Source organism: Peribacillus sp. R9-11 (genome assembly GCF_031345095.1).
Taxonomy (GTDB): domain Bacteria; phylum Bacillota; class Bacilli; order Bacillales; family DSM-1321; genus Peribacillus; species Peribacillus butanolivorans.
Window position 1 is genome coordinate 1 of sequence record NZ_CP133764.1, and the last position, 57,671, is coordinate 57,671.

A 57,671-nucleotide genomic window follows, 5' to 3' on the forward strand; every position below is an offset into this window, starting at 1 on the left:
AAAGATCATCACGTCCAAGGTTAACCATAATTATATTATGGTTAACTTCTCGTTAAAATTGTATTTAATGCGAACTTCGACACATTTCGACAAAAGGGGTTTTTTGATGGCTTCTCCTAGAGAATCACTTTTACATGAAAAACGATTAGAAACTCACTTGGTGGATATGCCTGATTACGTCATTGAATATGTTCGTTCCAAAAAAAGAGCGAAATATTCAGCTTCTACCCTCCTTGGCTATGTTCATGAGTACATGAAGTTCTTTAATTGGCTACAACATGAGGGCATATCAGGGGTTGATTGTATTAAGGATACCCCTCTATCCATTTTAGAAAATTTAACAAAAAAAAATGCTGAGTTTTATAAGGAATATTTAGAGGAAGAAATTATCAGCGTGGAAAATGATGTGAAGAAAAAACGGTCCGAAAATGCCGTTGCAAGGAATATTAATGCCATCAAATCCCTCTTCAACTATCTTACTACTGAAACAGAAAATGAGGAAACAGGTGAATGTTACTTCTATCGCAATGTATTCAGCAAAATTAAAGTACATAAAAAAGATGAAGATTCAGCAAGCCGGCGTGCTAAAAAAATCAGTTCTGTCATTCTTAATAATCAGGAAATCAATGAATTTTTACAATACCTAAGAAGCGGCTATGAATACTCTCTTAGTCCTCGTCAAAGGAATGCTTTTCTTCGTGATAAGGAAAGAGATATAGCAATAATTAGTATGATGCTTGGTAGTGGTGCTCGTGTTAGCGAGGTCGCCTCCCTCACCATAAAAGATATTAACTTTCATAAAAGGCAAATGGACATAATCCGTAAAGGTGGTAAAGCCGATACGGTCGAGGTCTTGGTATCTTCTTTAGACGACTTAAAGGATTATTTACGAATCAGAGAAGTCCGCTATCCTGGAGCTAAAGATACCTCTTATGTTTTTGTCTCAAAATATGGAGGTTCGGCAAAACCGATTTCTGTAAGAGCCATTCAAGATTTTGTGACAAAATATACATTGGCTTTTAATTCGCAAGAAGAGTTCTCTTCTGGCCAGGCATTAAGCCCTCATAAATTTAGACATACCTTTGCGAGCGAATGGATTAAAAATGGCGGTAACCTCATTTTACTGCGCGATCAATTAGGCCATAACTCGATCGAGACAACAGAAAAATATACAAACCTATCATCAGCAGAAAGTAAAAAAGTGATGCGTGAGATTGAAAAGACACGTGATATTACATAAGAATTTAAGAGGAATCATGCTCGGTCCACGTGGGGGCACAAGAGCAGATACGAGTCCAGATTACCTGTGGAGCAAAACAACTGTGAATTTATATGAAGACAGTAAACGTACTATTCTGTTATCATCTAAAACAAGTACCCTTTGAATGGAAGCTTGAAAATACCCATTCAAAGGGCTTTTTATTACATAAAAAAAGAACAGTGGTAGCTGTTCATTACTTGTTATTTTTCTTCTCTGAGTTATGTTGCTCAATTAATCTAGGGACAGAGGTTTTCATAAAAAAATCGGACATTTCTCGCATAGTATCAGCAGAAATGTTAGGTGGCTGGATTAACTTATATATATTCAGGAATATGCGGTTCCTTTGGATCTGTCATAGTTTATTAAACCGTCCCTCCTTTTCTATTACCTATATATTTCCCTATACATCACTAAGATTCCTACAAAAAAAAGAACAGCTTCACTGTTCTTCCCCTTTGTCTACAAACTACGTGCATCATTGTGATGCACTAGTTCTGTGCGTATCATTAATGAACGTCTCCTTTCATATCCTCGTTAATTTCCTGATTTTTCTTTATTACCATCAGAAAACTTGGGGATATGGAATATTAAGGGGTTTTTGTTAAATCCTCTGTTTCCATCTGCCTTCATATTGCCCAAACGGTCAAATCCCTTTATTCACTCATTCTTACTCTACCCAGCGGAAGGAAAGAATCTCCCCAAGAAATGGCTCATATCCTATCTACCATTACAGTTAATGGCCCCTTTTTTGCAGCTGGTTTGAAAAACTAAATCCTTCAAGGAAAAGGGACATTTACCTAAAAAAAATAGGTACTGTCCCTTTATCTGTTCTAAAATCCCAATTAAAAACTCCAAATTTTGAGGTACATCTTCAAATAAATTCTTAATATCTTCAAAGAATACCTCTCCTCTTAAATATTTATAAAACGGAACCTTTCGTTTTGATTGTAGGAAAATTCCCCAACAACATCAAAAGGAGGGCTGTGCTTATTAAACAGCCCTCCTTTTGATGGTATCAGATTCAATAATTAATTTTTTGGGTGATTGGGATGCACAGGCACCGAAACAAACCTGGAATTTTTGATTATAGTCAATAAATCAAGATCTTGTCTTGAATGATTATATTAAGTTTTCCTACAATGATTCCTAACAATAAATTGTTTAATCTTGCTTTCTCAATCAAATTCAGAACCCACTTACACCATGAAATTTCTTCTTCATCTAACATACTCCTTCTATTAAAAAGAATATAACCACCAAAATGTTTAGATGTCATTTCTAACCCATTCTTCCCATGTGTTTGTTCAATTCTGGCTATATTTTCATCTCGCAAGGCCACGGTTTGTTCTAATTTAGAAATTCGGTCCTGAATTAATTTTTTCGCATTTTCTTCATTCGATAACCAAATCGAATACATCTTAATAAGAAAATCATCTCGAATGATGGGATCAGAAGGCGATTCAGTGACCCATTTTTCCAGAGTTTCTCTTCCCTTTTCTGTGATTGAATATATTTTCTTATCAGGTTTACCCGTTTGTTCAATATGCTCAAATTCCAAAAGTCCATTCTTCTCCATTTTAGTTAACAGAGGATATATTTGACTATGCTTCGCAGGCCATAATACCTCTAAATATCCAACTAATTGATAACCAGAACATGGATTTCTACCAAGCGAACTAAGTATCGCATATCCAAGAGTATTCATCTAATCCCCCTTCTTCCATATATAGCGTTCAATAATAGTATGTATGTTAGCACGATTCGATCCAACATTCCTTACTGACTTAAAACCAAAGGTTAAATAATCCTTCATTAACCCCTAAATTATACATATAATATATTCCAAAAACCATACTAATTGTGCCCATTGTGAATACAAGTGTTCTACTAATTTTAACACGTTTCATACTTAACACAAAAGGGATACCAATAATCGTAGTGAAAAAAAGCATACCAATGACCGTACCTACTCCAAATAAAAGGATATAAATAGCCGCTTCCCAAACACTCTTAACTGTACTCATCGTCAATATAACCATAGTGCCACTTCCTGCAAGACCATGGACTAGACCAATAGACATTGATTTCAAATATGAAACATGTTTATGTTTGTGTTTATGCTCATGTTTACCACCATGTTCATGAGTATGGACATGTTTATGTTCATCTCCATCATGTGCATGCGTATGAACATGGATACTTTTGAAAGAAAGGATCGTTGTAACACCAAGATAAACAAGCATGATTCCTACTAAAAATTCTAAGGACATAGACCATTTCCCTGGTATTTCACCCTTCATAAGAATAAGAATAATACCAACTATAAATAATGTTATCGTATGACCTATCCCCCAAAATACTCCTGCTAGAGAAGCGTGCCATAACTTTTTGCTTTGACTTGCAATTGTTGATACTGCAATCACATGATCAGGCTCAATTGCATGCCTGATTCCCAAAACAAAACCTATCGTTAAAACTGAAAACAATGAAACATCCATAAATATTTCTCCTTCAAACTTTTTGTCCCGTATAAAGTGAAACGTCCATAAGTGGCGGTTTTTTACAGCCTGATTAACCCGGATAAAAGCCCGGCAACCTTTTGGTTGCCGGGTTCTAAGTATTAATACTTTCTTAGAAAACACGGTTTGGTTATAAACCACTCTTGACTAATAATTCGGTGACACTCAGTAAAGATTTTCTCTATTACTTGTGTCGAGTTAGCTAATACACGAACCGTAAATCCTTGTACAGATAATAAAGATAGTCCAATTTTATATCGATCTGTATTCCCATTAATAGCCTGATATAACCGATCAAGGAGGTCAGGGCTTGTTTGTTCGCCAACCACAATCATGGAACCTAAATGCGAAAACCCTTCCATGAAGCCAATCTTCTCTATATTTTGGGCAGCAGGATTCAATTGAATATGATCATAGGCCACAAGCTCATCGTCCATATAAATTTCATTGATGAATTGAAGCCGATTATAACTGAAACGATCTCCATCCGGAGACCACCCCGGGGTTAAAATGTCGGAATAAAGGAAAGTCGCCCCTTTCTCCATGCGAATGACATTTTTTTGTTTATAGCGCGCGTCCTGATACATAATTAGCGGATCCGGAATATATTCGAGATAACATCCAGACTTTAGAAAGATCTCTGTTTCCTGGTAGGCATGAGTGTTAGGTGTCTTATAAACCTTTGTTGCGGATTGTGTCGTTAAGGTTAGTCTCGCTTGCTTCTCGAGCGTAATTTGTATTTTATAGCGATCTCCGTCTAAATAGCCTCCACCGGGGTTCAATATATAATAACAAGCTTGTCCAGAGTCGTCATGATAAACCGGACGCATCACTTTCAATGCGCCCTGAAAATATACATTTTTCGCTACAGTCTTTCCATTCCGATCTTCGACATCTAGACACAAAACTCCAGTCCAGTCTTCCATTATTCCAATCCTTTTAATAATGCATTCTTCATAAGCCAGTTAATGACCTGATCAAGCCCCGTATTATCTTTTAAATTGGTGAAAACAAACGGTTTATTTCCGCGAAAAACCTTCGTATCAGACTCCATCACTTCGAGGCTTGCGCCAACGAAAGGAGCTAAATCCGTTTTATTAATGATGAATAAATCTGATTTAATCATCCCTTGGCCGCCTTTACGCGGAATTTTTTCGCCTTGAGCTACATCAATAATATAGATGGAGAAATCCACAAGCTCTGGGCTGAAAGTCGCCGCAAGATTATCGCCTCCACTTTCCACAAAAATGAGCTCTACGTCCGGATGCTTCTCTTTTAATTCATCGATAGCCGCAAAATTCATGGAGGCGTCTTCACGAATAGCTGTGTGTGGACATCCGCCTGTTTCAACCCCAATAATACGGTCTGCCGGTAGGATTCCATTTTGCATTAAAAATTTAGCATCTTCTTTTGTATAAATATCATTCGTCACAACGGCCATGCTGATTTCACCTTCTAACTGACGGGTTAGCCTTTCAACCAACATCGTTTTTCCGGCTCCAACAGGTCCGCCTACTCCAATTTTAATCGGTTCCATATAAAAACACTTCCTTCTATATTAAGACATGAAAATACGAATATTCACACGCTCATGTTTCATTTGAGATAACTCTAAACCTGGTGAAATGATTCCAAAATCCTCTTTATCCAAAGTTTGAATTTTTTCTGTTGCCTCTATTAAAGCACTTTGAAACTCATGAATCGTCTTCTGTCCCGCGGTTTGTCCTAACGGAATCGCCCGAACGGCATTTTGAACAAGACTTGAAACAGTAGAATACAAATAATAGAGGGTGGTAGTTGATTTCGGAACACCAAGATGGTGCCCTATCATCGTAAAAGCAATAGCTGGATGTCCAAAGGAGTGCTTCTCCTTAATCCGTTTTTGATATTGCGAGTGAACAGGAAACTCATATAAAGATCCCACAAGGTTTACCATACGTTCTCCCATTCTTTTGGTACCTTCTCTCGTTTCACGCGGCAAATTTTGAACCGTCAGCATTCGATCGACCTTCCACACCGTTTGTACATCCTCATTTTCCAAGGCATCATAGACAAGACGGGTTGCCAGCCCATCTGAATAGACGAGCTGTTCATTTAAATATACATGAAGCCACTGAGAAAACGATGCTTGATCATACACTTGATCTTCTTGAATATACGTCTCTAGACCATATGAATGACTAAAAGCACCAGTTGGAAAATTCGAATCACATAGTTGGAATAAAGAAAGAATATTAGGATTCATGGCTATGTCCAATATGGCGAAAAGCCTGTTTTACTTTCCAATCTTCACGTGTAAAAGGAATTTGAAGCTCTTGCAGCAATTCTTCAACAAGATAATCATACTGAACGAGCATATTGTTCTCTTCAAATTGAGCTGGAAGGTGACGATTCCCCAATTGGTGGGCAATCGTTCCCATTTCCTTTAAACTTCGCGGGCTAATAACCAATAGATCATCGGAAAGGACATCTACGACAATCATATTTTTATCATCCATATATAAAACATCGCCGGCCTTAAGATCACGCAGTTCTTTTAAGCGAATGCCAATTTCGTGGCCGTGGTCGGTGGTCACTCTTTGAATCCGTTTCACTAAATTAGCACTTTCCAGGTACACCTTTTCCATATGGCGTTTCGCAATTTCTTCTCTGTCCATTGCTTCGATATTTGTAACAATTTTTTCAATGATCAATAGTTTCACCTCAAAATAAGACTCAAAATAAGAAATAGCGTTGCCCCATCGGTACTATATCCACAGGTTCACAAGTAATGAGTTCCCCGTTTACTTTTACCTCATACGTTTGTGGATCAACCGTAATCTCAGGCGTTTCGGAATTAAGCTTCATATCTTTTTTCGTTAAGTTTCGAATACCATGAACTGGAAGAACCGTTTTTTCCAAGCCTAATTTTTCATGAACTTTATCATCAAAAGCGACTTGAGAAACAAAGGTAATTGAGCTCTTAGACATGGCTTTTCCATAAGATCCATACATTGGACGATAAATAACTGGCTGTGGTGTCGGAATAGACGCATTGGCATCACCCATTAAGCTTTCTACAACAAAGCCATTTTTAAGAATCATTTCAGGCTTCACGCCGAAAAATGCCGGTGACCAAATGACAAGGTCCGCCATTTTTCCGACTTCAATCGAACCGACATATCCAGAAATACCATGCGTGATAGCGGGGTTAATCGTATATTTAGCTACATAACGCTTCGCGCGATTATTATCAGAAAGCTCTCTGTCACCTTCCAACGCTCCTCGCTGTTTTTTCATTTTATCTGCTGTTTGCCATGTACGTAAAATAACCTCGCCAATTCGTCCCATTGCTTGTGCATCTGAGCTAACCATACTGAATACACCCATATCTTGAAGAATATCTTCAGCCGCAATCGTTTCGCGTCTAATCCGTGAATCAGCAAAGGCAAGGTCTTCAGGAATAGATGGGTTTAAATGGTGACACACCATTAACATATCCAAATGCTCATCGATCGTATTAATTGTATATGGCAAAGTCGGGTTTGTAGATGATGGTAGAACATTCATAAAGCTCGCTGATTTAATTAAATCAGGAGCATGTCCCCCCCCTGCCCCTTCCGTATGGTACATATGAATAACTCGGTCTTTAATCGCCGCTAGCGTGTTTTCCAAAAATCCGCCTTCATTCAACGTGTCTGCATGAAGGGCAACTTGTACGTCATATTGGTCTGCTACTCGGAGAGCGTGGTCGATAGCAGAGGCTGTAGCTCCCCAGTCTTCATGCACTTTTAATCCAATTGCGCCTGCACGTACTTGCTCAGCTAACGCCTCTTCGTTCGCAGCTTGTCCTTTTCCAGTGAAGCCTACGTTAATTGGAAATCCTTCCGCTGCTTGCAACATTCTATGAATATTCCATTCACCTGGCGTAACAGTTGTGGCTTTTGATCCTGCAGCAGGACCCGTGCCTCCTCCAATTAAAGTTGTAAGACCGGAAGCCAACGCAGTCTCAACCTGTGCTGGATTAATAAAATGTACATGGGAGTCGATTCCACCGGCTGTGACGATCATCCCTTCCCCTGCAATAATTTCTGTAGAAGCACCAATTACAATATCCACATTATCCATTACTAAAGGATTTCCGGCTTTTCCGATTCCAGCAATTTTTCCATCACGGATTGCAATATCCGCTTTATAAATTCCGGTATAGTCTAGAATAACAGCATTTGTAATGACTACATCCGGAACTCCATCTTCGCGAGTTGCAAGAGGATGTTGCCCCATCCCGTCACGGATTACTTTTCCGCCGCCAAAAACGACTTCTTCACCATATGTAGTATAATCTTTCTCAATTTGGATCACTAAATCTGTATCCGCTAAACGAATGGAATCTCCTGTCGTTGGACCATACATCCCGGCATATTGCTTTCTTGACATTTTGAAACTCATTGATTTCCCCCTCTTTCCACGGATCCATCTGTTTTATTATTTAATCCATACACACGACGTTCTCCACCAAAATCAACCAATTCTATTTCTTTTTCATCTCCAGGCTCAAAACGAACGGCAGCACCCGCAGGAACATTTAACCGTTTCCCAAACGCTTCTTCGCGATTGAATTGAAGAGCTTCATTGATTTCATAAAAGTGGAAATGAGAGCCAATTTGAACAGGCCGATCTCCTGTATTAATTACAGACAGCTTTGTAACTATTTTCCCGGCATTACAAATAATTTCTTCTTCTTTTAAAAATAGTTGCCCTGGTATCATTTGAGCATGCCTCCTTGTCGATTCTTATCTGATTGGATTATGAACCGTTACTAGTTTCGTTCCATCAGGAAAAGTAGCTTCTACTTGAATATCGTGGATCATCTCTGGAATACCTTCCATAACATCTTCGCGCGACAAAATCATTGCACCATATTCCATCAATTGTGCAACCGTTCTTCCATCCCTTGCCCCTTCTAACACTTCATAGGTGATAAGTGCTACGGCTTCTGGATGGTTTAATTTTAATCCTCTTTCTTTTCGTCGCTTAGCAAGATCAGCTGCCACTACAATCATGAGCTTATCTATCTCACGCGGTAATAATTGCATCGTAAAGCCTCCTCATTTTTAAAATGACCAAGTATAGCGAAAATTCCATTAATTTTCGAGACCTATCTTCCAAACCCATTGATGATTAGTTGAACCAATTGGGAATTATGAACTGTTTATCCCCCACCAGATGCTTGCCTGACTCCTCAAATATTCATCAATAACGTTCCTGAATTATCTGCATTCAAATGATCATGTATCATTTCATGATAAAAAATACCATTAAATACCATACAGAATATCACTATTTTAGAATTTTTTTCATTTTCTTTACAAAAAAATCCATAATTCACAATAAAATGAAGGATTGATTCCCCTGAAATATTAATATATCATAATATACATATATATCAAATTATATATAGTTTTGTATTTAATAGTTAAGTGAATGGACTTTGTATGGAGGAAATTTAAGAAAAGCTAAAGGATTTTATTCAAAGGAGGGAGAACTCTTTCCGGAAACATAGGACTTGCAAAAATCCCCTATAAAAAAGGTAAACTCGGAAAAATGATTATCTTACATTTTTCGTTTAGGTTTTTACATTGCCCTTCTGCTGAACTTAAACTCTTGAAGCATGATTAACAAGGAATGTGTAAGAGGATATTTTTTAAAACTGTAGAAAATGAAATGATTGTATCTGAACCTATTTTTTTTAATATCTTAATTGAGGGGTTAGTATTATGCAAAAAGACAAACGTACTTCATTGACCGATGGAATGTTTCTTTCTTTAATGAAGTCATCACTGAAAGGAATCTCTCAAGTCATATTGATTGAGAATGCTGTTACTGGTTTCATTATTCTAATGGCGATCACGATTTATTCTTATCATTTAGGGATTATTACTCTATCTTCCGCTATCATAGGAACGCTAATCGGAAAACTGGGAGGTGCTAATGAAAACAGTGTGAATTCAGGTTTATACGGATATAACTCCGTGCTAACAGGCATTGCACTAACATTGTTTTTAACTGGACCCTCTCAGTGGATTATCGCTTTAGTTGGAGCTGCTTTAGCCGCAATCTTTTCCGCAGCAATGGTGCATTTCATGAGAAACACAGGGATTCCCATCCTTACATTCCCTTTTATCATTCTGACCTGGTTTATGTTGCTTGTATCTTACAAGTTAAAGGCTTTCCAGTTAAGTCCGGGACTAGTTCCTCAAGACTTATCACACTGGACCTTAAACATCTCTGGAAAGGTTAATTGGCTGGAAGGGAGTTTTAATGGGATAGGGCAAATTTTTTTTCTAGATAGTACCTTAGCTGGCATTCTGTTATTTATTGGCGTATTTTGGGCCGGATGGAAATATGGCCTTTTTTCCATTTTAGGTAATGCTTTTGCATTACTCATATCATTCGTACTTGGAGGGGAACACTCGTTAATTATTATGGGTCTTTATGGCTACAATGCGATTTTAACCAGCATTGCCGTATCTATAGTTTTTAAAGAGGACCATAATCGATTTGCGCCTATATCAGGGATCATCGCAGCTTGTGTGACAGTACCCTTATCGGCAAGTGTTGCTACCTGGCTTTTACCCTATGGACTTCCAGCCCTGACAATGCCTTTCGTTCTTAGTACCTGGCTTTTCCTAGGCGCGAGAAAAGTCCTTCCTAGGTTGTAACAAATTTGACTTTTGAGAATGGAGCATGAGGGGGGCATTACTTCCAAAGACCGTTACCTTTGCAAAATTAAGTAACCATCTAGAAATCTTAAGTGATTCTCATGCGATAAGGCTTGACCAATAAAGAAAATAAAAATCGCTCCTTTAGTTATTTTGTTGTGATGACTTACTTTTACTAAATCGCATTCCCTAAGGCATCGTCAATTGCCTTGTGGCCATTGTTTAGATAGGGTTTTTCAAATGAACTTAATTCTCGATTCATTGAATTAGCTGGTTAGTTCAATTAGAAAAAGACTGCCGCTGCAACCCCTGTTGTAATGCACTCGTTAGCGAAATAAGGGAGCAATTTGTTATCAATTTCGCTCCCCTTTATAAAGCCTTTATGTTCTCTTGGATGATCCTTGAGATAGCTTTAAAATCATACTTATGGTTGACAACATCTACAACAAAATCCTGTTCTTCTTTAAAAAAAACGTGGAGAGGGTCTAGGAAAAAATTGCACGAATATGCCTTGAATTTCTTAAGAAACAACGGAGTTGATGAATATCACCTTCGAGTGTCACCAAGTAACAAGTAAGCAATTGCCTTGAAAATCCCAAAAATATTATTAAAGAAGTCCATTCTTAATTAACATTTACAGGCAGCTTATCATTCTGACCTCGAATTCCAAACCCTAAAGCAATTGCAGCTCCAATACAACTAGTTAGGCAACCTACTACCAAATAAATTGATGGTGTTGATTCACCAATTAAAACAGAAGCAATCCCTCCAATTGCTGGGAATAACGCTACCATATACCCACTTTTTGCTCCTCCAATTTTTTCTAAAAGTTTTAAATAAAATAGCCAAGCCATAAAAGAAGCAATCAAAGTCAAATATAGCAAAGCAGATAAATATGTAACTGTTGTTGGAAGTATAATTTTTTGTCCTTGGAACAGTACAATTGCCCCCATTAAAACACTGGCCACTGTAAAACCAATAGCATTTGCATAGATAGAATCAACCTTAAGTTTAGCATTTCTTGCAGAACTGGCATCACCAATAGCTGTAAGAATAGTGCCTAATAAAGCAATCATTATACCTTTTAAATCAGTGAGCCCTTGATTTAAGGTCGGATAGATGATGACACATACGCCAAATACCCCTAGTATTCCCCCAAGTAAAACGCGAGAATGTAATTTCTCTTTTAAAAAAACACGGAGAGCAATCGGAGTCAGAATCACTTTTAACGAAAAGATCAATGTTACAATTGCAGCAGAGCTCAAAATAGTGGCGTAATAAAGGCACAGATAACTTAATGCAAAGTTACATACGCCAAATACTATTATAAACGGGATATCTTTTCTTTGTGGTCTCCCCTTTGGTTTAAGGAACCAAACAAGAACTAAAAATAAAAAAGCTGTCATAACTAAACGATATGTTAATGATAATTCCAAACTGACTGGTGTTCCTTGAATTTTCACCGCAATAAAATTAAGACCCCATACTATTAAGCAAAATATGTACATAAAATTTGTCATATTATTATCTCTTCCTGCAGTTTAACTTAATATGTTAATTAACTTCTCAGTAAGTAATTGTAACAAAACTTACCAATTTTTTCTAATTTAAATGAGTCAATTAACCACGAGTTGAATAATTTACTTATTGAATTAACCTGCCCCTTTAGTTCATTAAGGGTACTTTTTCACTTCAATTTTTGAATGTCTGATAATGTATAGAGTCATACATTCAAAAGGCCGTTTCTTTTAACCCTTAAACCTCAGCTGTATTATTCAATTAAAGGGCCAGATTGTTGAGCAACTTCTTTAAAGAAAATTAGAGCTCTATCCTAAATTTTAAAGGAGATTGTGAAATTAAAAAGGCGATATAATAGCTTTTATAGAGTAGTGTAATATTTGTTTCGTAAAAGGAGGTTCGTTCTCATGAATATTTTAATTTTAGGTGCAACTGGACGAGTTGGAGGTCAAATAGTTACTTATGCCCTTCATGACAGCCATCATGCTACTGTATTAGTTCGCACTCCAGATAAGATTCAAATAAAAAATGAAAATTTAACTATTATTCAAGGTAATGTTTTAAATAAAGATGATATCGTACGTGCAATGCATGGGATTGATGTAGTTATTAGTGCACTAAATACTGATGGGACAACAACTTTATCAGAAAGTATGCCACTCATTATCGAAGCAATGGAAAACAAAGGTATACAACGAATTATAACTATAGGAACTGCAGGTATCCTGCAAAGTAGAACCACCCCAAATTCACTGCGTTATCAGTCAAGTGAATCAAAGCGTAAGTCAACCCGTGCAGCGAAAGAACATCATAAAGTTTACGATATGCTTTCACAATCAACACTCGAATGGACTATTGTCTGTCCTACATATTTACCGGATGGAGAAAGTTTAGGTAAATATCGTGTAGACCGTAATTTTTTGCCGGAGGGTGGGGTTGAAATATCCGTGCCGGATACAGCAGAATTTACATTTAACCAGATAAAAAGTAGCGATTATTTAAAAACACGTGTAGGTATCGCCTACTAATAATATTCTCTTATATACTACTTGCTTATTGGACTAAACCGTTTGTTGAATAAGAAAATGAGTTGCTACAACAATCTCCACTCTTCAACTAAAGGGCGCGATTGCAGAGCAACACAGGTAGAAAATGATCAAACTTTTTTAAAAAACCGAAACTTAAATATGCTGGATAAGAATCCATTTTGATCAATCTTTTTATCAAAGTGGATTCTTTTTATTTGAAGTAATTTAGGGATTCCGGAGGAACAAATGATCAAACTTTATTACAAAGCTACATCATCCCTCTTTTTCTATAACTTCTAATATGAATCGGCCCATTATATTTAAAAGGTCATTTCGGCAGATTTCTTATTCTACCAAAAAACGTTCGTAAAAGTATTCGCGAAATATTGAACGTTCGTAAAATATTTTATAACTTTAATGAACATCAAAATCAGGTAATTTCATAAAAGAACAACCCGTTCGTAAAAGTTTACTTTTACGAACGTGATTAAAACAGACGAATATTTATAATTTTATTTATTGGAATCATCCTCGTTTTTGCGATCAAAGATCCAATAAGTAACTAATTCGGGATTTTTACTTTTTAATGTGTTTAATTTTTTGCAAAGAAGACCCCTCCATTCAGTGATTGGAGGGGTCTTCTTTGCTTTATTTAATAATTTCATCTGTACCCCAGCTATGAAGATAAATACTTCATAACTGGGGCACAGGATTTTTTTCTTGATTTTAGTTAGAAATCTTATTTTTTAGATATAGACAATTCCTATAGCATTATCGTTAAAATTATTAAAACTGGAATGGAGAACTTAATTTCGATTTCTACCTTCCAAAATATCACCTTAATATGCACCTTTACCACCTCTAGTCAAGGTGCCCCAGTAACTAAGTAGATATAATTTATGAAGAAATCCATATAAAAAATCTATATGGCTACAATACATTTTAAAATAAATTGGCATGTCTTTATAGAAGTAATTTATGGATAGTTAAAAACAAGAATATTTTTCTCTAATTTGAATGTATGATAATTTAAAGAATCATACATTTAAAAGGCCGCCAATTGGCAGCCTCCTTCTCTTGTTATACGGTACTATTCATCATACTCTAAAAAAATATTTCATTTAGGATCACTTTCGCTTTTTTTAAGTTGCGTGAATCTAATTTATTGAGCATTTCAATGACCTCATTCATTTCTTCCGCCGTAGAGGAAGAAAGACTAACTTTGATAGAGTTTAACTTTGCCTTTTCATTTGTCTGCGTTTCCTCTGGATTATGTTCAATGGGTTCCTCGCTTGTCGCAGCATTTATCCAAGAAGTATGAAGAGCATCGTTTAATACTTTAAGCGTCGTTCCTAATTCGTCTTCGGTATATTGTTGTAGGAAATAATTAATACCACTATCAATTTGCTTGTGTAAATCTTGATGTAAACGACATATTTCTTTACCTAAGGCGGTAGTACGGAATAGAATTTCTTTTTTGTTCTCTGGTAGAGTCTCCATAATAATTAGTTCTTTATCAACAAGTTTTTTTGTGATTTTGGAGATACTGCCCCTCGATATCCCGAATTGCTTTGAAATACCGATGCCGTTGACAGGCTCAAGTTGTCCAATTGCCTCCAGAACATGCATCATTAAAACCGTCATTTCCTTTATTAATGCTGAAATAATAGAATTAGGACTATTTTGTATTAACCATTGTTTTTCTTCATCATCTTCGGACTGTATTTTATACTGCACATCCCTTGCGGTTTCCCATACTCGCTTAATCAAATCATCTTTAGGTTGCTTTTTAACGCTATGATTGTTCAATGATTTCTTCCTCCAAAGCTTAACTTATTTATCATTATACAATAGAAATACAAGTAGCAACAATTTTAGTTTCCAAGCAACAATATTGACAAAAAGGGAAGTGGTCGTTAATATTGTTGCTAAGATACTTTATGTTTCCCAGAAACAATATTAACTAATGGGAAAAATTAATTTGTTACATTATATAGTAAGGGGAAGATTCATTTGACAGACAAATATGACATCGATGTACTCATAGTCGGAGCCGGACCAACAGGCTCTACACTTGCAGCAGATTTACTACGACGAGGTGTTGGTGTGCAATTAATAGACAAAGCAGCTCATTCTTTTAAAGGTTCGCGTGCGAAGGGAATTCAGCCGAGAACACAAGAAGTATTGGAAGACCTTGGTGTATTGAAAGAAGCGCATGCTGAAGGTGGGGCTTATCCGCTTATGGGAATTCACGTTGGTCCGCTGACTGTTCCTTTTCGTATGCAGAAACAAAAAAAAGTGACAGCTGATGTGCCGTATCCGAATGTGCTATTACTACCTCAATACCGCACGGATGCTATTTTACATCGGCTACTTGAGCGTAATGGATTAAATATTGCGTTTAACACGGAGATTATTAGTTTTGAGCAGGATGATAGTGGCGTTACGACAACACTTTCATCTGGAGAGAAAATTCGTAGTAAGTATCTAATAGGAGCCGATGGTGGTTCGAGTACAGTTCGTAAAGCTGCTAGTATACGTTTCATTGGGGAGACAAATGAAGCCGATCGTATGCTTATTATCGATGGCACGATAAACGGTCTATCACGCAATCGTTGGCATGTTTGGCCACGTACACATGGAAAACAAGTTGCAGCATGTCCGCTCCCGCATACAAATCAATTTCAAGTGATGATTCGACTGACCCCAGACGAATCCGTTAATCTAGATCACAAGGCGTTAGCTACTATGTTCGATACACTGACAGGCTTACATCTTCAAGACATTACATGGACGTCAGTATTTAGACCAAACGTACGACTTGCAGAGCATTACCGATCTGGTAGGGTGTTCCTTGCTGGAGACGCTGCGCATGTTCATACACCCGCTGGCGCACAAGGGCTAAACACGGGTATACAGGACGCTTACAACCTCAGTTGGAAGCTTGGTCAAGTGATAAAAGGTGCACCAGAAACCCTGCTTGATAGTTATGAAGCAGAACGTCAGCCGATTGCCGCACAAGTGCTAAAATTATCTAGCGAGCTTTACGCTGAAATTGAACAAAAGAGTCTGTCAGGACTGAAACGTGGTGATGAGGAACGACAACTCGGAATTTCCTATTACGGTGGCTCACTTGCACCTACGAATAGTTCAGCTACAAAAACATTACGAGTTGGCGACAGAGCACCGGACGCTCCTTGTAACGGACCAGAAGATTTGACCCGTTTGTTTGAGCTTTATCAAGGTCCACACTTTACTTTACTAGCTTTCGGAGCCAATGCGATTAACACACTCTCAACGTTGAATTGGCCATCTGCTGGTGCTGAGTTACGTTGCTACGCTGTCGGTAACGGAATGGGTGTTGACGATAATCACATTGCCGACACAACAGGTAAACTAAGCAGTATTTACGGCATTGCAGGTGATACATTGATGTTAATTCGACCAGATGGTTACATTGGAAGTATTATCACGGATGATTGGCTAGCAACCTTCAACAACATTGCTAAGAGGTTTACCATATAGTTCAGCGCTATCCATTCGAACTGAGGATCATGTAGGATATTGATGAATTACGCTGCATTAACCAAAATTTCCCACTATCATTCCAACCTTATTTCTTCTTTCGTTAAACTGCCACGATAGTTGAACGAGGGTATTTTTTTATCTGAATTTGAATTTATGATTATTGTAAGAATCATACATTCAAAAGGCCGCCAATTGGCGGCCTTCTTATGGCGCTAACGCACCCGTTAGTTTAAGTACATTTCTTCACAAATGGAAAATTTCTATCAATGATAAAAAGGTAATTGCCTCTTTTATCATTTACGACTGTATACACGGCTACGGGCTTGTTAATATTAACTTTCTTGTTTTGACATCATATATTTTGTAACCAATTTCAAACATATGGTCCTTTGTAACTGTCACCTTACAATAATAAGGGATTGACTTTCCATAAGCATCAAGTGCAGGAATATCATTGAAAGTAAACAGTTCATCTGTATCGAGCATGTTAAAGTCCGCCATAGAAGAACGACCTGATGAATCTATTTCGACAACACATTTTCCACTGACGACATCATATTCCTTTAGCACAACATATTTTAGGCTTGGGAGGGTAACAGCTAAAAGAAAAACACCAAATACAAAGCTTCCTAAGCTTTTACCTACATTTAATAATGAATATTCTTTATCAACATACATAGCAAAAAAAACAAATACTGCGCCTATTACTGATAAAGCTCCTACTATGAGCATTAAATAATAAAAGATCATCTTTTCACTTCCTATAACAATTGAATGGTAATATTACCAAATGATAATTCTACTTAAACTAACCTGCCACGACAGTTGCATAAAGAAAAAACTGCCTTAAAGACAGCTTCGATCTTCAGCTAACGCACCCGTTAGTTGGTTAGAAAAAGAGCTGCTGATCAGCTCCTGATATTGAAGTAAAGAACCTATTTTAGAGCAAATACAGAAATTATTTATAACCTTTTCTGTCTCTTTTTTCGTTCATCAATATGTATAGAAAAAGCAAGTACAAGTATTCCTAGTGTCACAACTATAAATAACCAAGAAAATAATTCTATATCTGTGTAATAATCAACCGTGAGTATAATAAAGTCTACAAAATTGAGAGTTAAAAATAAATTATTCTTTTTATTAGGTATCTTTTTTTCAAAAAACAATCCCAAAACATATTTCAACCTATTTGACACTTAATTTCCCCCATAAACTACAAACTGAATTTAATAAACTATACCATAAAGCAAACGGGTCTTCTTCAACTAAACTGCCCCGTTAGTTGCATAAGGAAAAAGCTGCCTTAAGGACAGCACTAATCTTCAGCTAACGCACCCGTTAGTTAATGAAAGACATAACTAATGAATGAATTTCCTGTTGTAAAAATGAGTAATACACCAATTCCGATGAAAACAATCCGCCAGAACCAATAACTACTTATAAAAGGTAAAATATCGATTTTTCCTTCTTCAACCTCCTTTATACCCTTAGACGACCACTTGTACTGAAACAAACCAAGCCATAGAAAAATAACTCCCGTTACAAAAACAAATGAACCACCTATCATTTCATCCATTTCCTCGAACTCCCTACTTTTTCAACTACCAATATCTTAGTATATATTACTCTTGAACTCCCTCAGTATGATAGCTATATCTCTCGAATGCTCACTTATTCGCAGGATTTCATAACCCTTGAAAATACATTAACGGTTAAAAGCAATGAGCTCAGATCATTTTGGTTTCATGGAGGCATAGTTAAATAAAGGAGTAATAGGAAACTCCATATTCTACCATATAATGCACATAATCTCCACGCCGCCCCTGGAGGCTTTCCCTCCCATGTCTCAACGGGTCATCGAAAAATATGCCCTCTCATTCCTTCGTCATGCCTATCCAAGGGGTGGAGGCCAGTTATGCTAACCTAATGGGTCGGTGCCCTTTTGTTCAAGAAATCTGGTACTCCGTGCATCTTTGAAATCCTACGAATAAGAAAACATTCGACAAAAGATAAGCTGAAAATAAAGTATTAATTATTTTCAAGTGAGGTTCCCTTCGAGAACCTGTAAAGCAGATTTATTCAATAAAAACTAGGCTGCTAGAGCTGAAAAAGGTTGTAATTTTTCTGGGGAATAAGATTCATTTCGTTTGGCTATGCCTACAAATACTCGAGCCAGTTTACCAACCAATTTCATAATTGATTTCATTTTCTTTATTTTTTTCACCTTAACATTATTAGCGTGCAACGCTTTAAACTCAGGGTTATTCATGACAAGGCACATCGTCGCTAGGTATAAGAAACGCCGCAGTCTGGATCTCCCACGTTTAGAAATGACAATCTGACCTTTCCATTTACCAGAGCTCGCCTCGGAAAGATGTAACCCTGCATGACGAAGGAGAGAATTACCGTGGGCGAATCCACTTAAATCTCCAGCTTCCCCTAAAATTCCAGCTAAAGAGATATCACTGATCCCTTTAATAGCCAACAGTTTCTTTGCGAAAGGAATTTGTTGAAGCACGTTAGTGACTTCTTGTTCCACTCTTTCGAGTTGCGTTGTAGCTAGATCATATTCTTCCAGTAGTTGTTCTAAGTGTAGCTTGTAAGCATCATGTGCTTGGTGGGATCCGATAGAGCGTTTAGCTAAATCTATAAGTTGATAAGCTTTTTTCAACCCAGGCTGACGCTTCATTACCGATTTCCATTTGGCTACAATATCTTGAGGTTGCATCGATCGTAACTCGATTGGTGTCGGAAACAAACGTAGAGTTGCGATTGCCCCTTTTCCTTTCACATCTTTAAACACTTGTCGTAGCTCAGGAAAGACAACATCTACCCATCGATTTAATTGATTAATAGAACTAACGAGACGTTTTACGATTACGTCACGGTGGGACATAAGAACTCGAAGTTTTTCGAAAGACTCTGAAGCCACATGAACAAAAGAATAGTATCCATTCTTGACCATATCCGCAATCACGAGAGCGTCTTTTTTATCACTTTTGGACTGAGTGTTCTCTCGATTTTCTTTATTTCTTTTTACAAGGTGAGGATTGACTGTTACGACATCAACCTTTTCGTTAGATAACCATTTCGATAGATTAATCCAGTAATGACCTGTAGGTTCCATCCCGACAATAGTTGTGTCTAAGCTGTTTTTACCTTTTAGTTTATTAATCCATTCTAGAAATCTGTTAAAGCCTTCTTCGTTATTTTCAAAAGTAAGAGGATCACCTACCACGATTCCTCGATAATTTACAGCTCGAGCAACGTGAAATTGTTGGGCGATATCCACGCCAACAACGAGATGTCGATCAGAAATTCGTTCAATGAGTTGATTTTGTTTGTCCTGCATTTTAAAATTCATATTAGGGTTCCTCCTAAGGTTTTGAGTTAGAGTGATGTCTTACTCATATCTTACTGAGGAGCCCTATTTTTTTCAAAGTTAATAATTAACGCTCTACAGGAATGCTCCCTCTGTTTATTACAAAAAAACTGTAACAAAAAAATATGCAAAAATTATGGAATTAATAAAAATAAATTATAAATTTGGAGAATTATTGATGAAAAATCCGTAGAATTCAAAAAGTATTCTGAAAATATTCCTAATCAAATACATTCCGTTACTACACAAACCCCGAGTATAAGTGAGTGTGAGGGGAAGTAGGAGAGAGTGAGTTAAGAGTAAGAGATGAAATGAGAAAAATGTCATTAGGACTAATCTTTGTTTATTTATATTTCAATGTATTTCTATCTACATAAAAAGACAGACTTACTTAATCGTAAGCTGTCTTTTATTTAAAACGATTTTTTATTGTTCATGTTTCCAACTTGTAGATTGTCCTGAAGAAGGGCAACTAGGAAATTTTTGTCCTGCTGTTAATTCAACATGATCACCATCCGCGTCAATATAGTGACCTGTTTCCATAACTGATTCACCTGTTTTGTGAGAGTGCTGATGTTGTGTCATTAATATTTTCCTCCTATTAATGTGATAATGAAATTTCAACAAAATGAAATATCACCAATAGTTAGATTACCCTCAGAGCAGGTCATTATTCGAAGAATATTACAAAGGAACTGAAAAAGTTCCCAATAAACTTCGTTGATTGGGAATATTTTTAGAACACCTTTTGAATTTTAGGGAGTTATCACCAATACTTCACAAATTTATAGAATCAATTTACTTTTATTGGTAGTAATCCTATGGACTAGAACAGCTACCCTGTCATCAAGCCTTTAAAGCGTCTCAAATACACTTATCAAAAAATCGATTTCCTGTACATTAAGAAATAGATTTTTTATTTGTCTTAATAAACTAACGCACCTGTTAGTTCATTAAGACTTATTGTAGAGTTGACACAAACTGTGTTAAAACCGCTTAATTCACATCTCTTTTTCTATAAAAAATCAATGTTACCTTGATAATTAAAATTATGAAAAGGGCAATAACCATAATAATATCTAGTGTTATAAATTGTGAAAGAGGTTACTTATAATAAAAACACCCCTAGATAGGAGTGTTTTTAGAGATAATATTGTCAATTAATTTAGCAGCATAAGTTATATCACTAATTAAATCCACATGACCACTATCGGGATAAGTCAATTCAAAAGTATGGTGTGAATCTACAGTTAGACACCGTACTTGTAGAATACGAATTTCATTAACTGAAAATGTTTGTGTAATGTTTACTTTATCAAAGTTGCATAGTTCAGTAAGTAAATTTTTTATATTTTCAACTGTCATAATCATATCCTTTCCATATTACAACTTGTCATTAAAATGCAGAATGGATTTGCAAGTAGTACAAGTCACTTTTGACAAGGGTCTAAATTTAATCTGTCTTAAATTAAACGAAACATATTCAATGTCACATTCACATTGACTTTTATTTTTAACAATATGGATATCATTAGTATTAATTTGGATGGTTGGAAAATGCAAATCATTACCTCACTTCTAGATGTTAAGAATAGGAACTAATCTTATCATCGACACTCATTAACCGACAATAGGAGTGATAAATCCTTTACTGAAAATTTACATTGCATGTAGGACACTGTGATATAAGTCCTAAGGAGGTTCCTCACTGCCACGCTTTAGAGGGTGACTTCACTTATTAATTGGATGATTTTAAGGAAGAATTGAGAAATATTTAACCGCACAGTACGTCTATGAAATGAAGTAAAGAGCAAGGCCGGCTGGTAGAGATGCAATGTGGTGACTAATTTGCCTTGCTCGTAATAATATATTGCCCTCAAAGGGATTATGTTACACATCAGATACTAACTGCGACATAAAGAGGGGATGAAAATGTTAATTCTTTCGATAAAGATCATTGATTGCTAGGTTTGGTAAATCTTTAAGTATTTAATAATTATTTATTAGGGATTGCTTAAGAATCAACTTGTCTAGCTTTTCACTATATTTAAGTGTTTCCTGATGATTTAGACCTTTCTTAACACCAGTTTCTATAAGTAATTTTCTTAGGTTCTTTATATTTAATTCTAACTCCCTATACATTTTTATTTCGCACATTTTGAATACTCCTTTTTAGGTAACTAATTTCTATTTTAGGATTATATTACAATTGTGTATTTTTTAAAATGTTTTCTCTTAAACTTGTTAATAAATAGGGGAATAGACATAAAATTATCCTGCAATACGTCACAGTTCGAATACACTATGCTTGTTGAACTATCCTGCCCCGATCGTATTATAAAGGTCAGCCAGTTATTTCTGGTTGAACAATTTTTTTATCGATATATGATAACGGTAGCCGGGGTAGAACGTTCCTGCCCGTGGGGCTTGGACCCCGTCAACTAAACAGTTCGCCCCCTACTTGTAGAAACATGATTAGGCTGGTTGGGACTAGATCTCGTATAACAAGCGAAGCTATGATACTACAAGAAGGATTTAGGGGTACCGGCAATATTCTTTAGGAGGAGATAATAAATGAATCCAGTAGTTGGTCTGGATGTAGCGAAAGGTGAAAGTCAGGTTCAAGCATTCTTGGAGAAGAAGAAGCCTTATAAAAGAAGTTTTAAAGTAGCACATACCATTGAAGGACTAGAGAGCTTACACCAATATCTTAGAGAGATAGAAAACGTAACAGGAATTCGACCTCCGGTCGTTTTAGAGTCTACTGGGCATTATCATACGCCCGTTGTACAGTATTTTGAGGAGAGAGGTTACTTATTAATTATCGTTAACCCACTCATTTCTTATCGTGCGAAGAGCTCTAGTTTACGGAAAGTAAAGACAGATTTAATCGATGCACGTCACCTCTGCGAGCTGTACTATAAAGAGGATTTAGAGCCTTATAAAAAACGAGGGATACAACTCTTAAATCTTCGTAATCTTTCAAGACAACATGCAAATATAACAGGTATCTATGTACAAACAAAACTACAGTTTCAGGCTGTTCTTGATCAAGTATTTCCTGAATATAGAGGGGTTTTTGGAGATTTGTATTCGGTTGTTTCTTTGCTTACTCTATTAGAATTCCCTACTTCTGAAGACATATCAGCAGTCGATGAAGAAACTGTAGCAAATAGGATTAATGAACTTTGTCCAAGTCGTTCTAGAAAGTGGGCGAATACACAGGCAGAGAAACTTATGGCTGCCTCAGCTCGAAATCCTTTTCAGAGAACTTTATATCAGAGTCACATTTTAAGCCTAGAGATGTATATAAAAATGCTTCTAGAATACCAAAAGCACCTATCCAAATTGGAAGAAGAGATAAATGCTTTGGCAAAAGAAATTGAAGAATATAAGATTATCCAATCCATCCCTGGTATCGGTGAAAAAATCGCTACAACGATTATTTCTGAAATTGGAGAGATTGATCGGTTTAATCACCCTAAAAAACTAGTGGCATTTGCCGGAATTGATCCAAGTATCTTTGAATCAGGTAAATTTAAAGGCTCAGTAAATCGGATTACCAAAAGAGGTTCTGGTAGACTACGCCATGCCTTATATATGGCAGTTCGTTGTGCCATTCGTGATTGTCGCAAGAAGAAAACGACAGATGAAATCATCCCTCGGAACAAAAGATTACGAGAGTTCTATGATAAGAAACGTGAAGAAGGAAAGCCCTTTAAAGTAGCTGTGATAGCATGTGCCAATAAGCTTCTACAATGGATTTATGCACTATTACAAAATAACTCGACTTTCCAAGATCTAACCTAGTTTAAAAGTATAACTAAATAGCACAAAACTTTCCAAATATAGTTCATTGGAAGGTTATTTAGCATGCACAAATTTAGTATAGCATGAAATATTTTAAGTTTTCATTGAAAAATGTTGACTAACTATTAGCTGGTTTAGTGCCATAAGAAAATGATCGAATACCTAAAAAAGAAAGGCTATACAATCGCTCCATCTGAACAACAAACTGCATAACCAGTTAATATAACGACATGGTACATTTACGTCCTTCAAAAAATTAGAATATGGTGGGCTTATTTTGTATGGCCTTTCACGAATATATTTTCATACAAAATAGTTGCCTTAAAGACAACTCCAATCTTCAGCTAACGCACGACCCAATAGTTTAATTGGAAATCTTCACATTATTAATTAACAAAAATACATCCATTTTCCCTTTAAATTAGAAGCTTATGGTATAAACGTGTTTAGTAATTAAAAGAACCGGGTAATAGGAGTTTTGGCATATAAAAAATAGGAGGAATAGATTATGAAGGGGTCGCTAGATACATATAAATTTCTGGAATTCATCCAAGAAAATAAAGAGGATTTTGAAGATTCATTATTAAACGAAGCATCTAATGTGAAAGAAAAAATCGAAGAAATTTTAACGGTCGGTAATATTGACCTGATAACTAATGCCCATAGTCTGATTCAATACATTATTGAGGGTAAAGAACAAGAACTTCAATCATTTGCTAAGCAAGAAGGTATAGCTTGGGCGACACACGCAATACCATTATCTTTCAAATTAGAGTGGGTGCAAGCCATTCGAAGAACCTTGTGGAAGTTCCTACAAGAATATAATGAGGTAACGAATAAGGCTTTAACTGAAGAATTTTTTTCGGTAGAAAAAAAGGTAAATAATCAAGTAGACAGGTTTTTAAATGTTTTTTTTATCACCTATTCTCAATACAAAGATTCATTGATAATGGCTCAAAAAGAATTGGTTGAAAATCTTTCGGTGCCTATAATACCAATAACACCCACTATATGTATTTTACCTTTAATTGGTGCGGTTGATCTTTACCGAACGAATATTCTCGAGGAAAAAGTTTTAATAGAGATTGGAAAATTACGTATTCAAACATTGATTATGGACTTATCTGGAATTATGGAAATGGAGCCTGAAGTAATTGATCATTTAATGAAGATTATTGACGGCACTTCATTAATGGGATGTACCACCGTGATTACCGGGTTAAGAGCTGAAGTGGTTAGAAAAATGATAAACGTAGGAATAAGATTAAATGAAAAAGCACAAACATTGGGAACTTTACAACAAGCATTGAATAAATACTTATTAAGTTAAACACGGAGAATCTTAGAGGTGGGTCGCTTTGCCGACTCTTTTTTTAATTGGCTATATTCTGACCAACTGTCTAAATATTTGTTCCTGCCCCGCAGTTACATCTCGGTATAAAAACTATAGTGAGGGTATTTAGTATTTAATTCAACATCAATCAATTCATTTTCATCTTCAACTAAAAAATGCCCGGTTAGTAGCATAAAGAAAGAGCTGACAAAACAAACTGTGAAACAAAAAAACCTCTATTAATTAGAGGTTTTTTTAGAACTATCTTGCATAACTTTATCAATAGCTGAGATAGTAGATTCTATATCGTCACAGGTTTCGATAATTTGTGTATCCAAATGTGTTAGTTCATAACAATTATTGTCATAGCATACAGACAATAACGGTATACCATTTTTGTTTTTGAAAGTTAATGTTATTTCACAGTTAGTATACTGTTTTAAGGTTTCTAACATTGTTTTAATGTGGTCTAAGGACATATCGTCTTAGTCTCTCTTCTATTACAGAGGGAAGATGACTAAGAGAAGTCTGGAGGTGCCCCATATAATTCTAATTTTAACTCTAATTAAATATAACATACTAATGATTAAAAGTATTGTTATTCGATGTAGCTATACAGTACGAATACACTACACTTGTAACAAACCTGCCCCTTTAGTGCCATAATAAAAAGACTACCTCAGCAACCTTTCTTATTGAATTAAAGCACCTTTTAGTGCATTAAGAAATCCTGTATGGAAACAAATAAAACAAATAAAGAGATAACAATGCTCATATATCCCACAAAGCCTTTTCTGTCTTTTTGAAGTTCTGCTAAACCTATTTCCAATATAAGTGTCCCTAAGAAAAACATACAATACGGCATTAACTCGGTTTAGATTCAGTTATTAAACTATAACTTGATAGAACAATAACAGCTATTGCTAAGATAATTCTAATCATATTATCCCCCCATTTTTTTCGCAATCTATTATGTAAAACATACCCAAACTATAAAATAAACGAACTCATTTAAAGAACAAATCCTAACTTTTATTAATAGCCTTATAAATGATAAGGGGTACTTTTTCTCCAATTTAAGCTTAAGATGGAAAATCGATGGTTCTACGGCATTGCCAGGATGTTGTTATTACCTCAGGAGAAATAGTTTTGTTACTTCAGACAAATAACCCAGTCGTATGACTTGATAAAGAATTGGATGAGCCCATTCAGATTGCTATCAAAACGGAAATACTGTTAGAGGAAATTAAGTATTTTTTATCAGGAAGTAAATCAGTATTTACATTTGAAAAAAAATGAGTAAATACGTTGTTGGTTCTCGCTGAGGTAAAATGGACAATTCAATATAATAAAAATGTTTGTGTACTGGTTTTATTAAGCTTTAGGGATATTACCCTGCCATACTGCAATGGATCCTGAATCACACCATCCGTTTAATGCATTATTTAGGGGTTGCTGGAAGAGAAAACGAACATAAAGTTCGATGCACCTCTCTACTGCAATGCTTTTCCAATACCTTTACTGCCGCCTGTCACGAGTGCCGTTTTATCTTTTAATCCCAGGTTCACTTTAGATCCAATCCTTTCTATGGGCTGTTGATTATATATTAATAATAACTTCTAGTCATAAACAAATGAACTATGGCTGAATTTCTGCTCCAATACTCAATAAAGGAGGGAAACCACTAAGATGGTTTCCCTCTAAAATGTTCCGTCTTGTTTAGTATAAGGTATATTCTTATACATGCTGAGCAAGGACAATTATCATCACGATTCCCATTTTTTGTTGAACAATTCAAGGAAGCAGAGATGGAATGAGATAAGTGAACTCCTTATACAATAGGAAGCCAGCCAGGGATGCCAGTATAGTACTCCCACATTTTATCAGAAATAGCCAGTTCTTTTTGATCTTTTTTAGATAATGTTGTACGGATTTTGTTTTCTTCACCGGCTTGTACTTTTTGTACCCACTGAGGTTCCATTATCAATTCCCTCCCTAAAGCGATTAAAGGTACACCTGTTTCAAATGCTTTCATCACTTCTTCGGGTGCCCGCAGCATCCCAACACCCATCACAGGAACATGATCGCCGACACGCTCATGGATCATAACAACTCGGGATGTCTGATGTTATCATCACGGATTGATCCGTTCCAAAAGCCGCCGACAGAATTATGGAGATAATCCAGGTCCTGGTCCGCTAACTTGTCCACTAATTCCAACGTTTCTTCCATGGTGATGCCAGGATTCTCTCTTTCTTCAGGCGATAACCGATAGCCGATGATAAAAGGTTTTGTTGCATGGTCTAAAACTGCTTTTTTAACGTCGTCAACTACAGCAAGCGGGAAGGACATACGTTTTTCCAGCGTTCCACCCACCCAACTTGTCAGTTCTGCGATTTGAGTGTGGAGAAAAGAATTGCTGAATCAAATACGTATTGGCACCATGGATTTCAACTCCATCATACCCAGCTTCGATTGCTCTTCTGGTTGCTTCACCAAATGCTTTAATAATTTCATCGATTTCGTCTGCTGTCATTTCCCGAGGTACCACGGCATCGTCCCGTACCGCTGCTACCGCACTCGGAGCAATTGGTTGACGATCGAGCATTTTTATTCTATGAAAAAAAATTTTTAGAGATACATTAAAAGCTTGCCATAAGGATCGGCCAGTTTTGACCTATTTTAGCTGAGTAATTTCTGCCAATATTTCATAGGAATGGAGGCGGGCCTTATGATCGTAAACCTGGGCGATTGCCATGATTTCATCGGCTTGACTTTCATCCATAAACTTTTCCAGCTTTTCTTTTACGATTTGAGGACTGCCAACAATCGAAGTTCCTAATTGATTCTTAAGGGCAGCTATTTCATAGTCGCTCGCTATATCATTAATATTATCCACTGGCGGCTGCAATGGGACTTCCTTCCCGCGCATCAAATTCAAGAACTGCTGCTGCAATGTTGTAGCGAGCCGCTCAGCTTCTTGATCTGTGTCGGCCGCAATGATGTTTAGCCCTACCATTGCATGCGGCTTGTCCAGTACTTTAGAAGGCTTAAACGAACGGCGGTACAGCTGGATAGCCGGCAGTGTGTTATGCGGCGAGAAATGGCTCGCAAATGCAAACGGCAGTCCAAGCTCTCCTGCCAGCTGGGCACTATATCCGCTTGAACCTAACAGCCAAATAGGTATGTTTAATCCCTCACCCGGAATTGCTTTAACATGACTATATCCTTGTGCCAGGGAAGGGTCAAAGTAATTCCGGAGCTCAGCCAGCTGCTCAGGGAAATCTTCTCCTGAACTTCTCAAGTCACGTCTTAATGCACGTGCGGTAAGCTGATCAGTGCCTGGTGCACGGCCCAAGCCAAGATCAATACGTCCTGGATATAATGATTCCAGAGTACCAAATTGCTCAGCAATAACAAGTGGTGCATGATTCGGCAGCATAATGCCGCCTGAACCTACCCGGATTTTTGATGTACCTGCTGCAACATGGGAAATGACTACCGATGTTGCAGAGCTGGCGATAAATGGCATATTATGATGCTCAGCGAGCCAATATCGGTTATACCCCAGCTTTTCAGCGAGCCGGGCCAGCTCCAAAGTATTGCGAAAAGAATCAGCCGGCGTACTTCCATCTGCAATTGGAGAGAGATCCAGGACCGAGAATGGAATATCCGTAATTTGTTTTGTATCATTATCAGGCATATGCTCATCTTCTTTCTTTAAAAATTCCGTTTCAAACCTATAAAAGAATTTACAGGTTGTTTTCTTTGTCTTCTTTTACTGCTTCAATCTAAATCACATTAATTTAACTGATTTAATATCTGCAGAAAATACATCCTTTATTAGACTAGACACTGTTTAATTTACTGCAGCCTGAGCCAAAATTTCATAAGAGCGCAGCCGTGCCTTATGATCAAAAATCTCTGTATGAGCCATAATTTCATCAGCGTCAGTCTTTTCTATTAACTCATGGAGCTGCTGCTTCACACCTGCAGGGTCCCCGATGATGGAAGTGAAAAGCTGTTCTTCAACCGCCCTGCGTTCATTATCGTTCCAAATCTCGTCCATGTTATCAACAGGTGGCAAAATGGGCGAAGGCTGTCCGCGGGTTAACAAAAGAAATTTTTGATACATCGAAGTGGCAAGCCTTTGTGCCTCCTGTTTCTCATCAGCAGCCACCACTTGAACGGCTAACAGTACATAAGGCTCCTCCAAAAATTGAGACGGACGAAAATAATCCCGGTACAGTTTTATGGCCTCCATCATGTTACCTGGAGCAAAATGTCCCGCGAAAGAGAATGGTAACCCAAGTATTCCAGCCAATTGTGCACTATAAAACCCTGAACCTAACAGCCAAATTGGCACATTTGTTTTTTCGCCGGGAATGGCGTGAAAGCTAAATGAACCATTCTTAGTGGCTGTTCCTGTACCATAAAGATATGCGATAAGCTCCTCAAGCCGGGCATCAAATTCAGGTTCACCAGCAACCCGCTGCCGCAATACATTTGCTGTATATTGGTCGGTGCCAGGTGCCCGCCCCAATCCAAGGTCGATCCGGCCAGGGAAGAAGGTTTCTAATGTTCCAAATTGCTCAGCCACGGAAAGAGGAGAATAATGGGAAAGCAGCATTGCGCCTGATCCAATACGAATTTCTTCCGTGACAGAGGCTACTCGTCCAATTACGATCGGGGATGCTGAACTCGCCATTCCTGCCCAATTATGATGTTCAGCAAGCCAAAACCGTTTATATCCCCACTGCTCTGTTTTCTTTGCTAGATCAAGCGTGTTTTGAAGGGAAAGTTCGGCTGATCCTCCCTCGACAATTGGGGAGGGATCTAGTACTGAAAGTTCTATTTTCTTTGTCATAATTCTTCCTCCTTTTATACAATTTATTTTTTTAAAGCTGGCCTGTACCTTTATGGGTTGGAAAGTAGGGTAAAACAAATTCTCCAAGTTCCTGGATTACTTCCTCTGGAGGGCGCTTGGAAAAATACAGAACAAACGCCAAATGGTTGACACCAATCGCTTGAAATCGATGAAGTAGATCAACTAAACGGTTTCTTCCCACGGAATAGCCTAAGGGTATGGGGACAGGCATTTCATCGGGATTTTCCAATAAATTGATGAACAAGCTTTGAGAGAAGGGTTTAAAATCTCCTGGAGCATGCACTTCAGTTAAAGCACGATAATCATGGATAAGCTGCGCCTGTTGAATAATGCTTCTTGGGTATTGAAGCCACCCATCCCCATTCCTGGCTATCCAATTGATAGACTGATTGCTAAATCCAGTCACCATGGTCGGAATCGATGATACAGGCTTTGGAATTAACCTCATATCTGTACCATCGATTAGCCCGGCGTGGCTGTGGATTGTCGGCTGATCCTCTTTTAACAGCCGGTCGAGAATTTCGAAATTTTCTTTAAATAACGGACCGCTTTCTTGCTTAGATATCCCTAAAGCTGTAAAGTCTTTTTCCCTGTCCCCTGATGCCACTCCCATAATCAATCGACCTGGAAACAATTGATCGATTGATGCAGCTTCCTTGGCTACCCTGACGGGGTGGCGCAAAGGGAGAACTACACTTCCTGTCACTAACGCAATGTGCTTCGTATAGGCAGCAAGATACGTCAAATAAATCCATAAATCGTACTTTTGGCCGTTATCATCAATATTCAAATTCTGTATCGTAATATCACGGAGCCATAATGAAGCAAAGCCATATTCCTCAATTTTACGGGCAAGCTCAAGCTGATTCTCCATAATCGGATTTTTAGACATCCTGGCAGTCGGGAGGATAAATCCGAGTGTCATTTTGTCTTTCTGGTACATGCTGTTATAGGCACGATGATTTTGAAAACTCACTCTTGGTCCTCCTTAAAAGGTTATATTTTTAAGCCTATACTTTTCAAACTGTTTAATGGTTTCCTCATTGCGTCGATAATAAGTCCATTGTCCGATTCGTTTCATTTCTACCAGGTGAACGTCCGACACCTGCCTCTATTCTTCCGGGAAAAAGTGATTGTAATTAAAATAGCTAGGTAGCCACCTTTTATGCACTATACTGTGGAAGCAGGATTCCACCACTGCCAACCTTCAATTATGTTTTTCAAATTTGTTCATTTTAATTTTCTCCCTTTTCATCTCTTAGAATTTCAGTATATTATTAAACAACGGATTGTATTGGATCAATAGGAAACAAAAGCGAATACTTCTTCCTTATTCTTATTGACACCATTTCTAAATTTGTCTAAATCTCTTCCTTACTATAATTAATAAATCAGCTCCTTAAATAACGCTGAAATCATAGAAGCGTATATAATAAATTAATACATCGCGAATTAACGATTTATTTTAATAAAAAAATATATGGCCTAACATATTTACATATTCTGAAATCTAGATATATATTAATTGATTAAAGTGAATTGCTTCAAGCAATTCACTTTAATCCTCAAATCTCTTTCGCAATGTAATTGCTTATTTCCTTAATAACTTCTTCATTACGCTTATAGTATGTCCACTTCCCCTTACGCGTTGCTTCGAGTAGCCCAGCCCGATGTAACATAGTAAGATATTGAGAAACCGTTGATTGTGTTACATTTAACTTATGATGCAGCTGTGATACGCATACACCCTCTTTCTCAAAGCTAACCCCTTCAGAAATAGGGAGGGTAAAATAGTTTTCAGGCTCTTTTAACCACTTCAAAATCTGCAAACGTTTTTCATTAGACAATGCTTTAAAGATTTCTATGATATCCATATGTTTATAATATCATTAATTCCCGATATGTCAATTTGAATTTCCCCCTATAAGGATATCAATCGAAGTTAATACCTACTACCAAGCATGTTAGTTATCTAAATATAGTCAGAATACTATTTACGGACCCAATCAATCTGAACATAATTAGAGCCTCCTTATACAGCGTTTGTCATTGTCATCCGGATTATGCCAAAGCAGTCGTAGCAGTGAAAAATGCGGCAGATCAATAATCACTTTTTTGTTCAAATTTATTGATCTTCCACAATCGAGGCATTATCTACAGTATGGAAAAAAGCCCAATTTCTCAATTTAATGCTGAGAAATTGAGCTTTTAATATTGGTATTTCCTTAACGTTGTAAATTCGCGTTTTGCTGGTGGTATCGCTGTAAGTACGCTCTTTTTAATTAAATAGTATCAGTAAAGTTACATAGTGTAATAAAGTATACCAATTACTAGGTCTTTGTATAATATTCCTAGAAACGAAAAGGTTTTCCCCTCTGAGTAGACACTCCTTCATTAAGCTAACCGTACACCACCATGGCTAGAGATTTGCACCAATGCCGGGTGCATGTGAAAAAGCCAAGGTCAGCGACTATACAAAAATCGCTAACCTTGGCTTTTAATAACTGATTATTAAATGTTGTGCTTTTCTCTACCTTAATTTGATACGTGACCATATAAAGGTAAAGAAAAAGGAGAAAACATCTTTGAATAAGAAAGAAGGGATAGTTTTTCTAATTGATATCCTCTTTTCTTTTTACTTGGCCCCCAACGACATTCTCCATATAATTTTTGCCCCAATTATACATCGAATCAAGAATCGGCATCAGGCTTTCTCCTTGTTCTGTCAGAGAGTATTCCACTTTGGGAGGTACAATTGGATAGACTTCGCGATGAACAATAAGATCTTCTTCCAGCTCTCGAAGCTGGTTAACGAGCATTCTTTGAGTGATGCCCGGCATAAGAGCCTTCAGTTCACCAAAACGCTTGGTCCCCTGCTTGCCTAGGTGCCATAAAACAAGCATCTTCCATTTCCCCCCAATAACAGAAAGGGTCAATTCCTTCTCACAATTGAATGTTTTATTCTGTAGCCTTGTCATTCAAATCACCTCCAAATATAAATCCTTAATCACATAGTATACTTTTTAACACTATGTAAAATTAAAGTGCGTACTTACAAAAATATTATACTTAGTATACGATACATTGTACAGTCGATATGAATTTCTTGCGGTGCAATGATTGAGTGCCAGAGGGGCATACTTACTGTGCAACAAACTAAAACATACTATTAGGAGTGAAGAATAAATGGAATTACAATTGGCACTGGATTTAGTAAACATTCAAGAAGGTATTGAATTGGTTAAACAAGTGGAGGAATATGTTGATATCGTAGAAATCGGTACACCTGTGGTTATTAATGAAGGGCTTAGGGCTGTTAAAGAAATGAAAGAAGCTTTCCCTTCTTTGAAAGTATTAGCTGACCTAAAAATTATGGATGCAGCCGGTTATGAAGTGATGAAGGCATCCGAAGCTGGCGCTGATATCATCACGATTCTTGGTGCAGCTGAAGATATGTCCATCAAAGGGGCTGTTGAAGAAGCTAAAAAACAAGGCAAAAAAATCCTTGTTGATATGATCGCTGTGAAAGATCTTGAAACTCGTGCTAAAGAAGTGGATGCATTTGGCGTCGACTACATCTGTGTGCACACTGGCTACGATCTTCAAGCTGTTGGAAAAAATTCTTTTGAGGACCTTCAAACCATTAAACGTGTTGTAAAAAATGCAAAAACTGCTGTAGCAGGCGGCATAAAATTAGATACACTTCCGGAAGTCATTAAAGCACAACCTGACCTTGTCATTGTTGGTGGAGGTATCACTGGACAAGCTGATATTAAAGGGACAGCTGCCCAAATACAAAAATTAGTGAAACAAGGCTAATATCCATCATGCATACTTCTCAATATTTAGCTGAAATCATAAAAGAGCTAAATCGTTCAGTAGACTTAATAGCTGACGAAGAAGCTGAAAAACTGGTTAATGGGATTCTTGAATCAAAGAAAGTTTTTGTAGCGGGTGCAGGAAGATCCGGGCTTATGGGTAAATCCTTTGCCATGCGAATGATGCACATGGGGATAGATGCGTATGTAATAGGTGAAACAGTCACCCCTACCTTCGAAAAAGACGACATTTTGATCATCGGAACCGGTTCAGGAGAAACAAAAAGTTTGGTTTCCATGGCTGAGAAAGCAAAAAGTATCGGTGGAACCATTGCGACTGCAACAATTTTCCCTGAATCCACCATTGGAAAATTGGCGGATATCGCAATAAAATTGCCTGGTTCACCTAAAGATCAGTCAGAAGGTGATTATCAAACAATTCAACCAATGGGCTCTCTATTTGAGCAAACTCTCTTACTTTTTTACGATGGTGTCATTTTGAGGTTCATGGATAAAAAGGGATTGGATACCAATAAAATGTATGGCCGACACGCAAATCTCGAGTAAAGAAATGATAACTAAAAAGTAAGATATAAAAAGACCGCAAGGAATTCTTTGAACTGTGCCCCATTTTACGGACAGTATAAAAAAGTGCCTAAGCGGCTAATAAGTGGTCCCGGTATTGTACCGGGGCCATTTTCTTTAGCCCCCATTGATAACGATGTTCATTATATTCTTCAATAACTCGATCAATTTCTTCCTTCACATCCGTTAAATTAGTACATGTTTTATATTCTGACTTGTTCCCCTTTTTTTGAATAATCATTTATTGTATACCATCAGCATGAATTGCTACCAGCCGTCGATAAAAAACAAATTATGCTCCATGAACGAAACCTCTTATAAAGCCTTTATGTTTTCTTGGATGATTCTTGAGATAGCTTTAAAATCATATTTATGGTTGACGACATCTACAACAAAATCCTGTTCTTCTTCTATTCCCATTATCCATTGATAATGATTAATCTTCAGAAACATAATAAGGGAAGCGAGTGCTGTCCTCTTGTTTGCGTTGTGGAATGCATGATTTTTTGAAATGAATTCGAATAATGCTGCAGCCTTTTCATGAATAGATGGGTAAGCATCATTCTCGAAAACAGTTTGTCTGGGTCTGTTCACTGCAGAATCAAGGAGACCGGGATCTTTCACTCCGATTTGTTCAGTAGGAGAATACACTTTTATTTGAATGGCATTGATAGCAATAATTTGATTCGTGGAAAGATAGATAATATCCAACGTCATATTATCTATCCACCAATCCCTTGAATGCTTCGTCATGTTCTTTAATAATGTCTGATAACATTTCCATAAATTCTGCATCTACACCTTTAGGTAATTTTACATTTTTATTTTTCCTTAAAATGATTTCTTCACCCTTAAACTCAACCTCTAATTCGTCTCCAAAAGCTAAATTTGCAGTTTTCAACATGTCAACTGGAAACGTAATACCCAAGCTATTGCCAACTTTGGTTAATTTTCTAATAGCCATTAATCGTTCCTCCTTCAAAAGAAAGTTATAATTGTTATTACTATTATAACATTAGTCTTTATGGTTTATACTACTTTTATCTGGAATCTGTTATTTTTGATTACACAAAAAAAGCTTGCAGATTTAGACCCTAAAAGGGACCTTATTCTACATGCTGATTTATCAGATAAAGGTATCCATGTGGGACATTTATCATTAGGTATAATGATGAAATTAGGTACTCAAACAGACCTAATTTATGTGGCAGATACTTGGTATTACATGTTCGAAGAAAAAGAAATAGTAGAAGATACTTATCCTAAAGGTGCTATACCGGAAACAATAATCTGGTAATAAGTAAAATAAATTATCTCGTCCAATTGAACAAGCTGCTAACGTAAAGTTTTATCAAGCTTTTCTTTAGCTATAATAAGTCGCGGCAAAGACGATCAATCACTACTTTGGCAAATTTGATTCAGAATTAAGTAAAACTATTAATGTGTTCCTATACGGAAGCCCCCAGGAAAAGACAAAACCTTTACCTGGGGACTATTTCGTTTTGGTCTCTTATTTTACGTGACGAAATTCCCCTGGTTTTCGGGATAAAGAGTTTGTGCCATCATTTTCCGCTTTTGACTTCTTGGAAGAAAGATAAACTCCAGCGAAAATAATCAGCAGGCCAATAATTACATTAGGAGTAATCGCTTCTCCAAGCAAGACATAGCCCCAAACCATAGCGGTTGCAGGAATATGGTATGTAACCGTTGCCGCTAACTCTGGACTGCCATTTTTATTGATGTAGAAATAGATCAGCTGGCCGAGCCCTGAACCAAAGCACCCAAGACCGACGATGGCGAAAATCGTCAGCGGTTCCATCAACATTGCTGGCTTTATCGGCTCCGTTATTAGCATCCCGATCAAACCGATAACGGCACCCGTGAGCAGCGTAAATGTCGTTATGACCAATACTCCGGTACCAGAAAGAAATCTTTTCGTAAATTGGCCGGCAAATCCGTAACAGGTGGACGCAAGCAGCATTGTTCCAATCCCGATGAATTCCTTGCCGAAAAGCTGACCGACTTGAAAATCCATCAATACTAGAATTCCGAAAAAACCGATAAGAATGCCCATCCATTGGCGGGCGGTTAGAACATATGAAAAAATAATAAATCCGATGATCCCCGTCCAGATCGGAGTGGTTGCATTAAGAATCGATGCCGTGCTGCTGTTAATCTCTGTTTCACTTAGAGGAATTAATCCCCATGCCAATACGCAATTGAAGATTCCGACAACTACCAGTGCTTTCCACGGCAATTTCCAGCTGATTTCCCTGCGCTTCCACCACAAAACGGGAAGCAGAACAGCAGCACCCGCCAAACAGCGGAGAAACACAATCCCCCAAATGCCCGCTGGCGGGAGCAACCACTTCATAAAAACAAACGATAAACCCCATATCAAACTAAGGCCAATTAAAGCCCCGTATAATCGAAGCATGATGTTCCCCCTTCCTACTCTCTTATTATGGCAAACTTTGATAGGGATTTCATATAAAATCTTGCTATATAAGTTGAACTTGTAATTAAAATCATTGTCGATATGCGGAATCACTATTTATCGTTTCAGCAACCGTCATTAGTTTTTTCATGCCTGTTTGCAGCTGTATTTCGTTTGCATACGAAAAGCTCAGTCTAATCCACGATCTAAGGGCTTGATCTGGATCACATATAGATCCCGGCACGAAGGAAATGGACTGTTCCAAACAGGCATCAAGGAGCTTTTCAACTGAAATTTGTTCTGGAAGTTCCACCCACAAGTTTAATCCTCCTGATGGATCTGTCCATTTCCATGACGTTGCAGCCAGTTCATTTCTCATTACTTCTTTCCTTAAAAATAGAGCTGTTCGCAATTTCTCCAAGTGAATCTGCATTCGTTCCGAGAAAAAATAGTGCAGGAACATTTTTTGATTAATAAGGGCCGTCCCGTTGTCAGCGAGTGACTTTGAAGTAATCAAGTGGCTCATTAGCGGATGACGGCAAGCTACAGCTGCAACACGCAATCCAGGTGAAACGTATTTACTAAAGCTGCGGATATAGATAACATAGCCATCGGTATCATACGAATAAATCGGGAATGGAGGAGCCTTATCAAAATAAATATCCCTGAAAGGATCATCTTCAACGATGACACATTGATACTTTTCTGCAAGTTCCACCAGCTGTTTTCTTTGCAGAGCAGAAATGGTGTGGCCTGTTGGATTATTGAAGGTTGGATTTGTATAGAAAAACCGCGGTTTATCTTTTTTTAAGATATGTTCTAGCTGATTCAGATCGTAACCGCCCTGCCCAATCTCAATCCCAATAATACGCGCACCATATTGCCTGAAAATATCAATGGCTGAGCTGTATGTAGGCCTCTCAACTAATACTGTATCATTCGCCCTAAGCAGAACCTTTGCCACGAGATCAATGGCCTGTTGAGCACCTGAAGTAATTAACAGCTCATCAATCGGTGCAAAAAAATGGTGCGTCTTGTAAAAGTAGTCTGAAAGGGCTGTCCTCAATTCCTCATCCCCTTGAACAGTCGAATAAGTGCCAAGCACTTTGGGATAAAGGGTAAAAACCTTTTTGACATATTCAGATAAATAAGAATTCGGCAGGAGATTCGGATCAATAAGGGCTTGAGAGAATTGATAGTCAACAGCCACCTGATGGATCGATGACAACAGGTTCCTATAAGGATAGTCAGCGATTTCTGGCAGCTGAGATTCATTCAAAGAAAAAGATGGATCTTCAGGCTGAACAAAGTACCCTGATTTTTCCTTTGCGTATATCTTTTTATGTTCTTTTAGTAATTGATAAGCTCTTAGAACAGTCAACCGATTTACATTCAGTTCCTCCGCCATTCTTCTTACAGAAGGCAGTTTCTCATGTTCCTTCCATTCTTTACGATCAATTTTGGCAAGAACCAAATCGTAAATCTGCTTATAAAGCTCTGAGGATTTTATCTTCACATGAATTCCCCCCAATATCAGTTTAGCACCAAGGTTTGCGATCTGTTCTACCTACAATGAATCTGTTCTATTTCCCGTCCTATATGATGAGTAGCAAGGAGGGATTTACATGATTATCTTTAACTATATTTGTATGTGCTTGATTTTTGGGACAACATTCCTGGCAATAAAAATAGGAGTAGACGAAGGGCTTCCTCCCTTTTTTTCAGCAGGGATTCGATTTTTCATGGCAGGAATCCTTCTATTTTTAATGATGTCGCTGCGAAAAAAAGCAAATCTGGCTGTTCTTTTTTCTAAAGAATCATTCATCACAGGAAGTACGTTAACATTCGGAACGTTTGCTACGCTATATTGGGCGGAACAGTACGTTGCTTCCGGAGTTGGTGCTGTCCTGTCTGCAACGGGACCAATTATGATTTTGCTGATTCAAACAATGGTCTTGCACGTTAAGTTATCTATAAGAACGTTTGTAGGATGTGCAATCAGCTTGATTGGAGTGGCTCTGCTCCTTATGCCGAATCTGACTGTTTCCTACGATTCAATATGGCTGATCGCTTGCTTCCTTATTCTGCTTGGTCAAGTGGGTTATGCAGCAGGAACGATCTATTCCAAAAAGGTGTCAGAGCGTTTTTCAGGCACCTCACCTATTATGCTGAATGCTACTCAAATGATTTACGGCGGTGCATTGCTTCTGCTGCTGTCTTTGACATCTGAGCAGATAAACATAGGAGATCTTGCAAATAAGAATGCAATAGGATCGATCGTGTACTTGACCGTTTTTGGCTCTATGATTGCCCATACCATATACTATTGGCTTGTTTCAAAAACGGACCCGATATTTCCGTCCACATGGCTCTACATCTCCCCCATCATTGCCTTAGGACTTGGGAAGGTCTTGTATCAGGAAAAGATAACATGGCTCATGTTTTTCGGGGGAATCACGATCATTGCAGGATTAATTGTGATTAATTCTAAGGCCTTAATCACCCATTTTGCAAATAAGTGCCGTACTGATTCCGTTAAGAGTGAAAGTTATCGCGCTAATAAGGCTTAATGTTCAAGTCTCACATTTAAAAAGCGTTAGAATCCTATTCTGTAAATTTAGGTGATAATTTGCACTTAATTTAAGTGCTATTTTGCACGTAAAAGAATCAACTATAGGGATTGATCAAAAGGTCCTCCTGAACCCCCATATTAGCGTAAATAAAAAGAATCCATTTTGGAAAAAAATGAACAAAATAGATTATTTTCTAGTGATTAAGTATACGGTTTTTATAAAATAGTTTGATCATTTTTTGTGATCCTTTTGTTGATTGACAATAAGGTCGTTTAATTTTAAAGCTACAAACATGCATAACACCGTCCAAATTTTTGAACGGTGTTAAAATAAAGTTATTAATTTTGATTGTAGGTCAAAATTGCTCTTTCCACAGTAACAATAATGTCATTTAAAATCTATAATTCAATGCAATAACACAGCAATTTAGCCCTAATACCATTGTATTTTAATTATTTTTGGAATGTATATCCTGCTCTGGAGTTGCTAATTAGTTTGGATACTCCTTCTGGATAATAAGGCATTAGTCTATCTGCTTCCTCTAAATTTACCCATTCAACTCTTAAAATGTTTTTTTCCTTTGGAATTTGTTCAGGTGATTTTAGAACTTGCCCTTCAAACATAATAAAATATACATGATCTTCATTTATAAATGCTTCATTTAATGCAATAATATCGTTTACCTGCACATCATAGCCCGTTTCTTCTTTAACTTCTCTGATGGCTGCTTCTTTTAGAGTCTCATTTGCTTCAACTGCTCCTCCTGGTAAGGACCAAGTGTTATTTTTTTTATTTAGTACCACTAAAATCTTATTGGTATCCTCGTTAAACAAAAGTGTGTACACAACATCAACACGATTCAAATTCAATACTCCTTTTCTTATTAGTTAAGAGTTAAACAAGTTTATTGTAAATTAAACATCTTTATTTGTAATTAATTATCTTTATTGTCATTGAACACCTTTTAGTGATCCTTATAGAACTAACGCACCCGTAGTTTAAGTACAATGTTTCACAAACCTACTCAATTACCACTTCATTTATTACATGAATGCTGCCCGTCTATATGAGAGCAAGAGATGACTCTTCCACAAATTCTGTTTATTCTCTTGCTCCAGCTTAAATAGATCTTGATTATTTCTCTCAAAAGAATGCAAGACTTCGCTTCTCTTTCTCTCCTCAACAAAAAACAAAGAATGATACGGAGTCTTACTCGGAATATTTGAATGCCCTTCATGAATTTGATCAAAGAAACAAGTATATCGAAGGACTTCATGTAACAATAATAATACAATAAAAAACAATACGAATTTATTGTAAAACGATAAATCATATGATAAAATCATGTTGTCATTAAATAAGTGAGGTATTTTAAATGAATGTTAAACCAGGTTCAACCACTTTCTTAAAGGTAATTATTTTTCTGGTTGGAATTGCAGTTCTTGCATTGTGCATATTTTTGGTGCCTAAGATTGGGAATTTTGCTGGGGAATTGTATCCAGATATTGCTTATATGAAATCTCTCGTTTTAATCGATATGTACGTGGCAGCGATTCCTTTTTATTTCGCTCTTTATCAAGCTTTTAAACTTTTAAGCTATATTGATAAGAACCAAGCGTTCTCGGAATTATCGGTAAAGGCTTTAAAGAATATAAAACACTGTGCCATCACGATCAGTACCTTGTACCTGTTAGGTATGCCACTCTACTATCTCATGGCGAAAAGAGTTGACCCTCCAAGTTTCATACCAATCGGATTGGTCATTATTTTCGCCTCAATGGTGATCGCCGTTTTTGCTGCTGTTCTCCAAAGACTTTTACAAGAAGCTATTAATATAAAATCAGAAAATGATTTAACGATCTGAGGTGAATATCATGGCGATTATCATCAATATTGATGTGATGTTGGCAAAAAGGAAAATGAGCGTAACAGTACTTTCGGAGAGGGTTGGAATTACTATGGCGAATCTTTCCATTCTGAAAAATGGAAAAGCAAAAGCGGTTCGTTTTTCAACATTAGAAGCGATATGTAAGACTTTGGATTGTCAGCCAGGTGATATTTTGGAGTACAAGGGCGACGAAGACACTCAATAAAAACAGACAACAACTTTCTTCAACCAACGGGATTAGATAGTGAAATTAAGATGAAGGGATAGCTATTAAGCTATCCCTTCTCTGCGTTTATTATTGATATTTAATTAGAGAATTCCATTGAGAATTGCATTGAGAAGTGCATTGATATTAGTGACAAAAAATGTGATGTGATTTGCATTGTTTGCACCTCAAATGGGAACCCGTTAGCCGCAGCCATCCCTTCTTTAATATAAGCACCCGTTAATTTAGATAAGATAAAAAACAAAAAGGCTTATATTCCAAAGTGTATCATGTATTTATTTTCCTCTTTAGCCTGAAATATTTTAGAAGCTAATTCATTAAGTTCAGCAGATTTTTTATACATCGTTGAAGATGTAATCACATCATAAAACATTGATAAAGAATCAGGTGGAATAATTGTAATTCCCCAGTAAGCTAACCCAAACTCTGGGCGTTCAAGCGAATGAAAGTAGGTTCTCATAATAGATAAATGCTCATTTAAGTGATTAATAATTTCATCATCAACAGAAATACATTTATATTTTTGTGGTTCATAACCAATATTTCTTTTCAGATTTTCGATATTATCAATTATTCCAAAATCATGAACAGGCATTATTATCGACCTCCTGATACATAGTGAGCCTTCTTGCCACTTAAGATATTGCATAAAAGCATACTATTGTTTAAGTACATTTTTTTCAAAAACTCTATAATTGAAGGTCATAAGAATGAATATGTTGTACAAATAATATATTAAAAAGTGCTCATATTCCTTTGCATTAATCTATTTCCCATTTTACATCAATCTTCCCTTTCAAATTATCCCCTGTGACTATTAATATATATATACCTGCTTTTTCTGCATTAAACTGGATTACATTCGTATCAATGTCTCTATATTCTCCATACGTATCTTCTAGCTCTTTCATCTCTACTAACTTCCCGTTATTATCTAAAATATGATACCCATATCCTCCCTCATTCATTTGGTCAAAGGATATATAACTCGTTACTACATCTCCCTTTTTTAAAGATATTGGAATCTCGTTTTTTCCATTGAAACGCTCAAACTCTGCGGAAAATGATGATTTTGTCTTTTCTTCGGTCCAATCTTCTTTTATAGTAAAATCGAATAATCTTATACATAGCAGTAGAGGGAAGACTAAAAGAGAAATCCATACTAATTGCTTTTTTTTCTCTAAAAAATAGTAGCTAAAAGCATAGATAAATGCACATAATGCACCAACACTTCCAGCAATCAATGAAAACAAATTAATACCCATAAATGGAAAAAACACAATAAATCCTGCTAAACAGTGCAAAAGGATACTCGTCTTGTATGTGACCTCTCTCCATTTATACCTTACTAAATCGATTAGCACTGTCATCACTAGTGCATATCCACAAATTAATCCCCAAACCTTTATATTTGATATAGACTCTGTAAACTCATACAAATCAAATTCGGTTCCCAAAATGATATATATACACATAATAAATACTAATAAACCAAGCGCTGCTAGTTTATTAAGTATGTACTCCATTACATTGTTATTAAACGTTATTTCTAAATTCATAAATCCCCCTATATGAAATTTTTCAATATGATATAAATAATATTAGCAGACATTCCCAATATATTACACAAAGGATTTACAGATTGATTGCCCGGATAGCTTAAGTGTAACTTTTCACAAATAATCTTAAATTAGTATGCCTACTGTTCACTATTCCTCCACAATCTGGCCCAATTGTTGAATAAAGATCAAACAGCACTCTTTAACTATCCTGCCCCTTCGTATTATAAAGGTCAGCCAGTTATTTCTGGTTGAACAATTTTTATATCGATATATGATAACGGTATCCGGGTTAGAACGTTCCTGCCCGTGGGGCTTGGACCCCGTCAACTAAACAGTTCGCCCCCTACTTGCTTAAACATGATTTGGCTGGTTGGGACCAAGATCTCGTATAACAAGCGAAGCTATGATACTGCAAGAAGGATTTAGGGGTACCGGCAATATTCTTTAGGAGGAGATAATAAATGAATCCAGTAGTTGGTCTGGATGTATCGAAAGGTGAAAGTCAGGTTCAAGCATTCTTGGAGAAGAAGAAGCCTTATCAAGGAAGTTTTAAAGTTACGCATACCATTGAAGGACTAGAGAGCTTACACCAATATCTTAGAGAGATAGAAAACGTAACAGGAATTCAGGATATTTTTTATTTGTCTTAGGATGTAAAGCAACCTGGCCATAGGTTCTGTAACTGAGGTTTGTTAATCAAAGGGGAGCGTGTGTTGAATTAAGACTTTTTATGAGGTAAAAAAGGAAAGGCTTAAGGATCCGAATTCACCTCAAGCCTTTACTTGCCCTATCTTAAAAACCCATTGATATATATTTTTCTTCCAAATATTCTTCAAGGCCTTGATGGCCACCTTCCCTTCCCATACCACTCTCTTTCATGCCGCCAAATGGAGCTTGTGCAACGGTGGGAATTGCGTCGTTAAAGCCGATGATGCCGAACTCCAGAGCTTCGGATACCCTGACTCCCCTGCTTATATTCTGTGTATAAAAATAAGCGGCCAGCCCGTACTCTGTATTATTGGCAAGCTCGATCACTTCTTCTTCTGTATCAAACGGGATGATTGGTGCAACCGGTCCAAATGTTTCCTTGTATGTGATAAGCATATCCTTATTCACTCCACCCAGAACGGTAGGTTCATAGAACAATCCATCAGCCAATTCCCCTTCAACTCTTTGTCCGCCACAAAGAAGGCGGGCACCTTTTGCCAAGGCATCTTGTACATGTTCCTCTACCTTTGCCAGGCCATCACTGCTGACAAGAGGCCCGACTTCAACGGTTGGATCAATGCTATTTCCGACTTTAAGGGCTTGTACTTTTTCAACAAAAAGTGCAGAGAATTTATCGATGACAGAACGCTGGACGTAAATTCGATTTGCACAAACGCATGTTTGTCCAGTGTTCCTGAATTTGCTTGCAACGGCACCAGCTGCTGCGGCTTCCAAATCAGCATCTTCAAAAACGATGAATGGCGCGTGTCCTCCAAGCTCAAGGGAAAGTCTCTTGAGCTGCGGGGCTGACTTGGTAACCAGCAGTTTACCTACTTCAGTAGATCCGGTAAAAGAAATTTTTCTTACTATTGGGTTTTCAAAGATTTCATCCGAGATAGGTCCAGCACTGCCCGTTACGATACTGACCACCCCAGCAGGCACTCCCGCCATTTCTACCAATTTACCAAACGCTAATGCACTAATAGGAGATTGTTTTGCAGGTTTAACAATGACTGTACATCCAGCGGCCATCGCAGGTCCTACCTTACGCGTCATCATGGCCAACGGGAAATTCCAAGGGGTAATGGACGCAACCACTCCGATCGGCTGGCGGATCACCGATAGCCTTTTATTTGCAGCAGAAGGAGGTATCGTTTCACCATAAATCCGGCGGCCTTCTTCCGCAAACCATTCCAGGTAGCTTGCAGCAAAATCCACTTCACCCTGTGCTTCTGTAAAGGGCTTGCCCATTTCCAGACTCATGATTTCTGCTAATTCATCTTTATATTCATGCATAAGGTCATGCAATTTTTTTAGATATTTGCTACGTTCCTGAGCCGTCAATTTTGACCAGGTTTTAAATGCTTTCTCAGCAGCTGCAATTGCCACATGCGTTTCTTGGCGTCCGCCATTTGGAATCCTTGCAACCACTTTCCCGGTTGATGGATTTGTTACTGGTAAAGTTTCTCCGTTATGTGCTGCAGTCCATTCACCGTTTACATAGATTTTCAGTTCAGATAAATTGATTAATCCACTAGTTTTCAGCATGAATATGTCTCCTTTTTTTCGCTGGATTTGTAAAACGCTTAATTATATATACATTTTTAAGGATCAACTGTAAGGCAAAGAACGATTAGAGTCCTGAAACGTTAGTTCCTCTGTCAATGTCCGAGTTAATGGGTATCCTTTCATTTTTAAGAATGAATGTATATCCCACAGCAGCAATAAGGCAAATGACTACCGGTATAATCAAGGCTATATTGAAATTATTGAACTTCGCTATTAAGAGCCCAGTTGCGACTGGAGCTATCCAACCAGCGAGGTTCCCCACGAAATTTTGCAGCCCTGCAAGCTTTCCTTCCGCACCCTTTGGAGCAACATCCGAAACAGTAGCCCAGAGGATGCCCGCAGCCAATCCTTCACCACCGATTGCTATTGAGATATACGTAAGTGCCATAAAGGCGCTGTCTGTATAGATAGTCGGTATAATGGCTAATGGAAATAGCATGCCAATGGTTAAAACAGTTTTTCTTGCTTTTATGGAATTCCAGCCTCTTTTAATTAAGATATCCGACAACACACCTCCTAGAATATTTCCAAGAAAGGACATAATCCAAGGTAGCATCGTGAAAAATCCGGCTTTTAAAAGTGTCATTTCCCTTTCGACTACAAGGTAAGTAGGAAGCCAGGTCATCATTAAATAAGTAAGATAGTTATGCGCAAACAAGCCGTATAACATGGGGTAAACATTTCTGTATTTAAGGAATTTAAATGGCGAGATGTTTAGTGTCGATGCTTTTTCCTCTTGGCTTTGGTCTTCTTTGATATAGGCTACTTCAGCATCATTTGCAATCTTACTTTTCTCTGGATGGTTTTTGAAATAGAATAACCAGAATGCCAGCCATACAAAACCGATGAATCCAATTACCACAAAGGATGCTTGCCATCCCCAACTCTGGATAATCCATGCTAAAATGGGTGTCGTTATACCAATACCGATCGCAGTACCGGAATTAAAAATCCCGTTTGCAATGCCCCGTTCATGTGACGGCAGCCAGTCTGAAATAACGCGCGTATTGGTTGGAAACGCTGGAGCCTCTCCGATTCCCATTAAAACGCGGATACCGATCAGTGCGCCAAGCGAACGTCCAAATCCAGTAAACACTGTACAGAGCGACCACCATACGATGGCGATGGAATACGTTAAGCGGGCCCCTAATTTATCAACGATTATCCCGACCGGAATCTGCATTAAGGCATACGACCAAAAGAACGCTGACCCCAATATCCCGAATTCAACTGCCGAAAGCGAAAGATCTTTCATCATCGAGGGCCCTGCAATGCCAAGAATTGCCCGATCCATATAATTGATTGTTGTTGCGACGAAAAGGAGTACTACTACAAGCCATCTTCCATTGGTCTTTTTCATATGTCACCTCATTAGATAATTATTTCAGGTAGATAAAATGCTGCGGGAAATCCATATACGTCCGAAAAAAGTTAAAAAGCGAAAACTGATTTGAAATATGTTGGTGACTTTTACAATACAATTGAATCTTCTTTATACATTCACGATGGCCGTTTCTGAACTTTTGGCACCGCTTTCATTTCGATTACCATTATTAAAACCTTCAAAATCGCCCTCATAAGCCTTCTCTATAATCAGTTGGATATCCGATGCCTTCGTCAGCCTTGGATTAACGAACACGTTACCGCTTCTCATGGAATCTTCCACTAATTTCGGCAAAACGTCCAAGGAGACTCCAAGCTCTTTAATATTAAGAGGAATATTCATACTCCGATTCATCTCGATGATAGTTTCTATTGCTTTCTCAGCTGCTTGCGCTTTAGATAAACCGCTTACATCCCTTCCTAAAGCTATTGCAATTTCTCGATACTGATCCTCACATGCCGGCAGATTGAATCTCATGACAAATGGCAATAGTGCTGCATTTGCGATGCCATGCGGGATATTAAAGACTCCTCCAAATGTATGGGAAATGGCGTGTACATTACCCAATCGGGACTGTGAAAAGGCTGCACCAGCTAACAGGGAGGCTACAAGCATGTTTTCCCTGCTTTCTATGTCCGTTCCCACAAAGTACGATCGTGTTAAATTTTCACCGATCATCTTAATGGCCTGCATCGCGAAAGCCATGCTGACAGGGTTGGCAGATTTGGATGTGTAGGATTCAATTGCATGAGTCAGAGCATCCATACCAGTAGCTGCAGTAATCTCTTGAGGCAAATTTAATGTAAGGGCAGGATCCAATATAGCTAGCTTTGGAAACAGAAGTGAACTAAGTACACCTAATTTAAAAGAGGTGTCCTTATTCGTTACCACTGTCGAATTAGTAGCTTCACTGCCAGTTCCAGCCGTAGTCGGGATTGCTATGATTGGGAGCGGATAATTGGAAATCTTTCCGACCCCTTCATAATCAAGGATATGCCCTGGATTAGTAGCCATTGCCGCGATTCCCTTGGCTGTGTCAATGCTACTTCCTCCTCCTACAGCCAGAACTGCCTCAATCTTTTGTTGCTTAAGATACACTGTCCCCTGTTGGATTGTTTCAGCTGATGGATTAGGCTCTACCTCATCGTATATCTCAAAATAAAGGTTTGCCGAAGCAAGGGATTTTTCAATGCCTTGAAGGAGCCCGGCACCTCTAACCCCTTTATCTGTAACAATAAGTACACTCGATACACCTAAATCTTTAAGCAGTTCTCCTGTTTTTCCAGATATTCCGTTACCGCATTCCACCCGTGTCGGCATACTATATGTAAAAGGCATAAGAGACATTTTGCATCTTCCTCTCCAATTATTATTCTATTAGATAGTGAAACTTTTTCCGCCCCGGTCTGCAGATCCATTATGAATGGTTATGATACTTAACCTTAAGTGACTATTACCAGGGACAATGTTTCTATGACAAGTCTATAAGGCTTTTCTAATTAACTCTTCTAAACTCTGCTGGGTTGGCACTCTTGGGTTATTCCGAATTAGACGATCGATCTGGAGGGTCTTCTCAGCAATTTCGGGAATATCCTCTTCTTTGATTCCAATCTCCATTAGCTTTGTAGGCAGTCCAATTTCTCCAAGCAGGGTAAGCACAGATTTTGAAGCAGCCAAAGCGGCTTCCTTACCGGAAAGGCCATCCGAGTTCACATTGAATGCCTGTGAAATCTTCACCATTTTTTCTGTTTCTACAGCTGCATTATATTCCATGACATACGGAAGCAATAGCCCGGTAACCTCTCCATGTGGTGACTTCACAAGCCCTCCGATTGGGTAAGCCAATGCATGGGCTGCTGCCGTACCTGCATTAGAAAAGGACATTCCAGCAAGCAGGCTGCCCATTAGCATATTGGAACGGGCCTCAAGATTGCTTCCTTGCTGCACAGCAAGCGGCAGATTTTTTGCGATCAATTCAATTGCTCTGTAGGCGAGTACATCGCTTATGGGGATTGAGCCTTGGAATAAAATGCTTCCTTCTGCCTCGATATATGCAGAAGGTTTGGCTGTGTAAGCCTCAATCGCATGTGACAAAGCATCAATTCCAGAACAAGCTGTTACATAAGCGGGAAGCCCTAACGTTAATTCTGGATCAAGTAGAGCAACGGTTGGTCTTAGGTAATTATCCGAGATACCAACTTTCAGGTTATTTTCCACATCAGTCAATACCGCTACAGATGTCACCTCTGACCCGGTTCCAGCAGTCGTCGGAATCGCTATAAGAGGGGCGATTGGTCCGGGAACCTGGTTTTCCCCGCCATAATAATCCAGAGGATGTCCTCCATGGGCGACCAACAAGGCGACGATCTTCGCCATATCAATGCTGCTTCCTCCGCCAAGGCCAATTACTGCATCAATATCCATTTGAGATTCAGCAAACTTATAACAGTCCATCGCCGAATCTACCGGCGGCTCCGGTACGACCTGGTCATAGATAACTGTTTCGTAATTTGCTTGTTCCAACAACGACGAAATCCTATCCACGATACCTGCATTTTTGATTCCTGGGTCAGTAACGAGCAAAATGTTTTTCGCCTTTAATCTTTGAAGGATCAAATCTAATTGCCCGATCGCCCCGTTTCCAAATACGATTCTTTCGGTAGAATAAAAATCCCATGTATTTCTCATATCCCTTACCCCCAAAGTCTATAGATTGATGACGACCAGTTTTTCGTCTGTCATTTCTTGAATGGCATAATGCGGCCCCTCTTTGCCAATTCCGCTGTCCTTTACGCCGCCATACGGCATAATATCGGCTCTGTATGTAGAAACATCATTGATAATCACACCGCCAAAATGGAGTTCCTGTGTTGCCCGCATGGCTAAAGTGATATCGGATGTAAATAAACCAACTTGTAAGCCGAACTTCGTATCATTGGCCTGATGGAAAGCCTCCTCGATGCTATCGAAAGGAATGATGCTGATGACCGGTGCGAACATTTCCTGGCAGACTACCTTCATTTCAGGTTTCACGGCTATTAATATAGTAGGTTCCAGAATCGAATCCCGCCTTTTCCCTCCATATACCACTTTGGCCCCAAGACGCCCAGCTTCCTGGATCCATTCTTCCGCACGCCTTGCTTCTTTCTCGGAAATCATAGGGCCAATGTCCGTGGAAGGATCTGCAGGATTTCCGACCTTCAAGCTCTGTGCCACCTTTACTGCCTTATCCACAAACACATCGCAGATATCTCTATGAACGTAGATGCGCTGTACAGAGATGCAGGCTTGACCAGCATTCACATACCCCCGCGTGACACAGAGCTCAACTGCTCTGTCTAAATCAGGGACATCCTTGTGAATGATGTTTGGGGAGTTATTCCCTAATTCCAAGGTAACCTTACGAATTCCTGTACTGCTCTTAATGTGCCGACCTACGCCGGGACTCCCTGTAAAAGTGAACATCGCAATTCGTTCATCCTCCAAAAGGTATTGACCAGTTTCCTGCCCAAACCCGTTAACCACATTCAGAAAACCTGCAGGCAATCCAGCTTCGGAAAAAATTTCTGCGATCTTGCATGCGATGAGTGGCGTCATTTCAGCCGGTTTCAAAACGATTGCATTTCCCGCTGCCAACGCAGGAGCTACCTTGTGTATGGTGAGATTGAATGGGAAATTAAACGGGGTGATCGCACCGATAACCCCAACAGGAACCCGGATGGTGAAAGCCATCTTATTGTCGTTTCCAGACTGCCCCAAAGGAACGCCTGTACCGGCAATCCGTTTTGCTTCTTCCGCTGAAGCAATCATCGTTTGAATTCCTCTATCGATTTCCCCTCTGGCATCCTTTAATACTTTACCGACTTCCTGAACCAGAATCATCGCCAGCTCTTCTTTTCTCTCTTTAGCGATATCCGCTGCACGCATTAGAATCTCGTAGCGTTGATTGGAATCTAGCTTTCTCGTATTAAACGTTTCCAAGGCATTGGTTACCGCATCAGAAACCATTTTCCGTGATGCCCTGCCGATCTGGGCAATTTCTTCTTTGTTATATTTGTTAATAACAGCGATTGTATTTTGATCGGATATCCATTGCCCATTTATGAAATGGCCATAAAATGCGTTTTTTCTACTCAGCGTTGTGCTCATTGAAGATTCCTCCTTTGAAAAATAACGACCACATTTTTTCACTTCACAGTTATCTGCTAATAGATTCAACAAATTCATCAGTAAAACGCCTAAAATAAAGCGCTTCCATTTTAAACTTAAGATTTTGCCTGCCTATCAATACTCTTTAGTAAACTGTTTATCTGCTGTTTATAGAATCCTACTTCAAAAATCATATGTAATCGTTTCCGAAAATATATCACATAATATACAATTATGTAAATATTTAAAACTAAAAAGATTCAGTCTTTTTTGTATAAACCTTGATATTACAGTGTTTTTTACTTCTAATAATATAGATAGATTAAATAATTCATGATTATTTTTAAAATATTATATATAATCTATTCAAAACCCATCAAATATAATATATAATCATCAGTGATGAGGATATATTTTTGTAGCTTTCCAGCAGACTATGGAGTCTACTTCTAAACTCTCTATTCTTGATATCAATATGGTTTCGCCTTATCTTATTGATAGGGTCAACAAGCCGAAAGCTGCTTCAGTTTTAATTTAAGTTGTTACATCTATATGAAATAACACTCGTTCTCATAGAATTTTTTTAAGTTAGGGGCATTTCGATGATAAAGGAAAAAGAACGCGGAGAGACAACGGAATATGTCTACAATTTATTAAAAGAAAAGATTTTTGAATGGGATTTATCGCCGGGACAAAAAATCAATATCAGCCATTTAACCCGGGAAATCAACATTAGCGCCATACCTCTCAGAGAAGCATTATCTCGTCTGAACTCTGAGAACTTAGTCATCTTAGAACCAAATAAGGGGTATCGGGTCAGTGACATATTAGATACTGAAAATATGGCGAAAATGTTAGAGGCCCGGATATTACTGGAGACGCATGCGGTCCGGAATATTATCCGCTTAAATAATGTAAGCGTGACGGAAGAAATGGCCGCGCTTACAGATGAAATGTTTTCCACAAACACAGGTGCTTCCAACAAAAAAATACTAGATTTTACTCATTTAGATCAACAATTTCATCATGCCATCATGAACGCTGGAGGAAACCCGTTTTTATTTGAAGCATATAAAGGCATGCACTGTCATCTTCATATAGGCCGGTTTTATCACGTCAAAGGTGAGATCGACCAAAAAGACGCACCATCGGAACATATGGAAATCATTGAGGCCATCCGGACAAGGGATGTATACAGAGCCGAGATTGCGATCTCCAGCCACATACAGGATTCCATAGATCGTTTATTGGAGAGGACAAAAAGATAATACTTGGAAGCTATTGAGGATAATCTTCTTCTGATATCAGTCATCGTAATGGCTTTGATCACATTTCATTTCACTTTCAGGGGGCGATTTGGTTGAAAACCCCAAAAGAAACTTTAAAAAACTTGATCAAGACTAAACTGCACAAGGCAGGCCTTAAGGAAGGGCACGCTGATGTCGTTGCTGATGTGCTTGTCTTTGCAGATGCTAGAGGAATTCATTCACATGGGGCAACCCGGGTTGAATATTATTCTGAGAGAATTGCCAAAGGCGTCATCAACACAAACCCTAATTTCACATTCGAGAAAACGGGTCCAAGTGCAAGCGTGTATCATGGGGATAATGGTCCAGGTCATGTTGCAGCAAAACAAGCGATGGATGAAGCGATTTCAATTGCAAAAGAAACAGGCGTTGCATTCGTTCAGCAAACGGGCCAACTACGCTTGATGCAACAAAGATTTTAGATGAAAGAGGAGGTCTTGTTGTTCCGGATATACTAGCCAGTGCAGGTGGTGTCACGGTTTCTTACTTTGAATGGGTACAAAATAATCAAGGATATTATTGGTCAGAGAAAGAAGTGGCTGAAAAATTGCGCAAAGTAATGGTCGATTCATTTGAAAATAATTATCAAACATCACTGAGACATCAAGTGGATATGCGTTTAGCAGCTATATGGTGGGAATTAGAAAACCGGCAATAAAATTCCTCCAATTGTTAGTACAGGAAAAGAACCTCAATTCCTTTTCATCTATGAATTATGATGCTACTCCAAATAATTTATGTATGAATTCAATCTCGCTTTGGACAGACTTCACCCCTTGTTGAAGTTGTCCTTTTTTCAGCATATGCATCACCTCCACTCCACAGATGATCTGTTTGGCTGTTTGAAACGTTTTTAATCCTAGCATAGAACGGACTCGCTTCTTTATAAAGCGATGATCTTGCTCCACTATGTTATTCAAGTACTTCCGTTGTCTAAGTTGCATACCATCAGGTATGCTTTTCTCTTTTTTCAACTCTTCAATGGCTATAGGATAAGCTGGATTCTTATCCACCGTCATGACACGAGGCTTAGAAACATGAAAAGACCGCAAGGCTTTCTTGAAGAAGCGCTTTGCAGCCTTTTTGTCTCTTGTTTTACTGAGATAAAAATCAATCGTGTTTCCTTTGGAATCCACAGCACGATACAGATACATCCATTGACCTTTTACTTTGATATACATTTCATCGACTCTCCAGGAGTCATTTGTCGGCTTAAGATGACGCCGTACCCTTTCATCTAATTCCGGTCCATATTGATGAACCCAATGCATAACCGTTGTGTGAGCCATCGATAAGCCGCGTTCTTCCATCATCTCCACTAAATTACGAAAGCTCAAGTTGTACCGCAGGTACCATCTCACTGTTAACAAAATCATGTCAGGTTGATAATGTTTCCACTTGAATAAATTTTGCTTTTCCATACTGTCCACTCACCTTTTTTAGAGTACTAGTATCAGTATGTCCAAGATTTAGAGATTAATTGCTATTATTGTAGTTTTTGCACCAGAACCTGAAAAAGCATATTTACCCCTTTTGTGTTTTTAAATCTCATACAATTATCCTGCCCCTCTAGTTGAAGAAGAAAACAACATAATCACAATAGAGCCAATTCAATAAGAAGAATATAAAGTAATTGAATGGATAAAATATTAATGAGTAACCCTAATTACTCCGATAAAAGCTCTTCTCATATAGAGAGGGGCTTTTTTATTTAGCCTCATTTAAAAATTAATGTGATAGTTAAACAAAAGAAAAAAGACCTAAATTTGATCCTTTGTATGGTCTTTTTCAACTAAACCAGCTAATAGGATGTCAATATATTTCTCTAAAATTTTCATTTCCCTTATGATATACTATTTTTGGCCATGCCAAATAACCCTTCAAAACCATTTTGGAAGGATTTTTCTCTGTTTCACAAAACCGTTAATTAGGCTAAATCTAGGAACGTTTCTTTTCTCTTTAATAGAGCGTAAATCCAATGAAGCAACTTATTAATACAGGCAACGATTGGCACTTTGGCAGGTTTTCCTTCTGATTTTTTCTTATCATAGAATGCTTTAAGCTTTTTGTTCCTTGAACTTCTTATGCCGCATAGTACGGCAAGATACAGAGAATGACGTAGTCTGCTCGAACCTCTTTTTGTAATACGATTAATGGTTGCCGTAAACTTACCCGATGAGTGAACACTTGGATCTACTCCAGCGAAGGCAACCAGTTTTTTCGGATGATTAAACCGATCGATTTCACCAATTTAAGAGATAATCGTGGCTGCGATTTTTTCTCCGATACCGGGAATCGATTGGATGATCTTATATTCTTCCAGTTCATTTGCCAGGACCACTATACGATCTTCCAAATCAGAAAGGTGTCCCTGGTAATGAAAAAGCAACTCAATATACATACGAAGATTGATTACGTGACTTTCATACACGTTTTTTTGAAATGGATTTCTAGATGCGGAATCCATTACTTTTTTTGCTTTTTCCCATGCCCATTCACCCAATCGGCTAGAACAGAACTCTATAACACTCTCTGCTAGTCTACTTTCTCCGGCTGTTAATACCGCCTCTGAAGTAGGATATTCCTTTAACATCAATAAAGAAACCTTCGAATTTAGATCCCCAAAAACCTTCCGGTATTCAGGAAACACTTGATCTAAAATGGTGTGAAACTGAAGTTTAGCTTCCACATACATATTCGTTACGATTTCCTGTTGTCTGGACAAATTCCGAAGGTCTAATAGCTGAATTCCTCTAATTTTATGAGGTTCTAAATCCTCTTTGTAATACAGTACACACAACTGGTACTCATCGATAGCGTCTGTTTTTACCTTCCGTAAACTGGACTTCTTTGCCTGATAAGAAATAATCGGATTTAGTAAGATAATATAGAATCCCTTGTTCCTCCAGGTATTGAATAACGGGAGAATGGTAATGCCCTGTAGATTCTAAAATGACCATAGGCATCTGCCCTGTCACCTCTTCAATTTCTTTTAGAAATTCTAAAAAATGATCTAACTCCTCTTTGATATGCTTTATTGAAAAGCTCTTCCCATACGGTTGAGATTGATCTAAGAACGCCTGAACTTGGCTCTCTCCTTTTGCCACATCCAGACCAACAACTGGATTCATTATCTTTACCTCCTCTACTTATTAACCAGTACCCCTAGTCCTCCATGTAGTGTCATAGCTTCGCTTGTTATACGAGATCTGCGTCCCAACCAGCCTCAAACATGTTTCTACTAGTAGGGGGCGGACAGTTTAGTTCACGGGATCAAGCCCCACGCACCCGTACGTCCTACCCTGGCTACTGATATAATAGATTCTATTAAAAAAAGGTCAACCAGTAAAAACTGGCTAACCTTATAATACGAACGCACCTGTTACTTGAATAAAAGGTAATAATTCTTATTGAGACAAATGTTTGTAATCTAATATTTCTATTTTAAAACTATGATTACATTTCAGTTGATTAAGCTTTTCACTGTCACAGGATGGAGATATTCTTAATTTAACTTGGTCGTCTACAATCTAATGGTTTATTCCGTTCGGAAGAGACTTGAATTTTTATATCGACATCGTAAGAATGATTTTCATTGTAACTTATGCCAACAATTCTTTGCCATTGCCAACTCAAATTATGTCCATACATTAAACTTTATTCAATTTCATAACAATCAGATAACCCATCGGGGGTTTATCCGTTACGTTTGATGGCATGTGTTACCTTCCTGAATACTCCAATTATAAACTAGTTACATTTGGTTTAATCAATTAGATTTCCTTCTATGGACAGTACTTATTGGTAACCTAACTTCAACCGTAGTACCATGATTTTTTTTACTTTTTACTGTTATTTTCCCATTATGTTCTCGAACAATTCTAAAACATAACATTAAACCTAAACCAGTACCTTTTTCTTTATTACTATAGAAGGGCTCACCTAATCGTTGAATTCGATCCTCACTTATCCCATTTCCATTATCGATTATTTTTATAAGAACATTTTTTCCTTCTATACTTCCTTGGATTTTCACAAATCCACTATTAGGAATTGCTTCAATGCTGTTCTTAATTATATTAATGAAAACTTGTTTTAATTGGTTTTTATCACACATAATCTGAGGAAGATTTTGTTTATACTCTTGGAGAATTTGTACGTTTTTCAAATTTGCTTCTGATTTTAATAACGTCTCAACTTCAATAAGTATATTTTCAATATTTACTTTTTTAAATTGAATTTCTTTTGGTTTGGCAAGATTAATAAATTCTTCCAGAATTTCCTCAATACGCTTAAATTCTATGAAAATTCTTTCGAAAAACTCTTTCTTAATAATTCCTTCTTCTAAAAGTTGAATGAATCCCTTTATTGAAGTAAGAGGGTTTCTAATTTCATGTGCAACACCTGCAGCAAGTTGACCCACAACTGATAATTTCTCTGATTTTGACAGTTGTTGTTCCATTTCCCTTTTTTCTGTAATGTCTCTCCCTAGTAATATAAAATGTTCTGGCTCCCCATTTTCTCCAAGTACTGGGGTACCTAGGCCTTCAAATAATACCGATTTCCCATCAACGTTCAAAAACCGAGCTTCCATCCTTAATGGATTCATAGTATTTAGTACTTGTTCAAATCCTATCATTACGCTTTGTTTGTCATCAGGATGTATTAAATCAAACGATTTTTCACCTACATATGATTTTAATGGGGCACCAATTAATTTTCCAAGGGAAGGTGATGCATACTGTATCGTTCCATTAGTATCCAATAACATTATTATGTCCGTCATGTTTTCAGCAATCAATCGATATTTAGCTTCGCTTTCTTGTAAAGCTTTCTCCGCTCTTTTGCGTTTCGTAATATCTATACATGAACCTATTACTTGTACTACTTCACCCGCTTTTTTTATAGGACGTAAAGTTGCAAGATAATTAATTCCATTTAGCTCGTCCTCATAAGTAACAAATTCTTCTCCTTCCCAAGCCATCTTATAGTAGGCAGTTTTATCAATGGCAGTTTTATAAGGTAGAAAATCATCTAATTCTTTTCCTATCACTTGAGAAGGAATTATTCCAAAACGGTATAATAATTCCCCATCACATTGTGTATGAATAAATCGTTCATTAATTTTTTTATACTTAAATATCATCCCTTGCTGCAAACGAATCGTATCTTGTAACTCTCTTTGGGCTGATTCCAAAAATTCTTTCAAAAACAATTGTTGGTTTTTATCTTTAGAGATTCCATGTTCTTCAACTATTTTTTCGATTTCAAACCGTTTTTCTTGTAATTGAGATGCTGTTAATGGCTTACTTAAAAAATACCCTTGCCCTTCATCACATAAATGTTGTTGTAGAAAAACCAGTTGTTCCTTTGTTTCTATTCCTTCTGCCACTACAATCAAATTCAAATTATGAGCCATTGAGACAATGGTTTTAACCATGGTTTCATCATTTGGATTGTTATGAAGTTCTCTCACAAAACTCTGGTCAATCTTTAG

At 37.7% G+C, this 57,671-nt stretch carries 52 protein-coding genes and 6 pseudogenes (1 of these 58 running past the window's edge); 17 read left to right on the top strand and 41 right to left on the bottom strand.

Annotated elements, in window-relative coordinates; genetic code table 11:
- Nucleotides 1-106 precede the first annotated feature (106 nt).
- Nucleotides 107-1,240 (top strand): tyrosine recombinase XerS, encoded by a 1,134-nt coding sequence (gene xerS / locus RE409_RS27710; RefSeq protein WP_309559485.1) that lies wholly within the window; start codon nt 107-109, stop codon nt 1,238-1,240.
- 693 nt (nt 1,241-1,933) lie between these two features.
- Nucleotides 1,934-2,032, top strand: a pseudogene (locus tag RE409_RS27715) (TetR/AcrR family transcriptional regulator); the annotation flags it as partial.
- Between the two features lie 319 nt (nt 2,033-2,351).
- Here the strand turns inward: RE409_RS27715 and RE409_RS27720 are convergent.
- The 9 genes from RE409_RS27720 to RE409_RS27760 all read right to left on the bottom strand — a co-directional run bounded on the left by RE409_RS27720 (nt 2,352) and on the right by RE409_RS27760 (nt 8,855).
- Nucleotides 2,352-2,966, bottom strand: coding sequence for a PadR family transcriptional regulator (locus tag RE409_RS27720; RefSeq protein ID WP_309559486.1), 615 nt, complete (start codon nt 2,964-2,966; stop codon nt 2,352-2,354).
- A 79-nt stretch (nt 2,967-3,045) separates the two neighbouring features.
- Complete coding sequence (locus tag RE409_RS27725; protein ID WP_309559487.1) at nt 3,046-3,759, bottom strand: HoxN/HupN/NixA family nickel/cobalt transporter; 714 nt, start codon at nt 3,757-3,759, stop codon at nt 3,046-3,048.
- Between the two features lie 122 nt (nt 3,760-3,881).
- Nucleotides 3,882-4,706, bottom strand: coding sequence for an urease accessory protein UreD (locus tag RE409_RS27730; protein ID WP_309559488.1), 825 nt, complete (start codon nt 4,704-4,706; stop codon nt 3,882-3,884).
- Nucleotides 4,706-5,317, bottom strand: a complete 612-nt coding sequence (ureG, locus tag RE409_RS27735; protein ID WP_309559489.1) for an urease accessory protein UreG — start codon at nt 5,315-5,317, stop codon at nt 4,706-4,708. The genes RE409_RS27730 and ureG overlap by 1 nt, the downstream gene beginning before the upstream one ends.
- A gap of 21 nt (nt 5,318-5,338) precedes the next feature.
- Nucleotides 5,339-6,025 carry an urease accessory protein UreF gene (locus RE409_RS27740; RefSeq protein WP_201225545.1) on the bottom strand — a complete coding sequence of 229 codons (687 nt, stop codon included), beginning with the start codon at nt 6,023-6,025 and terminating at the stop codon, nt 5,339-5,341.
- Nucleotides 6,015-6,473, bottom strand: a complete 459-nt coding sequence (gene ureE, locus RE409_RS27745; RefSeq protein WP_309559490.1) for an urease accessory protein UreE — start codon at nt 6,471-6,473, stop codon at nt 6,015-6,017. Before ureE ends, RE409_RS27740 begins: the two co-directional genes overlap by 11 nt.
- A gap of 22 nt (nt 6,474-6,495) precedes the next feature.
- Nucleotides 6,496-8,208, bottom strand: a complete 1,713-nt coding sequence (gene ureC, locus RE409_RS27750) for an urease subunit alpha (protein WP_309559491.1) — start codon at nt 8,206-8,208, stop codon at nt 6,496-6,498.
- A complete protein-coding gene (locus RE409_RS27755; RefSeq protein WP_201225539.1) occupies nt 8,205-8,528 on the bottom strand; it encodes an urease subunit beta in 324 nt (107 codons plus the stop codon). Before RE409_RS27755 ends, ureC begins: the two co-directional genes overlap by 4 nt.
- A gap of 24 nt (nt 8,529-8,552) precedes the next feature.
- Nucleotides 8,553-8,855: an urease subunit gamma gene (locus RE409_RS27760; RefSeq protein ID WP_061465959.1), complete on the bottom strand. Its 303-nt coding sequence runs from the start codon at nt 8,853-8,855 to the stop codon at nt 8,553-8,555.
- Nucleotides 8,856-9,536: 681 nt separating this feature from the next.
- On the opposite strand from RE409_RS27760, the gene RE409_RS27765 reads away from it, so the two are divergent.
- Nucleotides 9,537-10,481, top strand: a complete 945-nt coding sequence (locus tag RE409_RS27765) for an urea transporter (RefSeq protein ID WP_309559493.1) — start codon at nt 9,537-9,539, stop codon at nt 10,479-10,481.
- Between the two features lie 623 nt (nt 10,482-11,104).
- Here the strand turns inward: RE409_RS27765 and RE409_RS27770 are convergent.
- Nucleotides 11,105-12,001 carry a DMT family transporter gene (locus RE409_RS27770; RefSeq protein ID WP_309559495.1) on the bottom strand — a complete coding sequence of 299 codons (897 nt, stop codon included), beginning with the start codon at nt 11,999-12,001 and terminating at the stop codon, nt 11,105-11,107.
- Between the two features lie 405 nt (nt 12,002-12,406).
- Between RE409_RS27770 and RE409_RS27775 the strand changes: the two genes are divergently transcribed.
- Entirely contained in the window at nt 12,407-13,027 is a 621-nt protein-coding gene (locus RE409_RS27775; protein WP_309559496.1) for an NAD(P)-dependent oxidoreductase, read from the top strand.
- A gap of 1,104 nt (nt 13,028-14,131) precedes the next feature.
- Here the strand turns inward: RE409_RS27775 and RE409_RS27780 are convergent.
- A complete protein-coding gene (locus RE409_RS27780) occupies nt 14,132-14,836 on the bottom strand; it encodes a MarR family transcriptional regulator (RefSeq protein WP_309559497.1) in 705 nt (234 codons plus the stop codon).
- Nucleotides 14,837-15,040: 204 nt separating this feature from the next.
- Here RE409_RS27780 and RE409_RS27785 point away from each other — a divergent pair, with 204 nt between their 5' ends.
- Entirely contained in the window at nt 15,041-16,552 is a 1,512-nt protein-coding gene (locus tag RE409_RS27785; RefSeq protein ID WP_309559498.1) for an FAD-dependent oxidoreductase, read from the top strand.
- A gap of 318 nt (nt 16,553-16,870) precedes the next feature.
- Here the strand turns inward: RE409_RS27785 and RE409_RS27790 are convergent, their stop codons facing one another.
- The 7 genes from RE409_RS27790 to RE409_RS27820 form a co-directional block, all read right to left on the bottom strand.
- Entirely contained in the window at nt 16,871-17,305 is a 435-nt protein-coding gene (locus tag RE409_RS27790) for a hypothetical protein (RefSeq protein ID WP_201249319.1), read from the bottom strand.
- Between the two features lie 212 nt (nt 17,306-17,517).
- Nucleotides 17,518-17,751 carry a hypothetical protein gene (locus RE409_RS27795; protein WP_309559499.1) on the bottom strand — a complete coding sequence of 78 codons (234 nt, stop codon included), beginning with the start codon at nt 17,749-17,751 and terminating at the stop codon, nt 17,518-17,520.
- A gap of 146 nt (nt 17,752-17,897) precedes the next feature.
- Complete coding sequence (locus RE409_RS27800) at nt 17,898-18,131, bottom strand: hypothetical protein (protein WP_309559500.1); 234 nt, start codon at nt 18,129-18,131, stop codon at nt 17,898-17,900.
- A gap of 513 nt (nt 18,132-18,644) precedes the next feature.
- Nucleotides 18,645-19,919, bottom strand: a complete 1,275-nt coding sequence (locus RE409_RS27805) for an IS110 family RNA-guided transposase (RefSeq protein WP_309559501.1) — start codon at nt 19,917-19,919, stop codon at nt 18,645-18,647.
- Nucleotides 19,920-20,363: 444 nt separating this feature from the next.
- On the bottom strand, nt 20,364-20,522 hold the full coding sequence (locus tag RE409_RS27810) for a hypothetical protein (protein WP_157443972.1): 159 nt from the start codon (nt 20,520-20,522) through the stop codon (nt 20,364-20,366).
- Between the two features lie 540 nt (nt 20,523-21,062).
- Nucleotides 21,063-21,302: a hypothetical protein gene (locus tag RE409_RS27815; protein ID WP_309559502.1), complete on the bottom strand. Its 240-nt coding sequence runs from the start codon at nt 21,300-21,302 to the stop codon at nt 21,063-21,065.
- Nucleotides 21,303-21,926: 624 nt separating this feature from the next.
- Nucleotides 21,927-22,094, bottom strand: a complete 168-nt coding sequence (locus RE409_RS27820; protein WP_309559503.1) for an aspartyl-phosphate phosphatase Spo0E family protein — start codon at nt 22,092-22,094, stop codon at nt 21,927-21,929.
- Nucleotides 22,095-22,511: 417 nt separating this feature from the next.
- Between RE409_RS27820 and RE409_RS27825 the strand changes: the two genes are divergently transcribed.
- Both RE409_RS27825 and RE409_RS27830 read left to right on the top strand, forming a co-directional pair.
- Nucleotides 22,512-23,747 carry an IS110 family RNA-guided transposase gene (locus RE409_RS27825; protein WP_309557757.1) on the top strand — a complete coding sequence of 412 codons (1,236 nt, stop codon included), beginning with the start codon at nt 22,512-22,514 and terminating at the stop codon, nt 23,745-23,747.
- A gap of 508 nt (nt 23,748-24,255) precedes the next feature.
- Entirely contained in the window at nt 24,256-25,077 is an 822-nt protein-coding gene (locus RE409_RS27830) for an STAS domain-containing protein (RefSeq protein WP_201183539.1), read from the top strand.
- 715 nt (nt 25,078-25,792) lie between these two features.
- Here RE409_RS27830 and RE409_RS27835 read toward each other — a convergent pair.
- From RE409_RS27835 to RE409_RS27865, 7 genes and pseudogenes are all read right to left on the bottom strand, one after another.
- Complete coding sequence (locus RE409_RS27835) at nt 25,793-25,945, bottom strand: DUF3953 domain-containing protein (RefSeq protein ID WP_309559505.1); 153 nt, start codon at nt 25,943-25,945, stop codon at nt 25,793-25,795.
- A gap of 966 nt (nt 25,946-26,911) precedes the next feature.
- Nucleotides 26,912-27,682: pseudogene (locus RE409_RS27840) on the bottom strand (NADH-dependent flavin oxidoreductase); the annotation flags it as partial.
- 75 nt (nt 27,683-27,757) lie between these two features.
- Nucleotides 27,758-28,783 carry an LLM class flavin-dependent oxidoreductase gene (locus RE409_RS27845; RefSeq protein ID WP_309559507.1) on the bottom strand — a complete coding sequence of 342 codons (1,026 nt, stop codon included), beginning with the start codon at nt 28,781-28,783 and terminating at the stop codon, nt 27,758-27,760.
- 156 nt (nt 28,784-28,939) lie between these two features.
- Nucleotides 28,940-29,947 (bottom strand): LLM class flavin-dependent oxidoreductase, encoded by a 1,008-nt coding sequence (locus RE409_RS27850; protein ID WP_057219133.1) that lies wholly within the window; start codon nt 29,945-29,947, stop codon nt 28,940-28,942.
- Between the two features lie 31 nt (nt 29,948-29,978).
- On the bottom strand, nt 29,979-30,944 hold the full coding sequence (locus RE409_RS27855) for a TIGR03571 family LLM class oxidoreductase (RefSeq protein WP_309559509.1): 966 nt from the start codon (nt 30,942-30,944) through the stop codon (nt 29,979-29,981).
- Nucleotides 30,945-31,533: 589 nt separating this feature from the next.
- A complete protein-coding gene (locus RE409_RS27860; RefSeq protein WP_057219135.1) occupies nt 31,534-31,842 on the bottom strand; it encodes an ArsR/SmtB family transcription factor in 309 nt (102 codons plus the stop codon).
- A gap of 738 nt (nt 31,843-32,580) precedes the next feature.
- Nucleotides 32,581-32,946 (bottom strand): winged helix-turn-helix transcriptional regulator, encoded by a 366-nt coding sequence (locus RE409_RS27865; RefSeq protein WP_201183811.1) that lies wholly within the window; start codon nt 32,944-32,946, stop codon nt 32,581-32,583.
- A gap of 208 nt (nt 32,947-33,154) precedes the next feature.
- On the opposite strand from RE409_RS27865, the gene hxlA reads away from it, so the two are divergent.
- Both hxlA and hxlB read left to right on the top strand, forming a co-directional pair.
- On the top strand, nt 33,155-33,787 hold the full coding sequence (hxlA, locus tag RE409_RS27870; protein ID WP_056519751.1) for a 3-hexulose-6-phosphate synthase: 633 nt from the start codon (nt 33,155-33,157) through the stop codon (nt 33,785-33,787).
- Between the two features lie 8 nt (nt 33,788-33,795).
- Nucleotides 33,796-34,353 (top strand): 6-phospho-3-hexuloisomerase, encoded by a 558-nt coding sequence (hxlB, locus tag RE409_RS27875; protein WP_201183808.1) that lies wholly within the window; start codon nt 33,796-33,798, stop codon nt 34,351-34,353.
- Nucleotides 34,354-34,441: 88 nt separating this feature from the next.
- Here the strand turns inward: hxlB and RE409_RS27880 are convergent, their stop codons facing one another.
- From RE409_RS27880 to RE409_RS27890, 3 genes are all read right to left on the bottom strand, one after another.
- Nucleotides 34,442-34,612, bottom strand: a complete 171-nt coding sequence (locus RE409_RS27880) for an IS3 family transposase (protein WP_274606939.1) — start codon at nt 34,610-34,612, stop codon at nt 34,442-34,444.
- Between the two features lie 74 nt (nt 34,613-34,686).
- Nucleotides 34,687-35,088: a type II toxin-antitoxin system death-on-curing family toxin gene (locus RE409_RS27885; RefSeq protein WP_201225604.1), complete on the bottom strand. Its 402-nt coding sequence runs from the start codon at nt 35,086-35,088 to the stop codon at nt 34,687-34,689.
- A gap of 1 nt (nt 35,089) precedes the next feature.
- On the bottom strand, nt 35,090-35,335 hold the full coding sequence (locus RE409_RS27890) for an AbrB/MazE/SpoVT family DNA-binding domain-containing protein (RefSeq protein WP_201183803.1): 246 nt from the start codon (nt 35,333-35,335) through the stop codon (nt 35,090-35,092).
- 96 nt (nt 35,336-35,431) lie between these two features.
- Here RE409_RS27890 and RE409_RS27895 point away from each other — a divergent pair, with 96 nt between their 5' ends.
- Nucleotides 35,432-35,668: a dehydrogenase gene (locus RE409_RS27895; protein WP_201183800.1), complete on the top strand. Its 237-nt coding sequence runs from the start codon at nt 35,432-35,434 to the stop codon at nt 35,666-35,668.
- Between the two features lie 213 nt (nt 35,669-35,881).
- On the opposite strand, the gene RE409_RS27900 is transcribed toward RE409_RS27895, so the two are convergent.
- The gene (locus RE409_RS27900) at nt 35,882-36,808 is read right to left on the bottom strand and encodes a DMT family transporter (protein WP_309559510.1); all 927 of its coding nucleotides are present in this window, start codon (nt 36,806-36,808) and stop codon (nt 35,882-35,884) included.
- A gap of 91 nt (nt 36,809-36,899) precedes the next feature.
- Nucleotides 36,900-38,330, bottom strand: a complete 1,431-nt coding sequence (locus tag RE409_RS27905) for an aminotransferase-like domain-containing protein (protein ID WP_309559634.1) — start codon at nt 38,328-38,330, stop codon at nt 36,900-36,902.
- A 103-nt stretch (nt 38,331-38,433) separates the two neighbouring features.
- Here RE409_RS27905 and RE409_RS27910 point away from each other — a divergent pair, with 103 nt between their 5' ends.
- The gene (locus RE409_RS27910) at nt 38,434-39,378 is read left to right on the top strand and encodes a DMT family transporter (RefSeq protein WP_098175944.1); all 945 of its coding nucleotides are present in this window, start codon (nt 38,434-38,436) and stop codon (nt 39,376-39,378) included.
- A gap of 455 nt (nt 39,379-39,833) precedes the next feature.
- Here RE409_RS27910 and RE409_RS27915 read toward each other — a convergent pair whose 3' ends face one another.
- On the bottom strand, nt 39,834-40,244 hold the full coding sequence (locus tag RE409_RS27915; protein WP_201183791.1) for an NUDIX hydrolase: 411 nt from the start codon (nt 40,242-40,244) through the stop codon (nt 39,834-39,836).
- Nucleotides 40,245-40,756: 512 nt separating this feature from the next.
- Between RE409_RS27915 and RE409_RS27920 the strand changes: the two genes are divergently transcribed.
- Nucleotides 40,757-41,245, top strand: coding sequence for a DUF2975 domain-containing protein (locus RE409_RS27920; protein ID WP_201183788.1), 489 nt, complete (start codon nt 40,757-40,759; stop codon nt 41,243-41,245).
- 10 nt (nt 41,246-41,255) lie between these two features.
- Complete coding sequence (locus RE409_RS27925; protein ID WP_061465081.1) at nt 41,256-41,474, top strand: helix-turn-helix domain-containing protein; 219 nt, start codon at nt 41,256-41,258, stop codon at nt 41,472-41,474.
- Between the two features lie 271 nt (nt 41,475-41,745).
- Here the strand turns inward: RE409_RS27925 and RE409_RS27930 are convergent, their stop codons facing one another.
- Both RE409_RS27930 and RE409_RS27935 read right to left on the bottom strand, forming a co-directional pair.
- Complete coding sequence (locus RE409_RS27930; protein ID WP_207196621.1) at nt 41,746-42,090, bottom strand: short-chain dehydrogenase; 345 nt, start codon at nt 42,088-42,090, stop codon at nt 41,746-41,748.
- A gap of 166 nt (nt 42,091-42,256) precedes the next feature.
- Nucleotides 42,257-43,054 (bottom strand): hypothetical protein, encoded by a 798-nt coding sequence (locus RE409_RS27935; protein ID WP_201225230.1) that lies wholly within the window; start codon nt 43,052-43,054, stop codon nt 42,257-42,259.
- A 464-nt stretch (nt 43,055-43,518) separates the two neighbouring features.
- Here RE409_RS27935 and RE409_RS27940 point away from each other — a divergent pair.
- Nucleotides 43,519-43,686, top strand: a pseudogene (locus RE409_RS27940) (IS110 family transposase); the annotation flags it as partial.
- Nucleotides 43,687-43,849: 163 nt separating this feature from the next.
- Here the strand turns inward: RE409_RS27940 and RE409_RS27945 are convergent.
- The 5 genes from RE409_RS27945 to RE409_RS27965 form a co-directional block, all read right to left on the bottom strand.
- Nucleotides 43,850-45,313, bottom strand: a complete 1,464-nt coding sequence (locus RE409_RS27945; RefSeq protein WP_309559512.1) for a succinate-semialdehyde dehydrogenase — start codon at nt 45,311-45,313, stop codon at nt 43,850-43,852.
- A gap of 85 nt (nt 45,314-45,398) precedes the next feature.
- Nucleotides 45,399-46,694, bottom strand: coding sequence for an MFS transporter (locus tag RE409_RS27950; RefSeq protein ID WP_309559515.1), 1,296 nt, complete (start codon nt 46,692-46,694; stop codon nt 45,399-45,401).
- 132 nt (nt 46,695-46,826) lie between these two features.
- Nucleotides 46,827-48,065, bottom strand: coding sequence for an iron-containing alcohol dehydrogenase (locus RE409_RS27955; RefSeq protein ID WP_309559516.1), 1,239 nt, complete (start codon nt 48,063-48,065; stop codon nt 46,827-46,829).
- A 135-nt stretch (nt 48,066-48,200) separates the two neighbouring features.
- Nucleotides 48,201-49,406, bottom strand: coding sequence for a hydroxyacid-oxoacid transhydrogenase (locus RE409_RS27960; RefSeq protein WP_309559517.1), 1,206 nt, complete (start codon nt 49,404-49,406; stop codon nt 48,201-48,203).
- Between the two features lie 18 nt (nt 49,407-49,424).
- The gene (locus RE409_RS27965; protein WP_309559519.1) at nt 49,425-50,867 is read right to left on the bottom strand and encodes an aldehyde dehydrogenase family protein; all 1,443 of its coding nucleotides are present in this window, start codon (nt 50,865-50,867) and stop codon (nt 49,425-49,427) included.
- 602 nt (nt 50,868-51,469) lie between these two features.
- Here RE409_RS27965 and RE409_RS27970 point away from each other — a divergent pair.
- The 3 genes and pseudogenes from RE409_RS27970 to RE409_RS27980 form a co-directional block, all read left to right on the top strand.
- On the top strand, nt 51,470-52,135 hold the full coding sequence (locus RE409_RS27970; protein WP_057215460.1) for a GntR family transcriptional regulator: 666 nt from the start codon (nt 51,470-51,472) through the stop codon (nt 52,133-52,135).
- A gap of 92 nt (nt 52,136-52,227) precedes the next feature.
- Nucleotides 52,228-52,554, top strand: a pseudogene (locus tag RE409_RS27975) (Ldh family oxidoreductase); the annotation flags it as partial.
- Nucleotides 52,548-52,828: pseudogene (locus RE409_RS27980) on the top strand (glutamate dehydrogenase); the annotation flags it as partial. The pseudogenes RE409_RS27975 and RE409_RS27980, both read left to right, overlap by 7 nt.
- 59 nt (nt 52,829-52,887) lie before the next feature.
- On the opposite strand, the gene RE409_RS27985 reads toward RE409_RS27980, so the two are convergent.
- The 3 genes and pseudogenes from RE409_RS27985 to RE409_RS27995 all read right to left on the bottom strand — a co-directional run.
- Nucleotides 52,888-53,595 (bottom strand): IS6 family transposase, encoded by a 708-nt coding sequence (locus RE409_RS27985; protein WP_309559520.1) that lies wholly within the window; start codon nt 53,593-53,595, stop codon nt 52,888-52,890.
- 506 nt (nt 53,596-54,101) lie between these two features.
- Nucleotides 54,102-55,305 (bottom strand): annotated as a pseudogene (locus RE409_RS27990) (IS110 family transposase).
- A 638-nt stretch (nt 55,306-55,943) separates the two neighbouring features.
- A protein-coding gene (locus RE409_RS27995; RefSeq protein WP_309559521.1) for an EAL domain-containing protein crosses the window boundary here: on the bottom strand, nt 55,944-57,671 show its 3' portion. Its footprint extends 1,386 nt past the window's final position; only the last 1,728 of its 3,114 coding nucleotides appear in the window; its start codon lies off the right edge, out of view; the stop codon is at nt 55,944-55,946.

Excerpts from the sequence above, each read along its gene's own strand:
- xerS (WP_309559485.1), top strand. The coding sequence starts at position 107 with ATGGCTTCTCCTAGAGAATCACTTTTACATGAAAAACGATTAGAAACT.
- RE409_RS27720 (WP_309559486.1), bottom strand. The coding sequence starts at position 2,966 with ATGAATACTCTTGGATATGCGATACTTAGTTCGCTTGGTAGAAATCCA.
- RE409_RS27725 (WP_309559487.1), bottom strand. The coding sequence starts at position 3,759 with ATGGATGTTTCATTGTTTTCAGTTTTAACGATAGGTTTTGTTTTGGGA.
- RE409_RS27730 (WP_309559488.1), bottom strand. The coding sequence starts at position 4,706 with ATGGAAGACTGGACTGGAGTTTTGTGTCTAGATGTCGAAGATCGGAAT.
- ureG (WP_309559489.1), bottom strand. The coding sequence starts at position 5,317 with ATGGAACCGATTAAAATTGGAGTAGGCGGACCTGTTGGAGCCGGAAAA.
- RE409_RS27740 (WP_201225545.1), bottom strand. The coding sequence starts at position 6,025 with ATGAATCCTAATATTCTTTCTTTATTCCAACTATGTGATTCGAATTTT.
- ureC (WP_309559491.1), bottom strand. The coding sequence starts at position 8,208 with ATGAGTTTCAAAATGTCAAGAAAGCAATATGCCGGGATGTATGGTCCA.
- RE409_RS27755 (WP_201225539.1), bottom strand. The coding sequence starts at position 8,528 with ATGATACCAGGGCAACTATTTTTAAAAGAAGAAGAAATTATTTGTAAT.
- RE409_RS27760 (WP_061465959.1), bottom strand. The coding sequence starts at position 8,855 with ATGCAATTATTACCGCGTGAGATAGATAAGCTCATGATTGTAGTGGCA.
- RE409_RS27765 (WP_309559493.1), top strand. The coding sequence starts at position 9,537 with ATGCAAAAAGACAAACGTACTTCATTGACCGATGGAATGTTTCTTTCT.
- RE409_RS27770 (WP_309559495.1), bottom strand. The coding sequence starts at position 12,001 with ATGACAAATTTTATGTACATATTTTGCTTAATAGTATGGGGTCTTAAT.
- RE409_RS27775 (WP_309559496.1), top strand. The coding sequence starts at position 12,407 with ATGAATATTTTAATTTTAGGTGCAACTGGACGAGTTGGAGGTCAAATA.
- RE409_RS27790 (WP_201249319.1), bottom strand. The coding sequence starts at position 17,305 with ATGATCTTTTATTATTTAATGCTCATAGTAGGAGCTTTATCAGTAATA.
- RE409_RS27800 (WP_309559500.1), bottom strand. The coding sequence starts at position 18,131 with ATGGATGAAATGATAGGTGGTTCATTTGTTTTTGTAACGGGAGTTATT.
- RE409_RS27805 (WP_309559501.1), bottom strand. The coding sequence starts at position 19,919 with ATGAATTTTAAAATGCAGGACAAACAAAATCAACTCATTGAACGAATT.
- RE409_RS27810 (WP_157443972.1), bottom strand. The coding sequence starts at position 20,522 with ATGACACAACATCAGCACTCTCACAAAACAGGTGAATCAGTTATGGAA.
- RE409_RS27815 (WP_309559502.1), bottom strand. The coding sequence starts at position 21,302 with ATGACAGTTGAAAATATAAAAAATTTACTTACTGAACTATGCAACTTT.
- RE409_RS27820 (WP_309559503.1), bottom strand. The coding sequence starts at position 22,094 with ATGTGCGAAATAAAAATGTATAGGGAGTTAGAATTAAATATAAAGAAC.
- RE409_RS27825 (WP_309557757.1), top strand. The coding sequence starts at position 22,512 with ATGAATCCAGTAGTTGGTCTGGATGTAGCGAAAGGTGAAAGTCAGGTT.
- RE409_RS27830 (WP_201183539.1), top strand. The coding sequence starts at position 24,256 with ATGAAGGGGTCGCTAGATACATATAAATTTCTGGAATTCATCCAAGAA.
- RE409_RS27835 (WP_309559505.1), bottom strand. The coding sequence starts at position 25,945 with ATGCCGTATTGTATGTTTTTCTTAGGGACACTTATATTGGAAATAGGT.
- RE409_RS27845 (WP_309559507.1), bottom strand. The coding sequence starts at position 28,783 with ATGCCTGATAATGATACAAAACAAATTACGGATATTCCATTCTCGGTC.
- RE409_RS27850 (WP_057219133.1), bottom strand. The coding sequence starts at position 29,947 with ATGACAAAGAAAATAGAACTTTCAGTACTAGATCCCTCCCCAATTGTC.
- RE409_RS27860 (WP_057219135.1), bottom strand. The coding sequence starts at position 31,842 with ATGGATATCATAGAAATCTTTAAAGCATTGTCTAATGAAAAACGTTTG.
- RE409_RS27865 (WP_201183811.1), bottom strand. The coding sequence starts at position 32,946 with ATGACAAGGCTACAGAATAAAACATTCAATTGTGAGAAGGAATTGACC.
- hxlA (WP_056519751.1), top strand. The coding sequence starts at position 33,155 with ATGGAATTACAATTGGCACTGGATTTAGTAAACATTCAAGAAGGTATT.
- hxlB (WP_201183808.1), top strand. The coding sequence starts at position 33,796 with ATGCATACTTCTCAATATTTAGCTGAAATCATAAAAGAGCTAAATCGT.
- RE409_RS27880 (WP_274606939.1), bottom strand. The coding sequence starts at position 34,612 with ATGATTATTCAAAAAAAGGGGAACAAGTCAGAATATAAAACATGTACT.
- RE409_RS27885 (WP_201225604.1), bottom strand. The coding sequence starts at position 35,088 with ATGACGTTGGATATTATCTATCTTTCCACGAATCAAATTATTGCTATC.
- RE409_RS27890 (WP_201183803.1), bottom strand. The coding sequence starts at position 35,335 with ATGGCTATTAGAAAATTAACCAAAGTTGGCAATAGCTTGGGTATTACG.
- RE409_RS27900 (WP_309559510.1), bottom strand. The coding sequence starts at position 36,808 with ATGCTTCGATTATACGGGGCTTTAATTGGCCTTAGTTTGATATGGGGT.
- RE409_RS27910 (WP_098175944.1), top strand. The coding sequence starts at position 38,434 with ATGATTATCTTTAACTATATTTGTATGTGCTTGATTTTTGGGACAACA.
- RE409_RS27920 (WP_201183788.1), top strand. The coding sequence starts at position 40,757 with ATGAATGTTAAACCAGGTTCAACCACTTTCTTAAAGGTAATTATTTTT.
- RE409_RS27925 (WP_061465081.1), top strand. The coding sequence starts at position 41,256 with ATGGCGATTATCATCAATATTGATGTGATGTTGGCAAAAAGGAAAATG.
- RE409_RS27930 (WP_207196621.1), bottom strand. The coding sequence starts at position 42,090 with ATGCCTGTTCATGATTTTGGAATAATTGATAATATCGAAAATCTGAAA.
- RE409_RS27935 (WP_201225230.1), bottom strand. The coding sequence starts at position 43,054 with ATGAATTTAGAAATAACGTTTAATAACAATGTAATGGAGTACATACTT.
- RE409_RS27945 (WP_309559512.1), bottom strand. The coding sequence starts at position 45,313 with ATGCTGAAAACTAGTGGATTAATCAATTTATCTGAACTGAAAATCTAT.
- RE409_RS27950 (WP_309559515.1), bottom strand. The coding sequence starts at position 46,694 with ATGAAAAAGACCAATGGAAGATGGCTTGTAGTAGTACTCCTTTTCGTC.
- RE409_RS27955 (WP_309559516.1), bottom strand. The coding sequence starts at position 48,065 with ATGTCTCTTATGCCTTTTACATATAGTATGCCGACACGGGTGGAATGC.
- RE409_RS27960 (WP_309559517.1), bottom strand. The coding sequence starts at position 49,406 with ATGAGAAATACATGGGATTTTTATTCTACCGAAAGAATCGTATTTGGA.
- RE409_RS27965 (WP_309559519.1), bottom strand. The coding sequence starts at position 50,867 with ATGAGCACAACGCTGAGTAGAAAAAACGCATTTTATGGCCATTTCATA.
- RE409_RS27970 (WP_057215460.1), top strand. The coding sequence starts at position 51,470 with ATGATAAAGGAAAAAGAACGCGGAGAGACAACGGAATATGTCTACAAT.
- RE409_RS27985 (WP_309559520.1), bottom strand. The coding sequence starts at position 53,595 with ATGGAAAAGCAAAATTTATTCAAGTGGAAACATTATCAACCTGACATG.